The 57,671-nt window shown below is 39.0% G+C and carries 56 protein-coding genes (2 of these 56 only partly in view); 31 read left to right on the forward strand and 25 right to left on the reverse strand.

The window, feature by feature from the left end; translation table 11 throughout:
* Together AKG34_RS01350 and AKG34_RS01355 are read left to right on the forward strand one after the other, a co-directional pair.
* Positions 1-152: the 3' portion of a phage holin gene (locus AKG34_RS01350; protein WP_053344448.1), read on the forward strand. 121 nt of this gene lie to the left of the window's left edge; the window shows 152 of its 273 coding nt (coding positions 122-273); its start codon lies beyond the left edge, outside the window; the stop codon is at positions 150-152.
* A 213-nt stretch (positions 153-365) separates the two neighbouring features.
* Positions 366-845, forward strand: coding sequence for a C40 family peptidase (locus AKG34_RS01355; RefSeq protein ID WP_053344449.1), 480 nt, complete (start codon positions 366-368; stop codon positions 843-845).
* A gap of 101 nt (positions 846-946) precedes the next feature.
* On the opposite strand, the gene AKG34_RS01360 is transcribed toward AKG34_RS01355, so the two are convergent.
* Positions 947-1,486 (reverse strand): GDYXXLXY domain-containing protein, encoded by a 540-nt coding sequence (locus AKG34_RS01360; RefSeq protein ID WP_053344450.1) that lies wholly within the window; start codon positions 1,484-1,486, stop codon positions 947-949.
* The gene (locus tag AKG34_RS01365) at positions 1,476-2,537 is read right to left on the reverse strand and encodes a DUF2157 domain-containing protein (protein WP_053344451.1); all 1,062 of its coding nucleotides are present in this window, start codon (positions 2,535-2,537) and stop codon (positions 1,476-1,478) included. The genes AKG34_RS01360 and AKG34_RS01365 overlap by 11 nt, the downstream gene beginning before the upstream one ends.
* Positions 2,538-2,860: 323 nt before the next feature.
* Here AKG34_RS01365 and AKG34_RS01370 point away from each other — a divergent pair, with 323 nt between their 5' ends.
* Genes AKG34_RS01370 through AKG34_RS01380 form a run of 3 tightly spaced genes read left to right on the forward strand, consistent with a single transcriptional unit; the run spans position 2,861 to position 4,519 of the window.
* Complete coding sequence (locus AKG34_RS01370) at positions 2,861-3,181, forward strand: PadR family transcriptional regulator (RefSeq protein ID WP_053344452.1); 321 nt, start codon at positions 2,861-2,863, stop codon at positions 3,179-3,181.
* Entirely contained in the window at positions 3,178-3,732 is a 555-nt protein-coding gene (locus AKG34_RS01375) for a DUF1700 domain-containing protein (protein WP_053344453.1), read from the forward strand. The genes AKG34_RS01370 and AKG34_RS01375 overlap by 4 nt, the downstream gene beginning before the upstream one ends.
* The gene (locus tag AKG34_RS01380; RefSeq protein WP_053344454.1) at positions 3,725-4,519 is read left to right on the forward strand and encodes a DUF4097 family beta strand repeat-containing protein; all 795 of its coding nucleotides are present in this window, start codon (positions 3,725-3,727) and stop codon (positions 4,517-4,519) included. Before AKG34_RS01375 ends, AKG34_RS01380 begins: the two co-directional genes overlap by 8 nt.
* Positions 4,520-4,566: 47 nt before the next feature.
* Here the strand turns inward: AKG34_RS01380 and AKG34_RS01385 are convergent, their stop codons facing one another.
* Entirely contained in the window at positions 4,567-5,538 is a 972-nt protein-coding gene (locus AKG34_RS01385; RefSeq protein ID WP_053344455.1) for a bile acid:sodium symporter family protein, read from the reverse strand.
* Positions 5,539-6,452: 914 nt separating this feature from the next.
* Complete coding sequence (locus AKG34_RS01395; RefSeq protein WP_053344457.1) at positions 6,453-7,823, reverse strand: hypothetical protein; 1,371 nt, start codon at positions 7,821-7,823, stop codon at positions 6,453-6,455.
* 467 nt (positions 7,824-8,290) lie between these two features.
* Between AKG34_RS01395 and AKG34_RS01400 the strand changes: the two genes are divergently transcribed.
* Together AKG34_RS01400 and AKG34_RS01405 are read left to right on the forward strand one after the other, a co-directional pair.
* Positions 8,291-9,487: an MFS transporter gene (locus AKG34_RS01400; protein ID WP_053344458.1), complete on the forward strand. Its 1,197-nt coding sequence runs from the start codon at positions 8,291-8,293 to the stop codon at positions 9,485-9,487.
* Between the two features lie 203 nt (positions 9,488-9,690).
* Positions 9,691-14,376, forward strand: coding sequence for a hypothetical protein (locus AKG34_RS01405; RefSeq protein ID WP_053344459.1), 4,686 nt, complete (start codon positions 9,691-9,693; stop codon positions 14,374-14,376).
* A 322-nt stretch (positions 14,377-14,698) separates the two neighbouring features.
* On the opposite strand, the gene AKG34_RS01415 is transcribed toward AKG34_RS01405, so the two are convergent.
* Positions 14,699-15,646 (reverse strand): UCP032817 domain-containing protein, encoded by a 948-nt coding sequence (locus AKG34_RS01415; RefSeq protein WP_053344461.1) that lies wholly within the window; start codon positions 15,644-15,646, stop codon positions 14,699-14,701.
* 661 nt (positions 15,647-16,307) lie between these two features.
* On the opposite strand from AKG34_RS01415, the gene AKG34_RS01420 reads away from it, so the two are divergent.
* The 5 genes from AKG34_RS01420 (at position 16,308) to AKG34_RS01440 (ending at position 20,423) form a co-directional block, all read left to right on the forward strand.
* Entirely contained in the window at positions 16,308-16,538 is a 231-nt protein-coding gene (locus AKG34_RS01420) for an excisionase family DNA-binding protein (RefSeq protein WP_053344462.1), read from the forward strand.
* 241 nt (positions 16,539-16,779) lie between these two features.
* On the forward strand, positions 16,780-17,799 hold the full coding sequence (locus AKG34_RS01425; RefSeq protein WP_053344463.1) for an AI-2E family transporter: 1,020 nt from the start codon (positions 16,780-16,782) through the stop codon (positions 17,797-17,799).
* A gap of 348 nt (positions 17,800-18,147) precedes the next feature.
* The gene (locus AKG34_RS01430) at positions 18,148-18,969 is read left to right on the forward strand and encodes a basic amino acid ABC transporter substrate-binding protein (protein ID WP_053344464.1); all 822 of its coding nucleotides are present in this window, start codon (positions 18,148-18,150) and stop codon (positions 18,967-18,969) included.
* 78 nt (positions 18,970-19,047) lie between these two features.
* Entirely contained in the window at positions 19,048-19,704 is a 657-nt protein-coding gene (locus AKG34_RS01435; RefSeq protein ID WP_053344465.1) for an amino acid ABC transporter permease, read from the forward strand.
* Positions 19,701-20,423, forward strand: a complete 723-nt coding sequence (locus AKG34_RS01440; protein ID WP_053344466.1) for an amino acid ABC transporter ATP-binding protein — start codon at positions 19,701-19,703, stop codon at positions 20,421-20,423. The genes AKG34_RS01435 and AKG34_RS01440 overlap by 4 nt, the downstream gene beginning before the upstream one ends.
* A gap of 64 nt (positions 20,424-20,487) precedes the next feature.
* Here AKG34_RS01440 and AKG34_RS01445 read toward each other — a convergent pair whose 3' ends face one another.
* The 3 genes from AKG34_RS01445 to AKG34_RS01455 form a co-directional block, all read right to left on the reverse strand.
* Positions 20,488-20,859 carry a hypothetical protein gene (locus AKG34_RS01445; RefSeq protein ID WP_053344467.1) on the reverse strand — a complete coding sequence of 124 codons (372 nt, stop codon included), beginning with the start codon at positions 20,857-20,859 and terminating at the stop codon, positions 20,488-20,490.
* 167 nt (positions 20,860-21,026) lie between these two features.
* Entirely contained in the window at positions 21,027-21,911 is an 885-nt protein-coding gene (gene cidR, locus AKG34_RS01450; protein WP_053344468.1) for a cidABC operon transcriptional activator CidR, read from the reverse strand.
* A gap of 184 nt (positions 21,912-22,095) precedes the next feature.
* Positions 22,096-22,521: a universal stress protein gene (locus AKG34_RS01455; RefSeq protein WP_053344469.1), complete on the reverse strand. Its 426-nt coding sequence runs from the start codon at positions 22,519-22,521 to the stop codon at positions 22,096-22,098.
* A 164-nt stretch (positions 22,522-22,685) separates the two neighbouring features.
* On the opposite strand from AKG34_RS01455, the gene AKG34_RS01460 reads away from it, so the two are divergent.
* From AKG34_RS01460 to AKG34_RS01480, 5 genes are all read left to right on the forward strand, one after another.
* Complete coding sequence (locus tag AKG34_RS01460; RefSeq protein ID WP_053344470.1) at positions 22,686-23,066, forward strand: MerR family transcriptional regulator; 381 nt, start codon at positions 22,686-22,688, stop codon at positions 23,064-23,066.
* A 123-nt stretch (positions 23,067-23,189) separates the two neighbouring features.
* A complete protein-coding gene (locus AKG34_RS01465; RefSeq protein ID WP_053344471.1) occupies positions 23,190-23,957 on the forward strand; it encodes a 3-hydroxyacyl-CoA dehydrogenase in 768 nt (255 codons plus the stop codon).
* A gap of 116 nt (positions 23,958-24,073) precedes the next feature.
* On the forward strand, positions 24,074-25,219 hold the full coding sequence (locus AKG34_RS01470) for an acyl-CoA dehydrogenase family protein (protein ID WP_053344472.1): 1,146 nt from the start codon (positions 24,074-24,076) through the stop codon (positions 25,217-25,219).
* A 28-nt stretch (positions 25,220-25,247) separates the two neighbouring features.
* Positions 25,248-26,399 carry a thiolase family protein gene (locus AKG34_RS01475; RefSeq protein WP_053344473.1) on the forward strand — a complete coding sequence of 384 codons (1,152 nt, stop codon included), beginning with the start codon at positions 25,248-25,250 and terminating at the stop codon, positions 26,397-26,399.
* A 132-nt stretch (positions 26,400-26,531) separates the two neighbouring features.
* Positions 26,532-28,091, forward strand: a complete 1,560-nt coding sequence (locus tag AKG34_RS01480) for a fatty acid--CoA ligase (protein WP_053344474.1) — start codon at positions 26,532-26,534, stop codon at positions 28,089-28,091.
* Positions 28,092-28,446: 355 nt separating this feature from the next.
* Here AKG34_RS01480 and AKG34_RS26415 read toward each other — a convergent pair whose 3' ends face one another.
* The 3 genes from AKG34_RS26415 to AKG34_RS01485 all read right to left on the reverse strand — a co-directional run bounded on the left by AKG34_RS26415 (position 28,447) and on the right by AKG34_RS01485 (position 29,835).
* Positions 28,447-28,623 (reverse strand): YfhD family protein, encoded by a 177-nt coding sequence (locus AKG34_RS26415; RefSeq protein WP_082612836.1) that lies wholly within the window; start codon positions 28,621-28,623, stop codon positions 28,447-28,449.
* Positions 28,624-28,738: 115 nt separating this feature from the next.
* Positions 28,739-28,861, reverse strand: a complete 123-nt coding sequence (locus tag AKG34_RS26420) for a YfhE family protein (protein ID WP_083450635.1) — start codon at positions 28,859-28,861, stop codon at positions 28,739-28,741.
* Between the two features lie 53 nt (positions 28,862-28,914).
* Positions 28,915-29,835 carry a TIGR01777 family oxidoreductase gene (locus AKG34_RS01485; protein ID WP_053344475.1) on the reverse strand — a complete coding sequence of 307 codons (921 nt, stop codon included), beginning with the start codon at positions 29,833-29,835 and terminating at the stop codon, positions 28,915-28,917.
* A 127-nt stretch (positions 29,836-29,962) separates the two neighbouring features.
* Between AKG34_RS01485 and recX the strand changes: the two genes are divergently transcribed.
* Positions 29,963-30,760: a recombination regulator RecX gene (recX, locus tag AKG34_RS01490; RefSeq protein ID WP_053347942.1), complete on the forward strand. Its 798-nt coding sequence runs from the start codon at positions 29,963-29,965 to the stop codon at positions 30,758-30,760.
* A 75-nt stretch (positions 30,761-30,835) separates the two neighbouring features.
* Positions 30,836-31,147, forward strand: coding sequence for a YfhH family protein (locus AKG34_RS01495; RefSeq protein ID WP_053344476.1), 312 nt, complete (start codon positions 30,836-30,838; stop codon positions 31,145-31,147).
* A gap of 48 nt (positions 31,148-31,195) precedes the next feature.
* Here the strand turns inward: AKG34_RS01495 and sspK are convergent, their stop codons facing one another.
* The gene (gene sspK / locus AKG34_RS01500) at positions 31,196-31,336 is read right to left on the reverse strand and encodes a small, acid-soluble spore protein K (protein ID WP_053344477.1); all 141 of its coding nucleotides are present in this window, start codon (positions 31,334-31,336) and stop codon (positions 31,196-31,198) included.
* 112 nt (positions 31,337-31,448) lie between these two features.
* Between sspK and AKG34_RS01505 the strand changes: the two genes are divergently transcribed.
* A complete protein-coding gene (locus AKG34_RS01505; protein WP_053344478.1) occupies positions 31,449-31,715 on the forward strand; it encodes a YfhJ family protein in 267 nt (88 codons plus the stop codon).
* A 57-nt stretch (positions 31,716-31,772) separates the two neighbouring features.
* Here the strand turns inward: AKG34_RS01505 and AKG34_RS01510 are convergent, their stop codons facing one another.
* Positions 31,773-32,750 (reverse strand): metal-dependent hydrolase, encoded by a 978-nt coding sequence (locus tag AKG34_RS01510; RefSeq protein ID WP_053344479.1) that lies wholly within the window; start codon positions 32,748-32,750, stop codon positions 31,773-31,775.
* 204 nt (positions 32,751-32,954) lie between these two features.
* Between AKG34_RS01510 and mutY the strand changes: the two genes are divergently transcribed.
* Both mutY and AKG34_RS01520 read left to right on the forward strand, forming a co-directional pair.
* Entirely contained in the window at positions 32,955-34,073 is a 1,119-nt protein-coding gene (gene mutY, locus AKG34_RS01515; protein WP_053344480.1) for an A/G-specific adenine glycosylase, read from the forward strand.
* Between the two features lie 116 nt (positions 34,074-34,189).
* Positions 34,190-34,453, forward strand: a complete 264-nt coding sequence (locus tag AKG34_RS01520) for a hypothetical protein (protein WP_053344481.1) — start codon at positions 34,190-34,192, stop codon at positions 34,451-34,453.
* Between the two features lie 116 nt (positions 34,454-34,569).
* Here AKG34_RS01520 and AKG34_RS01525 read toward each other — a convergent pair whose 3' ends face one another.
* Positions 34,570-34,794, reverse strand: coding sequence for a mother cell protein YfhS (locus AKG34_RS01525; protein ID WP_053344482.1), 225 nt, complete (start codon positions 34,792-34,794; stop codon positions 34,570-34,572).
* A 60-nt stretch (positions 34,795-34,854) separates the two neighbouring features.
* Between AKG34_RS01525 and fabL the strand changes: the two genes are divergently transcribed.
* From fabL to AKG34_RS01550, 5 genes are all read left to right on the forward strand, one after another.
* Positions 34,855-35,604, forward strand: coding sequence for an enoyl-[acyl-carrier-protein] reductase FabL (fabL, locus tag AKG34_RS01530; RefSeq protein ID WP_053344483.1), 750 nt, complete (start codon positions 34,855-34,857; stop codon positions 35,602-35,604).
* 82 nt (positions 35,605-35,686) lie between these two features.
* Positions 35,687-35,959 carry a gamma-type small acid-soluble spore protein gene (locus AKG34_RS01535; protein WP_053344484.1) on the forward strand — a complete coding sequence of 91 codons (273 nt, stop codon included), beginning with the start codon at positions 35,687-35,689 and terminating at the stop codon, positions 35,957-35,959.
* 169 nt (positions 35,960-36,128) lie between these two features.
* Positions 36,129-36,383: a YgaB family protein gene (locus AKG34_RS01540; RefSeq protein WP_053344485.1), complete on the forward strand. Its 255-nt coding sequence runs from the start codon at positions 36,129-36,131 to the stop codon at positions 36,381-36,383.
* Between the two features lie 232 nt (positions 36,384-36,615).
* Positions 36,616-37,146 carry a nucleoside tri-diphosphate phosphatase gene (ntdP, locus tag AKG34_RS01545; protein WP_053344486.1) on the forward strand — a complete coding sequence of 177 codons (531 nt, stop codon included), beginning with the start codon at positions 36,616-36,618 and terminating at the stop codon, positions 37,144-37,146.
* A 422-nt stretch (positions 37,147-37,568) separates the two neighbouring features.
* Positions 37,569-39,314, forward strand: coding sequence for an ABC transporter ATP-binding protein (locus AKG34_RS01550; protein ID WP_053344487.1), 1,746 nt, complete (start codon positions 37,569-37,571; stop codon positions 39,312-39,314).
* A 300-nt stretch (positions 39,315-39,614) separates the two neighbouring features.
* Here AKG34_RS01550 and AKG34_RS01555 read toward each other — a convergent pair whose 3' ends face one another.
* The 5 genes from AKG34_RS01555 to AKG34_RS01575 all read right to left on the reverse strand — a co-directional run bounded on the left by AKG34_RS01555 (position 39,615) and on the right by AKG34_RS01575 (position 44,032).
* Positions 39,615-40,535, reverse strand: a complete 921-nt coding sequence (locus AKG34_RS01555; protein ID WP_053344488.1) for an EamA family transporter — start codon at positions 40,533-40,535, stop codon at positions 39,615-39,617.
* 292 nt (positions 40,536-40,827) lie between these two features.
* Positions 40,828-41,175: a hypothetical protein gene (locus tag AKG34_RS01560; protein ID WP_053344489.1), complete on the reverse strand. Its 348-nt coding sequence runs from the start codon at positions 41,173-41,175 to the stop codon at positions 40,828-40,830.
* Between the two features lie 13 nt (positions 41,176-41,188).
* Positions 41,189-41,719, reverse strand: a complete 531-nt coding sequence (locus AKG34_RS01565) for an NAD(P)H-dependent oxidoreductase (protein WP_053344490.1) — start codon at positions 41,717-41,719, stop codon at positions 41,189-41,191.
* Positions 41,720-41,737: 18 nt separating this feature from the next.
* Positions 41,738-43,342 carry a DHA2 family efflux MFS transporter permease subunit gene (locus tag AKG34_RS01570; RefSeq protein ID WP_407946270.1) on the reverse strand — a complete coding sequence of 535 codons (1,605 nt, stop codon included), beginning with the start codon at positions 43,340-43,342 and terminating at the stop codon, positions 41,738-41,740.
* A gap of 51 nt (positions 43,343-43,393) precedes the next feature.
* A complete protein-coding gene (locus AKG34_RS01575; RefSeq protein WP_053344492.1) occupies positions 43,394-44,032 on the reverse strand; it encodes an HlyD family secretion protein in 639 nt (212 codons plus the stop codon).
* Between the two features lie 368 nt (positions 44,033-44,400).
* Between AKG34_RS01575 and AKG34_RS01580 the strand changes: the two genes are divergently transcribed.
* The gene (locus tag AKG34_RS01580; protein WP_053344493.1) at positions 44,401-44,859 is read left to right on the forward strand and encodes a MarR family winged helix-turn-helix transcriptional regulator; all 459 of its coding nucleotides are present in this window, start codon (positions 44,401-44,403) and stop codon (positions 44,857-44,859) included.
* A gap of 59 nt (positions 44,860-44,918) precedes the next feature.
* Here the strand turns inward: AKG34_RS01580 and AKG34_RS01585 are convergent, their stop codons facing one another.
* The 4 genes from AKG34_RS01585 to AKG34_RS01600 all read right to left on the reverse strand — a co-directional run bounded on the left by AKG34_RS01585 (position 44,919) and on the right by AKG34_RS01600 (position 52,938).
* Positions 44,919-46,010, reverse strand: a complete 1,092-nt coding sequence (locus AKG34_RS01585; RefSeq protein ID WP_053344494.1) for an FUSC family protein — start codon at positions 46,008-46,010, stop codon at positions 44,919-44,921.
* A gap of 367 nt (positions 46,011-46,377) precedes the next feature.
* Positions 46,378-50,850: a glutamate synthase-related protein gene (locus AKG34_RS01590; protein WP_053344495.1), complete on the reverse strand. Its 4,473-nt coding sequence runs from the start codon at positions 50,848-50,850 to the stop codon at positions 46,378-46,380.
* Between the two features lie 333 nt (positions 50,851-51,183).
* Positions 51,184-52,473: a glutamate-1-semialdehyde 2,1-aminomutase gene (locus tag AKG34_RS01595; protein WP_053344496.1), complete on the reverse strand. Its 1,290-nt coding sequence runs from the start codon at positions 52,471-52,473 to the stop codon at positions 51,184-51,186.
* 144 nt (positions 52,474-52,617) lie between these two features.
* Positions 52,618-52,938, reverse strand: coding sequence for a hypothetical protein (locus tag AKG34_RS01600; RefSeq protein ID WP_053344497.1), 321 nt, complete (start codon positions 52,936-52,938; stop codon positions 52,618-52,620).
* 151 nt (positions 52,939-53,089) lie between these two features.
* Here AKG34_RS01600 and AKG34_RS01605 point away from each other — a divergent pair, with 151 nt between their 5' ends.
* Genes AKG34_RS01605 through AKG34_RS01615 form a run of 3 tightly spaced genes read left to right on the forward strand, consistent with a single transcriptional unit; the run spans position 53,090 to position 55,727 of the window.
* Complete coding sequence (locus AKG34_RS01605; RefSeq protein ID WP_053344498.1) at positions 53,090-54,097, forward strand: ABC transporter ATP-binding protein; 1,008 nt, start codon at positions 53,090-53,092, stop codon at positions 54,095-54,097.
* 48 nt (positions 54,098-54,145) lie between these two features.
* A complete protein-coding gene (locus tag AKG34_RS01610; RefSeq protein ID WP_053344499.1) occupies positions 54,146-54,937 on the forward strand; it encodes an ABC transporter permease in 792 nt (263 codons plus the stop codon).
* Between the two features lie 4 nt (positions 54,938-54,941).
* Positions 54,942-55,727 (forward strand): ABC transporter permease, encoded by a 786-nt coding sequence (locus AKG34_RS01615; protein WP_053344500.1) that lies wholly within the window; start codon positions 54,942-54,944, stop codon positions 55,725-55,727.
* Positions 55,728-55,766: 39 nt separating this feature from the next.
* Here AKG34_RS01615 and AKG34_RS01620 read toward each other — a convergent pair whose 3' ends face one another.
* Together AKG34_RS01620 and metE are read right to left on the reverse strand one after the other, a co-directional pair.
* Entirely contained in the window at positions 55,767-56,255 is a 489-nt protein-coding gene (locus tag AKG34_RS01620; protein WP_053344501.1) for an acyl-CoA thioesterase, read from the reverse strand.
* On the reverse strand, positions 56,248-57,671 hold the 3' portion of the coding sequence (gene metE / locus AKG34_RS01625; RefSeq protein WP_152952227.1) for a 5-methyltetrahydropteroyltriglutamate--homocysteine S-methyltransferase. Its footprint extends 886 nt past the window's final position; only the last 1,424 of its 2,310 coding nucleotides appear in the window; its start codon lies beyond the right edge, outside the window; its stop codon occupies positions 56,248-56,250. Before metE ends, AKG34_RS01620 begins: the two co-directional genes overlap by 8 nt.

Consider the following 57,671-nt stretch of genomic DNA (forward strand, 5'->3'; position numbering starts at 1 on the left):
GTTTTACCATTACCGATGATGCGCTGAATGGGGCGATGGGGATTATTAACTTTATTGCGCTTACATTCTTTGGGGTCGGCGGTGTGGTTGATCATACTACTAAAGGTTTAAGCGACAGTGATGAGGCTCGAAAATATGAGGAACCTAAGTAATTGGACGAACCTTTTTCTACTAAAAATATAGAAGAAACCAGATGTCACCGTTTATTTTATGTAACGGAACATGTGGTTTTTTTGTTTTTTATATAGAGAATTTATGGTGAATAAACGAAGATGGTAGAAATAAAAAAGGATTTTAGGAATCAAATCAAAACTTCATCATATATTTAAAATTGTGTTTCATTTACAGATTGGGGAGGAAAAAGAATGAGTCTTAGTTTACCAGTTTCAAAATGGCTTGTAGCAATTGTTTCACTTGTAGCATTGGTTGCAGCATTTATTTTCGGTCCAGCTAATGCATCAGCATCAATCAACTATGGCGATGAAGTTGCCGCCTTAGCGGAGAAGCAGGTCGGGAGCCCATATAAATATGGAGGAACGACACCAAAAGGATTCGATGCAAGCGGGCTTACTCAGTATGTCTATAAAAATGCAGCGACAGAAATGAAAATTCCGAGAACAAGTGCAGAACAGTATAAAACCGGTAAAGCCGTGAAGCAAACAGACTTAAAAACAGGCGACTTAGTGTTCTATGCAACTGGCACGAAAGGAAAAGTCTCATTTGTGGGCATCTATAATGGAAAAGGTACTTTTGTGGGAACCACAACAAAAGGTGTAAAGGTAGTTAAAATGAGCGACAAGTATTGGAAAGATCGATATATTGGGGCTAAACGGGTCATTAAGTAAAAGCTCTGATATTCATAACGGATACTTTATAATATGACTAGCAAAAAAGAGCATCGAAAATCTGATGCTCTTTTTGCTAGTCTCGGATAGTTGAAAAACACTTACTCAATGATAATATCTGTTAATACAACATTACCATTTCTAACCTTTACTATAGCAACTGAAGGTTTAGCCAAAGCGTCTGTTTCCATTTCCTTAGCCTTTTCTTCGGATGCATAATAATTGTCTAGGCCGTATCTAATCTGAACAGTTGTAGCTCTTTTTAAGTCATAAGGAATTTCTAATTCTCCTTTTAGATAAACACCTTTGCTGGGTTTTTCTTTCGTTACTAAATCGACTTTATATAGACCATCATTGCTTTGTTTTAGTATTACATATACCTTTTTATAATCACCCATATTTCTTGTTTTAAACTCAGAAATAACAGAGTCATCAAGTTGTGAAGGCTTAACGGTCTCTATTTCGTAATTCAGAGCCACATAGCTACCCCGGAACAGGTCCGTCGGGTCGACTGGAGCGGTTTTGATTTTGATTTCCTCTCCGGTCATGGTAGTCCAGACGGGAGGAATCGCCAAGACTAAAAGAATCAAGATTGGAATGGAAAATACGATGAGCGGTCGGAAGAATAGATTATTCTTCATTGAAATCGCCTCCTTTTTTCCGTTGGTTTTCAAAGAAGAAGCCAAAACCAATAAGCATGATGCCGCCGATTATGAATGTAAGCGATTTTGGCAGGAAGTCAAAGGAATCAATATAGTATCTGAAAATCAGTGCACATATTATCACAATGCTGGTTAAACTGCCCTTTAGAATGAGGTAAAGAAGGAAAATAAAATAAGCTATAGGGAACCATATCGAAAATTCAAAGGTAAGGAAGAGTGCGGTGATTCCATGTAAGATATGCCCTTGTATGTGGGTGGTGCTTTGTAATTTAGATGGAAATGGAAGATACGCCAATATGATTCCCAATACAAACAGAATGGAAAGGACGATCGTATTCGACTGTTTAACATCTAACTTCGGTACAAATTCCATTAGAAATAAGGCGATTGTATTGATGGCTAATGCGTTAATAAAAAAGCCCAAGGCCTTAGGATAATCGAATTTTTTTAATAGAATATATAAAAAAGGTATAAATACAAGAATGGCAAGTGGGTAAGACGTTTCATCAAGGAATATACTTCCGTTAATATAAATGAAAAGCAGAAAGGAAGTAAAAAGAAGGATGAAGACGTCTTTTAAATAGTAACCAATGAATACTGTTCCAATGGCCCATAATAAAAAGGAACTGTTGAAATTGATGCTGATGTTAAACATCTGCTCAACTAGAAATATGCCTGCTCCGAATATCAAAATTCCAACATAATGTAAACTCCGGGCTGTTTTGGGAAAGCGTTTCTGCCACTTAACACCAGCGAAGTTTACTCCAATTAGACACGCAATTATTATTAGGAATTTAACTCCCTTATTTAAATATATCCAGTTACTGGCGACGAAGGTTAATACCCCAAGACCTAAAAGAAGCGCCCCGATGGATAATAAAATAGTAATGAAACTTAAATTATCCTTCACATCATAGGAACCTAGCATCTTTTCTTTTTCTTGCTCAGAGATAACTCCTCCTGTTTCAAGATACTTAAGTTCGTGTTCAAGAAAATCAAACTGCTTTTTCGTTATTTCTTTTTTTGCCAAAGTAGTTCCTCCTTCCATATATTTCTATTATATAACTTATTCTCCGTTAGCTATTAATATATGTTTAATTTTCTCTTACCCTCTTTTGATAACACTTAACAGAATAACAATAAATTGCATTCCTGATTGGTTAAGCAGCAGTCTGCTCAAAGCATAATTAAAATAAGATAAGAACAAGGAAGAGGGTGAGCGTTAAAATATTTTTACAGTACCTTGCAATAAACAGTAGCATGTGGTAAATTATTTACATAAGATGTATTATTCGTTGTTTGGTACTGGTTAATGAATAGTACCGAAACATTCAAGAAAGGAGTGATGGTGCATTGAATGTACAATTTAAAAAAGGTGTCTTGGAACTGTGTGTCCTTGTGTTGTTGGATAAGCAAGACCGTTACGGCTATGAACTTGTTCAGAAGATTTCAGATCAAATCGAGATATCGGAAGGTTCGGTTTATCCACTGTTACGAAGATTAACCAAGGAAGAGTATTTTACGACATATTTGCAAGAATCAACAGAAGGGCCGCCGCGTAAGTATTATAAGTTAACCGAGAAAGGCCGAGAATACCTTCACGAATTGCTGACAGAATGGAACGAGTTTTCTAATGGAGTCAATCAATTAATCAAGGAAGGTGCGGGCAAATGAATAAAGAACAATTTTTGAAACAATTGAATGCCTCATTAGTAAGGCTTTCGCAAGAGGAACGGCAGGATATTTTACAAGATTACGAAGAGTATTTCGCGGTTGGGATGGAAAAAGGAAAAACGGAGCAGGAAATTTCAGCATCCCTTGGAAATCCGAATCAAATTTCCAAGGAACTAACGGCATCTTACCGTCTTGATCAAGTCGAGCAAACGACTTCTGCTGGAAATGTCATGCGAGCTGTTTGGGCAGTTATTGGTTTAGGTTTTTTTAATTTAGTAATTGTATTAGGACCTTTTATTGCGCTGGTAGGGGTTGTTATTGCAGGATGGGCATCAGCGGTAGGCTTTATTCTTGCCCCGTTTGGCGTACTTATTAATCTAATTATAGGCAACTTTCAATTATTTGATTTGTTCTTCGCATTGGGTCTTTGCGGAATTGGAATTTTCATTGCCATGGGGATGTTTGTCGCTACAAGTGCTTTAACTAAAGGGTTTATTCGTTATTTGAAATTTAATGTTTCCCTTGTGAAAGGTGGTTTGAAACATGATTAATATCAAAAAATTATCGATTATTGCACTTGTTCTGTTATTGGTTGGTGTAGTAGGCAGTTTGTTTACATTTTCGCAAGTGACGGATAAGGAATCCACTACAGAGAAAAAATCGATTACAGATGAGGTAACGGACATTCAGGTTATTTCTGACAATGCAGCTGTTGAAATTATCCCAACGACAGGTACGGAGACTAGTGTAGAGTTAGTATCAAAAGGTGTGGATGTTTCTAAGCTGAATTTTTCTGCAGATGTGGAAGGAAAGAAGCTTGCGATCACATTAAAAGATAAACGTTCCTTTAGCTTTGGGTTTCAAATTCAATCATTACATTTAAAAGTGTATGTGCCTGAGAAATCTTATAAGTCGTTTGTCGTTAAAAGTGATAATGGAAAAGTACAAATGGCTGAATTGGACATAAAGAGTCTGAACGTGGAATCACAAAATGGCCGAGTTGAATTAAAAGATATAATATCTGAAAAAGTTGAAGTGAAATCTGCTAACGGAAGAGTAGATCTTAATAATGTAGAGGGAAATCTGATAGGTTCCTCGAATAACGGCAAAATCTCCCTTGTCACAAAAGACTTGGATCGGAATATTCAATTGGAAAGTGACAATGGCAAAATTATGATTAAAACAGATAAGGAGCCGACCAATACAACCTTTGATGTTCATGTTGATAATGGGAAAATCGATATTCTCAATAAATATGAGGGGAATGTTGTCATTGGTAAAGGTGAAAACATGGTTAAATTAGAAACAAATAATGGGAAAATTGAGATAACAAAATAGCAACAAAGCGAGAAAAAAGCCGGTTCCGTTGGAATCGGCTTTTTCAGTTAAGCAGCCATTTTATTTTCTTGAACTGGCTTAGGCTTATGATAATACCTGTTTAAGAATGAACCATACACGGAAGCGAGTATTTGTTGGAAAAGAGTACCGAGAATGACAGGAACAGCAACGGCGGCAGGGAAATAAGCAACGGCAAGAGCAGCTCCTGCAGCGATATTTCTCATACCTCCTGTATAGGTGACGGTAATAATCTCTTCTTTTTCCCACTTCAGGAATTTTCCGACCATCCAGGATAATAGATAACCAGAAAAGGCAATAAAGAAGACCATAATAGCCATTTTGATTAATTTTGCATCGATATGACTTAAATATGGAGCAACTTTCGCGCTGTTTAAGGTCACACATATACCAAGTGCTATTTTAGAAAAGGGAGCTAAACGCGGTCCAAGCATCGGTTTTATTTTTCCCTTGGTAATCTGATTCAGCACCATCCCAATCAGTGAAGGAATGACAACCATGCCGATTAACCCTTTCATGATTGCCATGGTATCCATTTCAACCGATGTTCCGCTGAAGAAAGCAACGCTATACGGCACAATAATCGGTGACAAGAGCGTATCGATTAAGACAATCGTCAAAGTGAGCAGGGTGTTCCCTTTGTAAATGGATACCCAAAGCAAACTGGTAACACCAGTTGGAATCACAACACCTAGAACTAAACCAGTTATGGTCAGATTGTCTCCAGGAAACACCAGGTGTCCAAGTAGCCAGGCCCAAATTGGCATGGCAATATGCAGGATAAGAAGAACCACAATTACCGGTAAGGGATTGGAAGCGATACGCTTCAATGAACTGAAATTCGATCCTAAACTTCCGGAAAATGTAATAAGTGCAAAAATCCAAGGAACGAGGAATATATAGGAATCTAAATAACTGGCAAGCAATACGCCGACCACTACACCAGTTGGCGTGATAAAAGGCATAGCCTTTTCAAGAAAATGATTTAACTTCTGTAACAACGAATTTCACTCCTAGCCAAATACGTATGATGATAAAGGCAAGCTGCTTCGTACTATCATGTTTGTAAAATCCCTGTGAAAGTCCCAGTAAAAGAAGTTTCACATTATCATCTGTAGCTCAGGTGGAGAAGAACAAACGAAATTTTTAATAATAATAGAAGGTGCTGATAGTCTTTTCGTTTTTCATTTTATCATAGCGGGGGTAATTTGCTATGGTGCGGTTTTGATATTGTGGAATCAAATTGCCACAGTTTTTTGTTTATTATGGGTAATAAATCCATTAGAGTCGAAAACTCTTGTATACTTGGAATGGATATACATTTTAAGCAGGAGCTTTATTTTTTCGTTTCTTCTATACGGTCAGGCATTCCATATGCTTTTGTAATTCGTGAAACCATGGAATAGCTTCTTGTTTCTTAAGTATCTTCATTATTCTCCTTTTTTTATGAAAGTAGAAATCATAAACTTTATTTTGAAAAGATGATCTTCTTTATGGGGAAAAGGGGGTCCTACATTCATCCCCTTAATCATAACCATTCTTAGTTCCTTTGTTAGTAAAGTGATTTAGACCCTTTCTTTAGACCCTTTAATAACTTTTTTGCCGAAAGCCTTGGTATGACTGATTCGAATAGAATCTATCAGGGGAAAGAAGAGCATCATTTAGTTATCCACAGCATGTTAGGCACTATTCACAGTATAAAGAGTTCAATGCACACCCGGATGAAGGGTGTCTACAGTCAGGGAAAAGCTAATTCACAGAACAACTTCAAAATTATCAGTCCTCAAAATCAGAAAAAGGGAGGGAGGCAGCTACATAAGGGAATAGGTATTGGAGTGGAATGGAGAAAGGAATATTTATGCATGACAAAAAACACTCGCCCAAAAGCCAGTGTTTCTGTTAGCCATATTTTATCCTAATTTTTCATATGATCTTTTTGGATAGCAAAATAGGATCGTATAGCTTCTTTTTTCTGTTTCAATACATCTAGGACGGATTCGTTATTATTTACATTTTGGTACATCGTAATATGTTTCTCAAGTTGTTCGTATGTATGCTTTTTAAGTGAGTTGAGGTAATCGGAAATAGACTGATCCTTTTTTAGAATTCGCTTTTTTCCACGTATAGACTTTCGATCAGTATCTTCTGTACCTACTATGACAGAATTCGCGCGTGAGATCACCCAATCTTCGCACCATATGCTTAGTGTTCTATGAATCTTAGACGCCTTGTCATGCTTCACACGGATCACTTCAATATGCTCATTCACTTCTATATAATCCACATTTCTCGCTAAAGATCCCTCCGAAATTCCGCGGTGCAAGTGTTCTCGCTCCATTAAGTTTTTAATACAGGCAGCCTGGTGTGCATACGTGGCCAATTGTTCCAGTGCTTCATTATAAACGATTGTACTAAAATAAGCGGAAGCCTGTTTTGGATCGGCTAATAAATGCTTTTTGCTAGACAGGACTTTACCGAATTTTTTAAGTGAAGTGCTATACACAAATCGAGCCAGTTTTAACAAATCATCTTTTATAGGTCCATGTGCAGCTTTAAGAAACGAACGGTAGATATATTTTCCGACCCGTTCTAGCTCCATACAGACTTTATCTTCTATATATTCAAGGCATCCCGCTTCATAAATTGTTTTCCGTACCAACATCCTCTCCGTACGATTTTCAAGATAATCCTTCAACATTCCTTCTTTGAAAGAAGCTAAAATGATTTCTTTCCGTGTGAAAACGGAGCTGGCAATAGTGAAGGTTACCATGTCGCCTAATGTTTGGTTAACCGTTTCCATGGCATCAAGTACATCCTGTCTTTTGAAAAGGGAACATTCTGAATGGACAATTTCATCGTAGTGCAGCGAGACTTCTTCAGATTTATTGACAGACATATTGAATGCTGCCATGAGCACGAGTCTCTTGGAGGGCAGGGATAGGCTTCGGAAGGCATTACTATAGAAGAAACGGTATTTTTTACAGTATCGGTCCTTTTTACTGTTGAAGCTGAGACTGCCTGTCGGCCCGAGATTGAATTTATATTTTGTTATCTCCTGTTGAATGGGAAGGAAGATTTTTCGGCCGCAGCCAACTTGTGGGGATGAAAATTTCTTGATGATCTTTTTCAGATATTTTTCAGTCGTTCCAATTCCTTTAGCCATTTTGTGGAGGGGACTCTGAATCACACCATCCCAATCCATATGAAGGAGGGAATATAAACATGTGTCGAACTCCTTGGAGGATACATGGCGAACTAAATATCGGTAGGTTTCTTCATAAATCATTGTTTTCGGCTCCTTTTTTTCACAAGTCAAAGGCTATTTTGCTTTCACAGTCTATATAAACTTTTAAAAGGAAAAAGTAGCATGTCTTTAAAAATAAAATGGAGGCAAAGAAAACGATACCTAAAATGAATTTAGTGAATGTAGATATTATGGAAGCTTAACAATTGGAAAGGCAGCTGCAGCCAGTAAAGAAATAGTAAGTGCGCATACAGATGGGCAACATACCATATGCTTCTTAGGGGATAGAATAAATGCTAATGTAAAAACATTCATTACCCATAAATTATGAGGTTTTTGTGTATGTACATATCATTCTTTTATGTTCATGAAGATTAGAAAACTTGGTCCAGTTCCAAGCTGGGCTTATCATTTTGAATTATATTTAGGTACACGAAATAAATTATTCGCTTATTGTATCTTTTTTTAGTAAACTGGCAATAACTATTAGGATTAGAAGGTGAAGGAAAATGAGGGAAACCTTAGTGGGTGAGCAGGTAAGAGGTTCTGATAAAATATGGACACGTGACTTTATCATGATTTGTTTGGCAAATCTGTGTATTTTCATGGGTTTCCAAATGACGATGCCGACCATCCCGCTGTTTGTTGAGCAGCTTGGAGGGGACGATCGCCTAGTAGGGGCTGTCCTAGGGATTTTTACATTTTCCGCTCTGCTTGTTCGGCCAATTGCCGGAAAATTATTGGAAACGAAAGGAAGACGTATTGTTTTTCTTATCGGGTTAGCCATTTTCGCTATATCCGTGGGTTCCTTCGGTTTTATGGGGAGCATCGGATTGTTATTTTTAATGCGGATTGTACAGGGAGTCGGCTGGGGTTTTTCTTCAACAGCTTCAGGCACCATCGCCTCTGACATAATTCCGGCCAAACGCCGTGGCGAAGGGATGGGGTATTACGGATTATCGGGCAATCTAGCACTCGCATTCGGTCCATCACTGGGGCTTTTGCTAGTTACAGTCCTTCCATTTCAAGAGCTGTTTCTGATTTGTTCTTTGTTAGGATTGTTTGCTGTAATGATGGGATCGATGATTCGATATCAAAAAGTGGAAATAAATCCGTTAACTGCTGTGGCTGCAAAGAGGTTTGATATTTATGAGAAAAGTGCCCTGCAGCCATCTCTGCTTATTTTCTTTATTTCCGTTACATTTGGTGGAATCGCAACTTTCCTGCCACTTTATACAGCTGAAAAAGGTGTGAGTGGAATTCAGTGGTACTTCTTGCTTTATGCAATGGCTCTCATGGTCACGAGATTATTCTCTGGCCGATTATATGACAGAAGAGGCCACCGGGCAATCTTTGTGCCATCAACAGTGCTCATCATGACAGGTATGCTCCTGTTAGCTTGGATGCCAAGTGAAGCGGTACTATATATAGCTGCGGTGCTTTATGGATTTGGATTCGGTTCAGTTCAGCCGGCCTTGCAGGCATGGTCGATTGAAAAAACAGCACCCAATCGTAAAGCGATGGCAAATGCCACTTATTTCTCATTTTTCGACCTTGGAGTTGGTATAGGAGCTATTGTTTTCGGACAGATTGGTTACCTTTTCGGCTATCGGAGTATCTATATCACAGCAGCTGTCTCGATTTTCATTTCGATTATAGTTTATATTTGGATTGTTAGAAGTGAGGGTAAGTTAAAAATAGTATAGAAATTTTGGATGACTCCATTGAGGGGTTATCTTTTTTTTTGTAGTAAAGTTTGCCCGATTGAATGGAAATGGTTTTTGGTAGATTTAAGGGGTTATCCGACGTGGATACTAAATATATAAAAAATGGAAAAACTTTGTTATTATCTAAAAGAGATTATACATACGATAATATAAGGTCTAAGTGAAGGAAGGGGAATCTTTGGATGGATGATTCTTCAAATGAAGAAATGACGTTAGAAAGAAGGAAGCAGATTTTCCAAGAAGAGCTTGAAGTTTTATGGGAAAGGCGGCTCATCCCAAAAACAGAATATATACGGATTAGCAGGGCGTATGATCGGCATTTTCAAAGAGCCCTTTATAAACAAAAACAATTAGATAATGAAAAAAAGCAAGCTAGTCCCAAAGCAGAGACAATATTGAAAAGTGAGGCAGCTGAGAAGAAGGTTCAAGATAACCTCGTTAAAGATGAAGAATCACATCAAGAAGGAGTACAAGGGATACCTATATTTGACGAATCAATAATGAATGATAAGAAGGTTTCGGATGTCCCTAACGAACCAGTTATAGTAGAAAGACCTGAACTGGTCATCGCGAGCATCCCTGAAAGGAAACCTGCTAATCAACAGCGGGTAATCAAGCAGGAGAAGCCTGTTCAGCCAATAAAGCCAAAGAGAACACCCGAGCAAATCCGGGAACGGAATATCTCTGTCGTCCTGCTCACGGGGGTAATTTTACTTCTATTTGGAGGTTTAATTTTGGCAACCTCATCATGGGGTAATTTGAATGCGGTTCTGAAGGTGTTTTTCATAGGAATGGTATCCGTCGTTTTCGCGGGAATGGCCTTTATCGCCTGGAAGCTGAAAATTAAGCAGACGGCTTTTGCTTTCCTGACGCTTGCAGGATTATTTATTCCAATTACGATTTTATCAGCTTCATATTATCAGATATTTGGAGAGTACTTATCGCTTAATGGTGAAGGGCGGGCTCTACTTGGTTTTCTTGGAGGATTACTTTGCTTTGGCATATATTTCAAGATTGCTGATTACTTTAAGTCGAAAATATTCATTATCATATCCATATTAACGTTTGCTGTTACCTGTTACTTCGGTTTTGCTTTTGCGACTTCAACGATTGAGTGGATGTTTTTGACGGTTAGTGTCCTTAATCTATTGCTTTTATGGAATGTTGAACAGTTGAAAAATAGGAAAAAATTAGTGTTATTCAAACCGTTCATTTTTCAATTCATCCTGTTTAAAATCATTGTGGAAACCTTTGTTATTTTGACATTATTTTCAAGTAACCTGGTTTATTCGATATCATTGATTGTCATTTCTGTTTTGTTTTTAATTTTTGCAGTCAAATTTCAAAAGAAATATTATGAAATTGCTTTTAGTGCTATCTTCACTTACGGATATATCCATTTTGTTTATAATTCATTTTTCAATGAATTCATGGTCAGTGCTTTTGCACTTGTGCCAATCATTTTTATGGCGCTATCGACTTATATGGCTAAAGCAAAGGAGCCTAAGTTATCCAAGAACTTTATGTTTACCAGTTTGATTGAGAGTGGAATCGTTTTTTTATATATAAACGCGATGGTTTATCAGGAAAACTATGCGCAAATTTTTGTTGCGCTTATGATACTATCTGCTCAGTTTGTCTATGTTTCACTTCAATCGAAAAATACGAGCTTCACTTATCCAGCTGTTGTTGTTTTTAATTTAGCATTTGTATATCTTTGCTTTGCTTTTCAATTCTCGTTTACTACTGTTTTAAATCTAATATTCGTGCTTCAGGTTTTCAAGTATATTGGGCTGTATTTATATAATCGCCACCCAAGCTACAGCCTATTTAAGCAAAGTGTCTTATTTATCTCTCCAATGATAATGGTGGGGGTATTAACTAGTAAATTGATTGATATGGATTGGCTTGCTGTTAGTGCAGCTCTCGTCCTGATTTCTGGACTTTTCTTTATTACCTATGTAAAAGATGATACAAAATCTATGATGGAGACAGCCGTATATGGATTTCCGATTTCTTTCGTATTAGCGTTGGTTGCCTTCTATCCATATTTGTTGGAAGGTAGCGTTTGGGTCAGTTCAAATATCACTGTCAGCCTTTATTCAATGGGGACAGCACTGATTTCAATCGGAGCGGCCTACGCTTTAAAGAGTAGATTTCCAATATTCTTTCCTGTCTTTATCTATAGTGGACAGATTCTTTCCTTCCTTGCTTTTATACTGATTCCATACAGTGAGTTGAATCCAATGGGTGTAACGGGTTTAATTACTATGGCGACTGCAATAAACGTATGGTCTGTTCATGTACACCGGAAACATATATTCTGGCTGCCCGTCATTATTACAAGTGCCAGCCTATATGGTTCACTTTACGATGTTTTTGATTTTAACCAGGTGATATTTAAGATTGGTTTCGCGTTGTTTGGTCCTTTTATCTTTTTCATTGTAGGAGAATGGCTTGGGAAATATTCAAAAAATGGGAGACTATACTTTCTTTACTCCAGCCATCTTGCAAATTTAGTGGCAATACCTGTTGGATGTTTACTCATTGTCCATACGAATAGCTCGCCGTTTCTATATGTTACGCAACTATTGATATATATCTTAAGTGCCTTGCGTACGAAAGTGAAATGGGGAAAATACGTCTTTACCTACCTTGGGTTTTCAGTACTTTTCTTACAAGTGCTTCTGTTTTTATCCAACGTGGAACAAATAAAATTGGTTACTTCGATTTGCTTGATGATTACAGCAGGAATCATTACCATTCTATGGGCAGTATCTAATAAGAACTGGAAAGATATCATGGAATATTACCTCATTCCATTCATTCATTTGGCGGTCAGTGTTTCGATATTTGAAACGGCAATCCGTGATGTCCCACTAAATCGGGAGATCATTTGGGTGGGGTTTGTGACTGTACAGATTGTGTTTTCCTGGTATCTGATTATGAGAAGGAATTGGCAGAACTTTGTTGTGGTTCCTCTTAGCCTCGCTTTCATTTTCTATGCGATGTTTGTAAATAGTTTACCTCTGGTTATGGGGATAGTTGTACTGTTTGCATGTGCAGCTGTGATGGTATTTGCTAGCCAGCGCTATTTTAAAGGGCTAATTAAACAAGAAGGTAAAATGAGGTTCATTGATTATTATAGGGTATACGGCTTGTTATTTTTGATTTATATGAATGTGAAAGTTTTAATGACTGAAACAGGTTATGAAATCCTAGGAATTTTCGTTTCACTATTGTTGCCGAGCTACTTTATCCTGATGAGAGGCTTCACAATTCATGCGAAGGAAAGAAACATCTATTCAGGTATAGCGACTGTCGTCAGCCTATATCCGTTTATGAACATCCAAGATTACGCGCATAGACTCCCGATTTTTACGAGTATGGCTGTTCTTTTCGTCTGTATGATAGGGATGTTGTTGCTAAGTAGACGCTATTCCAAAGGACTAATCAAGAAGAACGGATCAGGCACCACAATTGATCCTTTTAGGATTTACGGTTTGTTATTTTTGATTGATATGAATGTGGAAGTGTTTACGAATGAAACAAAATATCAGGTGCTTCAAGTCTTAGTATCGCTCTTGATAACGGGCTACTTCATATTACTGAGAAGCTTTACTGGCGAACTAAATGAACGGAAAATCTATTCCAATATTGCAGCAATCGTCAGTCTGTATCCTTTCTTAAGCATTATGAACTATGTTCACACCCTATCGATTGTATTAGGATTGATTGTTCTTTTCATCTGTATGTTAGGAATGGTAATGCTAAGCCGTCGCTATTTCAAAGTATTAATTAAGAAAGAAGAAACAGGCGCAACGATTGATGCTTTCCGGATTTATGGTCTTTTATTTTTGCTGGCCATGAATAGAGAAGTACTAGTGAATGAAACGACATATCAGTTACTGCAAGTCTTTGTATCACTCTTGATAACGGGCTACTTCATCCTGATGAAAAGCTTTACAAGTAATGTGAAGGAAAGAGATATCTATGTATGGCTTGCTGGAATTCTAAGTTTGTATCCGTATTGGATCATCATTAAGTATGCAGACACGTTAGCTCTTCCGATTGGCATCACGGTCCTTTTCGGATGTACGACCATAATGGTGATACTAAGCAAGAGATATTTTAAAGGGATACTAACGAAAAGCGAAATTGGCCTTAGTATGGATTTTTACCGGGTATATGGGCTGCTGTTTCTTTTTGCAATGAATATAGAGGTTCTGATGAGTGGATCAGTACATTTCATTCTAGAAGTTTTCGTAGCACTTCTGATTCCGGCCTATTTCATCTTGATGAGAAGCACGACGACTGATCGAATGGAAAGAAAAATCTATTTGGCTGCCGCTATATTGCTTAGTTTGTATCCGTATTGGGTCATCGTCAATCAATTTTCGATTCCTGCTGTCCTCGAGGTAGAGACCGAGATTCTGCCACTGTTTATTGTCAGTACTATATTATTGAGAAAAATCTTTGTTAAATGGAAAACTACGCAATATATCGAGATTGGAATTGTCTTTCTCTTGTTTTTAGTCTTGATAGGTGATGCAATGGCAAGCAATACCTTAAATGATGCACTTATTATCGGAACGATTTCATTATCAGCATTGCTCTTTGGATTCATGATGAAATACAAATCGTATTTCATAGTAGGGACAGGGACAATTTTATTCAATATTTATATGAATACGAATTCGATGTGGAGTGAGATGCCATGGTGGCTGTATTTGATCATCGGCGGAGGGGTGCTTATCGGAATTGCTTCCTTTTTTGAATGGAAAAAACAAAAAGACAATAGGACATCGAAGGAAGTTCTTGAGAAAAATAAACAAAGAATTAAAAATTGGTTCAATCGATGGAATTAATAGAGCTTAACTAAACTAAGGCAGTAGCCAAAGGCTTTTGCTTGAAGGAGTAAGAAATGAAATTTTCAGTATGATTCAGTTAAAGTGCCTCCTTTAGTAAAGGGGGCACTTTAACATTGGTGCATCTATTATTGATGAAATTCATATTTCGGGTGATAGCCAACTATAAACTTCTTTTCATTTCACAAAAGGGTTCATGTAAAATAAAAAGGGCCTTCAATTGGAAGGCCTTATATACTGCTAATTCAACTTGTAAAAACGCTTGGATATCTGTCCAAGCGCTTAATTTTTCTCTGCATATCGGAACTATATAACAAAAATTTCATGACGAGCACGAGCTGCACGAAGAACAGCTAGAAGAAGAATCAGAACCAGAACTAGAACTCGAACCACTGTCATAGGTGCTACTATGATCTCCACCATGATTAACATTGATTGAGTCAGAGGAGGTAGTGGCTGCTTCTACCCCGAAAATATCATTAAAGTCTGTATCATGATTATCGGAACTGGCATAGATGAAGTAGGCAGGAGCAGCATAGTCTGTTTGATCGTATCTTTCCCGCCAATCCAATACTATTTTCGGTCGATTCTCTTTAAAAAGGGAGGTGAAACATTCAAAGGTCTGTTCCGCTTCTATACTTGTAGGAGTGCGCATATATTTCTCCTTTAACTGTTCCAACTCCAGCGCTTCGAATTCATGGAGCAATTCTTTTCCTTTATCATGCTTGAAAAATTTCCCCCATTTTTGAATCGAACTTGAATCAACCGTAAACAGTTGTACATAGTAAAAATCAAACAGCGTGCGTTCTTCAGGTTTAAAAACAGGCTGTGAGTGGGGATTATGCTGAATGGGTTGGCCAATGAATGTCTGGCAAAAATCATCATATTCCTGTTTGTAATTCAGCATGATATGCCATAGCTCATCGATGACCTCATTAAACATTTCAACTTTGCCAAACACAGCAGCCATAATCAAGTAGCGTTTAAATTCGCGCCACAGCTCATTAACCCTTTCCTGTGAGTTTCGGGGATACTTCAGCCGGAATTCTGTATTGACCTTTTCCATATAATCGTAATCCAGTGCTTTGTTAAGCTGTACGATTAATGCTTCTGGTACAATTTCGGTTACTTCCAAGTCTAAAGTGTCCGTATATAATTTACCAAATTCATTTTGATACCGCTCTATTCTAGCTGGCTCACTTCGCCGTTTCACAACAATGACTAGAAGGACAGCGAAAATTGCCGCAAGTATTACATAAAATAAGGTCATTTGGTCAACTCCTCTTAATCTATAGATCTATCACATTAGTATTATCTTACATGTTATTGGAAGGGTTTGTAAGTTATTACGGTGATTTGTTTTTGAGATAGCCATTTATTTATAGGTTAGATTTTTCTGAGACTGAGGTTTAGACATCATCCTTTCACCCCCTTTACACACTTGCGTGAAGCAGGGAAACTGACCCAAATTCAAGTAAAGGTTAATAAATCGTTAAACAAAAGACTGGAACAAAAGTATCGGATTGGACCACATGGTTGGATGGAGATAAAAAATATCAAATTACTCCAATAACAGCAACCGTAAAAGATCTAACCGCCCTAGAAACCCGAACCTTCGCAAAAACGAGTTCTTGCCAATTCGTTTTAGGTAAAATCGAGGGAAAAGTAAAAATGAGGGTTAAAGCAGGGTACAAAGTATTAAAAAGCGACTGAAGATAAAAAAGAAACGGATAAAGTGACTTTAAAAACAAAAGAAAACACTAAGCTATCTGTCGGTGCAATCGATAAAACTGGAAATGAAAAAACGGTAAAAGTCACTTTGTAATAAGTTAATGGCCTCTCAAATTGAGAAGGCCCATGTATTTGTATGGATTAGGCACTTCAAATGAAGACTCTTATCTAGTATAGTTAAGAGGAAAAGGGGTGAAGGCATGTACTTGACAGTAAAAGAGACTGCGGAATATTTATCAATGCCGGAATCTTATATAGAAAGCATGATTGTTCAAAATAAAATTCGCACTGTCCATGATGGTGAGCAGTATTTAATTTTTAAAGAGCAGTTCAATACGCATCTGGAACAGATGGAAAAATATAAGAAGCAATTAGCGGATTATTATAGTGAACCCATCCCAGAAGATATCGATGTGAAAGATGAAGATTAGCATCTGCCTTTTTGGCAGATGTTTTTTAAAAATAAAGACCTAAATCGTCGTTGAAGTCAGTGGATGTTCTATATAAAAGTGAGTCTAGAATAATAATCTAACCTCCTCTCAATAAGACTTACTGATCATTCAAATAATTTTGTCTTCAATGGAAGGTAATTGTAGTAGAATCCCTCAATTCCGTGTAAAATAATATGTAGAAGGAATTATCACGGCAGAATGTTAGTTAGGAGATAGGTAAGTGGTAAAAGAGTATTTACAAAGTGAAGGTTTTTCAAGGTTAATTACATTAATAGTGTTAGTCCTGTTTCTTATAAGCATTGGAAGTATGGTTAATATTGTATTATTCACATTTGTTTTCACTTTCCTAATGGGAAGGCTGGAACAATTTATCATGATTCGACTAAATAAAGTGATGCGTATTAACTCTAAAGTTGTCATAAGCTTTTTATATATAGTCGTCATTTCTTGTTTAGCCATCGTTATTTATAAATATTTGCCGGTCATTACGTTGCAATTTACAGAATTAGTTACACAGATTGTTTTTTTCTTTCAACATCCACCCGATAGTCGGGTCATTCAATACGCCATTAGTTTAATGAACGAGACTGAATCGCCGCTCGATCTTCAAAAACAGATGAATACGCTCTATCTTTATGTATCTGATTTCGGTAAACTGGCATTACAGATTTTCCTTTCCATACTGCTTAGTCTGTTTTTCTTATTGGAAAGAGATAAAATTATTCGCTTTACTTCTAAATTTAAGCGGGGTAAATTCAAATCCTTCTTTATAAACCTTGGTCACTTTGGAGTAAAATTTATCAATTCATTCGGAAAGGTAATTGAGGTCCAGTTCTTAATTGCCATTACGAATGCAGTCCTTTCAGTAACTTTCTTATGGATTCTTGGGTTTCCACAGTTGCTCGGTCTTGGAATTATGATTTTCTTCCTAGGGTTAATTCCAGTTGCAGGAGTTATTATCTCCCTAATTCCACTTAGCATGATTGCCTACAGTATCGGCGGTATGCCAAAGGTTATTGCTGTGTTTGTTATGATTGGGATTATACATGCACTTGAAAGCTATATTTTAAATCCAAAATTCATGTCGGCAAAAACAAATTTGCCAACGTTCTTCACCTTCATCATTCTTCTGTTTTCCGAGCATTTTCTTGGGATATGGGGTTTGATCATTGGGATTCCGATCTTTATCTTCTTATTAGATATGTTAGATATTGAAGAGGGGATTAAAGAAGTGCCCTAAATAAAATTTAAGTAAGCAGCGACCAAGCTAATGAGGTTGCTGCTTATTTTTGTTTCCTATTTAAAATCTGGCTAATAGTTCTAATATCTGTTTTCGATATAATTTCAATAATTACTTTATAAATGAGGAAATGTCCGCCGTCTGTATAATTAAAGCCTATTTAATTTCTTGGTTTTTCGAGTTAATTGGATAAAATTTTATTTTACTAAAGTTATTTACGGACTTTTTATTGCATAAAAAAACAAATAAACGTATAATATTTTTAAATGAAAATACTGAATATTCTTTCAAATTTGATTTGTTTGCGTTCTTTAAAAGAGAGTTTACTAGAGAAAAGAGGGGATTATTTTGAAAAAAGTTTCGTTTTTAATGTTTGCCATGGTAGTTTCTTTGTTACTGATTATGACTGGATGCGGGAAAGAAAAGGAAGTAACGACAACTAGCGAAAAAGAAGAAGCAAATGGGAAAACACTTAGGATCGTGACGGATGCAGCATATGCTCCATTTGAATATCTGGAAGGCGATAAAGTTGTTGGATTCGATGTTGATTTTATCAATGCTGTTGCAAAAGAAGCCGGTTATAAAGTGAAAGTTGAGCATGTTGGCTGGGATCCGATTTTTGTAGAAATCGAGTCTAAAAGAGCGGATGTAGGGATATCTGCAATTACAGTAAATGATGAGAGAAAACAATCGTATGATTTTTCGGTGCCTTATTTCTTATCCACAAACAAAATCTTAGTTCCTGAGAAAAGTGATATAAAATCAGGAAAAGAATTGAAAGGAAAGGTTATTGCTGTTCAAACAGCTACAACTGGACAGGAAGCAGTCGAGTCACTTCTTGGGAAAAATCATAAAGACATCAAAAAATTCGAAAATAATAACCTGGCCATTCAGGAATTATTACAAGGCGGAGCTGAAGCGGTAGTAGCGGACAATACCGTTGTTGAAGAATATGTGAAAAATAACCCTGACCAAAAGCTGAAAGTTGTTGAAGATAGCAGCAGTTTTGATCAGGAATTTTATGGTCTTATGTTCCCAAAAGGTAGCGAGTTGAAAGCTGATTTTGATAAAGCCGTCAATGCTATTTATGAGAATGGAAAGTACGCAGAAATCTATAAAGAATGGTTCGGCACAGAACCAGATGTTGAAACATTAAAAGCACAGCAATAAAACAAATTTATAATAAAAAATTGCGTAACTTTACGTGTGAAGTTACGCAGTTTTTTTGGTCTTTAGGAGGGGAACAGAATGAATTTTCGCTGGGATATTATTTTTGAATATGCTCCTTACTTATTAAAGGGAACGATACTCACAATTGGGCTATCGGTTTCCTCTATTCTCATCGGAACTTTTTTAGGTTTACTGATTGGTTTAGGGAAAATAATGAGAAACAAGGTGCTCGCATTTCCATTTTACTGTTATGTCACGGTTTTTCGTGGAACGCCGCTATTGGTTCAGATCTTTTTAATCCATTTTGGTATTGTGCCCTTTTTTACTGGGGAGACGAACGCAATCACGGCGGGAGTCATTGCTTTGTCTTTAAATGCAGCGGCTTATATTGCGGAAATATTCCGTGCAGGAATACAATCCATTGATAAAGGACAAATGGAAGGGGCTCGTTCGTTGGGAATGACCCATACTCAAACAATGATCCATGTTGTCTTACCTCAAGCATTCAAACGTATGATCCCTCCGTTAGGAAATGAATTCATCGTATTATTAAAAGATTCCTCCCTCCTTTGTGTCATTGCAGCCCCCGAATTAATGTATTGGGGAAAAGCGATGGGGGGGCAGTACTTTAAAGTTTGGGAGCCGTATTTGGCTTGTGCCTTTATCTATCTTTGCCTGACCCTTATTTTAAGTTTCGTATTAAATAGACTCGAAAGCAGGTTGAAAACAGAATGATTAAGGTCGAGAATTTAAAAAAGTCATTTGGAGATAACGAGGTATTAAAGAATATCAATGCAATCGTTGCCCCACAGGAGGTAGTTGTGGTGATTGGGCCTTCAGGGTCTGGTAAATCTACTTTTCTCAGGTGTATTAATCAACTTGAAACGATAACGGGAGGACATATTTTCATAGAGGGACTTGATACGACAGATAAGAAGGTCAATATCAATAAAGTACGCACTGAAGTTGGTATGGTATTTCAGCATTTCAACTTATTTCCGCATAAAACAGTTATTGATAACATTATGCTTGCGCCGCTAAAGGTTCGTAAAGTTACCAAAGAACAGGCATCACAAAGAGGCATGGAACTACTTAAGAAAGTAGGACTTGCTGAGAAAGCGAACGCCTATCCGGATTCATTATCGGGTGGACAAAAGCAACGTGTGGCAATCGCAAGGGCATTGGCAATGGAACCCAAAATCATGTTGTTTGATGAACCGACTTCTGCTCTAGACCCGGAAATGGTCGGTGAAGTGCTTGAGGTTATGAAGCAATTGGCTAAAGAAGGTATGACAATGGTCGTAGTGACCCATGAGATGGGGTTTGCTAAAGAAGTTGGTGATCGTGTGATTTTCATGGACGAGGGCTTTATTATCGAAGAAAATATTCCAAGTGAGATCTTTGATAATCCGCAGCAGGAAAGAACTAAAGCCTTTTTGAGCAAAGTGCTCTAATATTAGAATAATAAAAAAACCTTCCGTAAATCGGAGGTTTTTTTTGGGAACATATCAGGGGGTGTTATTTAATGTATGATGAGCCTAAAAGGGATTCAGGGCTTTTACCGAGCACTAGCATACTGATTTTAGCATATCCAATATTTTCATTTTGGGAGAAGGTTTGTTGTAAAACCTGGATATTAGGATCATCCTTTAACTTTTGAACTTCCTCTATATATAAGTGGATAACGGAGGGCATAACGAATTCAGGGGTGTATTCGTTAGGGTTTTCATCCATGATTAATGTGCCCATAAATTGATATTTAAATTGAAATGCTCGTGTTAAGGCAACGACATGGAGTAGTTTATTAAATAATTCGGGGTATGAATATTTAATTTTCTCCAAAGCTTCTTCGGTTGCTTGTAACTCATCGACACTAGATAAAGTGATCATAAATATCTCCTTTCTGAAAATATAGATTCCATCAGTAATTACAGTGCTTTTTACTCATACCAAGTCTAACTCCGCGGTTAAGTATTGTAAAATGGTTAGATGTTATCATGAGCATAACTTAAATCTATGATAGTGCTTACATGTCTAATGCTTTACTATCGAGGTAGTTAATCTTTATGAGTTAACGCTTCTCTTGTATATTTTAGCCATTCTTTTGCCGCATATGAAAGGTATTGATCCTTACTCCAAATGAATCCTAAGTTCCAACTAATGGAAGGATTTTTGACCTTAATGGACTTGATGCGGTTATCATGGCGGCATAAACTTTCCGGTAAAAGAGCGATTCCAAGATTACAGTAAACCATTTCCTCTATAAAATCCCAACGTGAGCTTTCTGTGACAATGTGTGGAGAATAACCAGTTTCTTTACAGGACGAAATTATGAGATCACGCAAGACATAATCTTTATTAAATAAGATAAAAGACTCGTCTTCAAGGTCGGCCAAATCAATCTCTTCCCGACAAGCAAGTGGGTGGGAGGGGGGCACAATCAAGTTAATGTCTTCTTCTAAAAAGGCAAAATGATGAAAAAGTACGGTGTTAGTTGGCAGGACTATTACGCCAATGTCGAGTAAGTCATTTTGGACTGATTCTTCAATTTTCTTTGAGCCATCCTCTATTAATTGAAAGGTAATATTAGGATAATCCTCATGAAAACGGCTAAGAATTCGGGGGAAGAAGGAGGCGTCAATAATCGGCGGTAATCCGATTCGTATATGTCCCTTTTTCAAGCCTAATAAATTGTCCATTTCTGTTTCTAAATTATGAAAAGCTTTATCAATCAATTTTGCCTGCTCTAATACAACCCTTCCGGCATCAGTCAGAATCAGTTGTTTACGGGAACGATCAAAAAGTTCAACACCAAGCTCAGTTTCCAAGTTTTTGATCATCTTACTGATGGTCGGCTGAGTAATGAATAAATGATCCGCTGCCCGAGTAAAGCTATTGAAATTGGTAACCTCTATAAAGTATTGTAAATGCTTAATATCCATCACTTCACCTGCTTATCCTCTTTTAAATTTCTTTCATTTTACCTGTTAACAGAAGGGTTTGTAAAACATGAGAAGCTTTGTTGGTAAGATTTCCTCTTTGTTTCGTGAGCGTATAAAAAAGCTGGGCTCCAAATAAGAGCCCAGCTTCTTCTAATTGGTGAGTCATAGGGTTGTCGCAAATTGTTTATTTAACTAATAAGACAGGTACCGGAGAATTCTGGACGATATAGTGGCTGACGCTTCCTAGGAATTCCTTGAATCCACTTAAGCCTCTGCTGCCCATTATGATAAGGTCGCAATTTTGAGATTTCGCATGTTCCAACAAAGTAGTGATAGCTGAACCTTCTACGACAAAAGACTGAGATGCATTAGGAATTTCGGATAACAGTGCATCCGCTTTTTCGATAACTTCGTTGCCATACTTAAGCATGGCTTCTTCAATTTCTTGAAAAGCATTGCCATATATATTTGGATGGATTGGAAGTGTAACAGCGTGAAGTACCTGAATTTCAATAGCAGGATCCAGCTTCGCTAATTCAATCGCTTTTTCTAAAGATTTACGTGCTAATTCAGATTCATCATAAGCAACTAATATTCTTGAGCAGAGCATAATTAATCCGTCCCTTCATTTAAAAAGAATATACCCATAGTATATCAGTTTATAACTTTCATTCAGTTTTATATATTTAAAATTTTGTGAATATTTATTGAAGTTTACGTTAACGTCAATGTTAAGATAAGGTAAATAATCCCTTTGCAAAGTGTGGTTTTAACATGTACACCATTTCAGAGTTAGCAAAAGAATTTGATTTGACAACAAGAACACTACGATATTATGAGGAACTAGGTATGCTAAGGCCAAAGCGGACCGAAACCGGAAAAAGAGTATATGGAAAGAAAGAACATGCTCAACTTAAAATCATTATGCGTGGCAAGAAGTATGGCTTTTCTTTAGTTGAAATAAAGGATATTGTTCTGCTATTTGATAAGGACAGGACGGGTATTAAGCAATTGGAGAAAACAATTGATACAGCTGGACAGAAATTAAATGAAATAAATGAACGTATTAAAGAGCTTGATGAATTGAAGCAGGATTTTGAACAGGTGATTAAAGGTTTTACCGAAACACTTCATAGCTTAAAAAGTAAACAGTGAACCAGGCATTTCAAGCAGCAAAACCATCAGAATAAAAATACTTCAAAGTATAATATTGAAATGAGTTTTGACGATAGGTAACGATGAATATATATTCTAGACGAAAACAAATGAGGTGAAGATTTGGATATTCAAGAAACTATTGCAGTAGTGACAGGTGGGGCTTCAGGTCTGGGAGCGGCCACTGTAAGAAACATCATTAAAAAAGGTGGAAAAGCCGTTATCTGTGACCTCTCAGAAGAAAATGGCGTCAAAATGGTCGAGGAATTAGGAGATTCAGTCATATTTATTAAAACGGATGTGACAAGTGAAGAAAGTGTACTAGAAGCGTTGGAACAGGGAATTGAAAAATTTGGATCAATTAACACAATTGTCAATTGTGCTGGCATTGCGATTGCTGAAAAGGTCATCGGAAGAAAAGGTACGCATGAATTGAAAGCGTTCTCAAAAGTAGTGACGGTTAACTTGATCGGTACATTTAATGTAATTCGTCTTGCGGCAGAGAAAATGGTCAATAACCAAGCAAACGAAGAGGGGGAGCGTGGTGTCATTATCAACACAGCGTCGGTAGCTGCATTTGAAGGACAAATCGGACAAGCGGCATATAGTGCCTCAAAGAGTGGGATTGTCGGTATGACTCTTCCGATTGCAAGGGAGCTTGCTTCCAAAGGGATACGTGTCGTATCGATTGCACCGGGGTTATTTCATACACCGATGTTTGATTCATTACCTGAAGAAGCGAGGGCGTCATTAGGGAAAACCGTGCCATTTCCATCAAGGCTCGGATATCCGGAAGAGTACGCTAAACTTACGGAAAGCATTATTACGAATCCTATGCTGAATGGAGAAACGATTCGGTTGGACGGGGCCATTCGAATGTCACCTAGATAAGATAGGTTCAAATCCTACCGGGAAATTTTAAATAATGGATTAGAAAACTAAAGTATATTTTCTATAAAAAGGAAAAGGTTGATACGAAAAAGCTAATGGCAGAGGAGATAGTGCAGATGAAACATCCATACTTAAGTGAAGATCACGAGATTTTCCGTAAATCATTACGCAAGTTTTTAGAGAAAGAAGCGGTTCCCTATTATGAACAATGGGAAGAAGACCGTATTATTCCTCGTTCGTTTTGGAGGAAAATGGGGGAGCAAGGCTTTTTATGTCCGGATCTTGGAGAAGAGTATGGGGGTTCTGAAGTAGATTGGGGCTTTGCGGTCATAATTAATGAAGAACTAGAAAGAGTGGGTTCAGGTTTCATAGGCTTCGGGCTCCATAGTGATATTACGGTTCCGTATATTTCCGCATACGGAAATGATGAGCAGAAACAGCGCTGGCTCCCTAAATGCACGACAGGGGAAATCATTACAGCCATCGCCATGACAGAGCCGGGAACAGGTTCGGATTTGGCCAATATTAAAACGACTGCGATTTTGGATGGAGATCATTACATACTAAACGGCCAAAAAACATTCATCACAAATGGGATTCATTCGGATCTGGTCATCGTGGCTTGTAAAACGGATCCAAATGCTGTTCCGAAGCATAAAGGCGTCAGTTTAGTCGTGGTTGAAAGAGATACTCCGGGATTCACCAGGGGACGAAAACTGAAGAAGCTTGGTTTGCATTGTCAGGATACAGCAGAACTTATCTTTGAAGATTGTCGTGTACCAAAGGAAAACTTGCTAGGTGAAGAAGGCACAGGGTTTAAGTATTTAATGGAGAAATTGCAGCAGGAACGTCTTGTCGTAGCAATTTGTGCCCAAACCGCATCCGAGGATATGCTAGCGGATACGATTGAGTACGTCAAAAGCAGGGAAGCGTTCGGGAAATCAGTGAGTCAGTTCCAGAACACTCAATTTAAAATCGCAGAAATGGCCACTGAAATTAAAATGGGCCGAGTTTTCCTGGATCAATTGATTGCTAATCATATGGCGGGTGAACAGGTGGTCACAGAAGTATCGATGGCTAAATGGCGTTTGACAGAGACTGCCCGGAAAATATCCATTGAATGCATGCAGCTTCATGGTGGCTATGGTTATATGGAAGAATACAAGATTGCTAGAAGGTACCGTGATGTGCCGGTAGCAAGCATCTATGCGGGTACAAATGAAATCATGAAGAAAATCATAGCAAAGAACATTGGACTTTAAAAAACAAAATGAGAAGGGGAGAGATTACATGCGGGAAGTGGTAATTGTTGAGGGAATTCGTACTCCGGTTGGCAGAAGAAACGGTGTCTTAAAGGATGTTCGCCCAGATGATTTAGCAGGTGAAGTATTAAAGAGGCTGGTTGAAATAGCAGGCATTGATCATGCTATCATCGATGATGTCATTTTAGGCTGTGTTTCGCAGGCTGGGGAGCAAGCCGGAGATATTGCTCGGATTGCTGCTCTGATTGCCGGCTATCCGATTGAAGTGCCAGGTACGACAATTGACCGACAATGCGGATCGAGTCAGCAGGCTGTCCATTTCGCTTCCCAAGCCATTTTGTCAGGAGATATGGATGTGGTCGTAGCCGGAGGAGTAGAAAACATGTCTCGTGTCCCAATGGGTTCAAATTATCAAGGAGCTGAAACAAGTCAAAAGTATTTAAACAGCTACGAGGTAATCAACCAAGGTTTATCGGCTGAAAGAATCGCAGAAAAGTGGGGAATCACCCGTGAGGAATGTGATCAGTTTTCTGTTGAAAGCCATGAGAGGGCAATACGTGCTCAAAAGGAAGGCTATTTCGACCGTGAAATAATCACAGTTACAGGTACAGATAAATTAGGAAATCATATTGAAGTTACCGAAGACGAAGGGCCAAGGGGGGGAACTACGGTAGAAGTCCTTTCAGGATTGAAGGCAGTTTTTAAAGAAGAAGGATTAATCCATGCCGGGAACTCAAGCCAAATAAGTGACGGTGCTGCAGCTTTACTATTAATGGAGCGTAGTAAAGCAGAAGAGCTTGGATTGAAACCACGCTTTAAAGTGCATACACGGGTTGTTGTCGGATCAGATCCTACCTTAATGTTGACAGGTCCAATTCCTGCCACTCAAAAAGCATTGGAAAAAGCAGGTCTTTCCATTGATGATATCGATGTCTTTGAAGTTAATGAAGCCTTTGCTCCTGTACCGCTTGCCTGGTTAAAAGAAACAGGGGCCGACCCTAAGAAGCTAAATCCAAATGGAGGAGCGATTGCCTTAGGACACCCTCTTGGCGGCAGTGGTGCCCGTTTAATGGTTTCGATGATCCATGAATTAGAAAGAAGAGGCGGCCGATATGGATTACAAACAATGTGTGAAGGTCATGGAATGGCGAATGCTACCATTATTGAAAGAATAGATTGAGACGGTATTTTCTCGTGAATAACATTAGAAATTCACACGAAAGTAAAGGCTGAAAAAGTGATAAAGCCAACCATCAGGAGCATGACGTGAAATCATCCTGCTGATAGTGGGTTTACTTGAGGAGGAAATGATATGTCAGTAACGATTAAAAATATCTTTGATCAGACGGTTCAAAAATTCCCCATTAAAGAAGCTATCTACGACGTGAGAAGAAATATCCGCTATACCTACATTCAATGGAATGAGCAGGTGAATAGGTTGGCGGCGGCTCTCCAAGCAGAAGGTGTCCAAAAAGGGGACCGGGTCTCTACCTATCTTTATAATAATGAAGAACTTGCCACCGCATTTTTTGCCTGTGCAAAAATCGGTGCGGTCTTTAATCCAATCAACTTTCGCTTAATGGCAGAAGAGCTTGCATTCATCTTAAGTGATGCGGCGCCAAAGGTCGTTTTATTTGAAGGTGAATTGGAATCGACTGTGGCAGCTGTTGAAAAACGCTTCCCTGAAATAGCATTCTGGTATATTGATGAGAATGTGCCTCGCTATGCCGAAGGATATCGCCAAAAAATGGTCAGTACATCTTCTAAGCCTATTGATGTGGACATTCACGAGAATGATGTCTATGCCATTATGTATACAAGCGGGACGACCGGACGACCAAAAGGAGTTATTCACCTTCATAAAGATATGGTCAAGCAGGCTGAGATTTTAGCAGAGGCGATGAAGTATGAAAGCAGTGATATTGGTTTGATTACCGCTCCAATGTTTCATTGTGCGGAATTGCACTGTTCATTTTTACCGCGCGTGCAGGTTGGTGCAACGAATGTAGTTCTTCATCAGTTCAATCCTAAAAAGGTACTAGAACTGTTTGAATCCGAAGGGATTACCAAACTATTTGCGGCACCAACGATGTGGAATATGCTTATTCAGGAAAATCTAAATGATTATAAATTTCAAAGTTTGAAGCTGGGATTATATGGAGCCGCTCCAATGGCGCCTACGCTTGTCCTTGCTTGTCAGGAAAAATTGGGCATTCAATTTATCCAGGCATATGGAATGACGGAAATGGGTCCGGCCATCACTCTTCTATTAGAGGATGATCAAATAAGTAAAGCTGGTTCTGCCGGCCAAGCGTGCCGCGATCATGAAATCGTCATTGCCCGTCCAAATGACGAAGGCCCATCGGATCCTGATGATGTACTTGAACCCGGGGAAGTCGGGGAAATTCTTGTGAAAGGCCCTTGCATCATGAAAGGGTATTTTCAAAGAGATGGAGAGACAGAGAGAGCGCTTTACAGAGGCTGGTACCATTCCGGGGATATAGGTTTCCTTGATGAAGATGGATATTTGTGGGTCAAAGATCGTGTGGATGACATGATTATCTCTGGTGGCGAAAATGTGTATCCACGTGAAGTGGAAGACACACTTTATGAGCATCAAGGAGTTCTCGACTGTGCAGTACTTGGTCAGCCTGATGATAAATGGGGAGAAACGGTAACGGCCTTTGTAGTAGCTAAAGATCCGTTATTGACGGAAAGTGATTTAGAAGACTGGTGTAAGAACAGCGATACACTTGCTAACTATAAACGTCCAAGAAGATATATCTTCTGTAAAGAGTTACCTCGAAACGCAAGTGGGAAAATTCAAAAATTCATGCTCCGTAAACAGTTGGAAGAAACTGTGGCTGAATAACAAAAGGTGGGGAAACCTCCTTTGTTTTAAGCAGAATGGATTTTTTAGTTGAGTTAGTAAAATGAAAATAAATAATCCAATCAAATCATCATTTTAGGGTAGTGTTTTTTTATGTAAGAAAAAGAAAAGTTATCCACAAATGAAATGCAGTTGAATCAATGAGCTCATAGTGTTATCCACACTATCCACATAGTTATCCAGAAATTACATTATTTAGATGTTCATACCGCAAGACAAAATACTATTATATGTCAGTATTTTCAGAAAATATCCACAATATACACAGGGGTGTGGATAAGACGGTGTCAGTAAGTTAATTTAAGGGGCTGACTAACAGCCCCCTAAGTTGTAAAAGTTATAATTTGCGGTTATGGGCACGGCGATTAGCCGCATTGGATCGCGCTTGTGCTTCAATATCTTGTTGGTCAGCCAGTTCTGAAGAATATTCGACATCAAGTCCGTCACTTTTTAGGTTTTTAGGAACTTGTGGAAGTTTTTGAGCGTTATTGTCTCGATTATTATTGCGTCCCATATCAGCGCCCCCTTAGAGTAAAGAAATAAATAAGCTAGCGATGATTTTCTTAATCAATCGCTAGCTTATTTTGTGCTGAATGGTAGATCAAAATGTACGGAAAAATACTCCAAACTTAACGGCGAGATTTCTTCACGTTAAATCCGCCTGCTCGGTCTGCATTTTTAAATTCTCGAGAATAATGAATTGCTTGCGTGCTCGTTAAGGTACTTTTTTCTTTTTCCTGTTTTTTGGGCAATTAGATCATCTCCATTTCACTTGATATCCCTATTTTTTCCTAAAAAGTTTCATTCATACATGAGAATTTTCTTTTAAGATATTGTGTAAAGCCGTATTAAGGGTTGGAAAAGTGAACGTGAATTCTTCCTCTGCAAGTTTATTAGGAAGGACTTTTTGGCCTTCTAGCACAAGTATGCTCATTTCACCGAGCATGGTTTTTAGCATGAAGGGAGGAACAGGTAACCAATGAGGCCGGTGCATGATAGTACCAATTTCTTTTCCGAATTTATCCATTTGAACCGGATTAGGTGCTGTGAAATTGACAGGACCTTGAATGTGTTGATTGTTCATACAAAAAACAATTGCACGGGCGACGTCGTAAATATGAATCCAGGAAAGCCACTGACTTCCTTTGCCCATTTTTCCTCCGCCGAAAAGTTTATAAGGAAGAACCATCATTGGCAGTGCACCATCTTTTTCCCCTAGAATCACACCAAACCTTGTAAGGACAACTCGCTTACTGTATGAGCGGGATTTGGTTGCTTCTTTTTCCCATAGCTTAACTGTACGAGCCAAGAAATCATCACCGATGGAATCAGAGGCTTCAGTAAAGGTCTCATGATCAGAGATACCATAAAAACCCACTGCACTTGCATTGATAATGACAGAAACTTTATCGGGAAGCTTAGAAAGGATCCGGTTCATTTCTTTGGAAGCTTCAACTCTGCTTTCGACAATCCGGCGTTTTCGTTCCGGGGTCCAACGCCCACTGTTTAAAGACTCACCGGCAAGGTTAACGAACACATCAAGGCCTTCTAAATTTTGTTCAGGGCTTGAGTCTGGGGTCAGCCAGCCGATATATTGGAGATTTTCCCGTCTTTTATATTTGTCAGGATGACGTGTCAATATATATAAATCATGATTTTCTTTTAATAATTCATCGATAAGGGCTGTGCCGACAAAACCACTTCCACCAGCAATAGCTATTTTCATGAAAATCACTTCCTTTTTCCTGTCTTTTATTCACTTTAACATGCCCTTGTTCTTTTTTCATTTTTAGACATGCTATATATAGAAAAGGTACTCGTAAAGGGGTAAAGTAGGGATGGGGGTGGATTTTATGCCAAACATAACAAAAATAACAACCCAAAAAAAACGTAAAGATCGTTATAACATATTTGTTGATGAAAAATATGCGTTTAGTGTGGACGAAGAAGTTTTATTGAAATTTCACTTGAAAAAGGGTACTGCACTTGATGATCTGCTTCTGGCTGAAATACAATTCCATGATGAAATTCAAAAGGCATTTACGGATGCTCTTAATTATTTATCATACCGCATGCGTTCAGAATCGGAAATTCGTCTTTATTTAAAAAAGAAGGAAATAGAAGAACCGATTATAAAGGAAGCGATACATAAGCTATACAGCTTTAACTATTTAGATGATCTTGAATTTTCCAAGGCTTACGTGCGGACCCATGTAAACGGAGGCAATAAAGGGCCTACTACCCTTAAGATGGAGCTGAAGGAAAAAGGAATACAAGAAAAGCTAGTTGTGGAGGCTTTGAAGGAATACCCCTATGATATTCAAATTGAGCATGCGAAAAAGCTTGCGGGAAAATCAGTGAAAAAAGAGAAAAACATCTCGGAACGAGCTTTAAGGCAGAAGCTTGAACAGACATTGACACGAAAGGGTTTTCCAAGAGATGTCATTCTCGAGGCACTTGAGGATGTGACGGTAGAAAAGGATGCAGATGAACAATGGGATTCGCTATGTCATCATGCAGAAAAGATGCAGCGCCGCTATAAAAACTATGAAGGCTTCGAATATGAACAAAAGATGAAGCAGGCATTATACCGAAAAGGTTTTCCAATAGAATTAATTGACCGATATCTATCCAATTCAGACATGGAATAAGTACATCGATAGCCAAATCGCAAAATTTTGTTTAATATAGAAGTAAATTAATATTTAATTTAAGGAGCCATATATATGAGCGACGTAAGATACAGCAAGTTGTCGGCCTATGAACTACAACAGGAAATTGCAGCGTTAACCGAAAAAGCGAGAAAAGCTGAGCAATTAGGGATGGTTAACGAATTCTCGGTGTTGGAACGCAAAGTAACTATGGCCAAAGCCTATCTGTTAAATCCGGATGATTTTAAAAAAGGTGAAATTTATCAAATTGAAGGCGATCCGGGAGTCTATTTCAAAATTGATTATATGAATGGTGTATTCGCCTGGGGATACCGTTTGGGTGGAAGCGGGAAGGAAGAAGCACTGCCGATTTCTATGTTGAGATAATTGAAGGAACCGGGAGGACCCGATTCCTTCTGAAGTGTTCTATTGTTTCTAATTCGATCGCTCGTTTGATGCTTTCATCCGTTCTTGAGGGTGTGTGTTAATGCTGCCATCGGCTCGCTTTGAAGCATATCTCGCCTTTGCACGAGGCTTACCTTGAATGTTGGGGAATCCTTTTTGTTTATTTCGCAAGTTTTTCTCCTCCAAACATCAGAATTAAAAATAAGCGTTTCCGCTTACTACTAGTATGGGTAAAGTACAGTAAAGTTCAGTCTGTAAAAATATTGGCAATGAGGTGGTTCTAATGAATGATTACCATGAAAGGTTAACCAAGATCCTGCTTGAGAAAAATGATCACATCACGTATGAGCAAGCTTTAACTTGGGTGGAATTATTATGGGAAGATTTCGAAGCGACCTATGCAAAAGCTGGGCATGAGTATGCTGGCGAAGAAATGACATCACGGGTTGTCCAGACCTGGATTGATAATTACGGTGAACAATTCCACGAATTCATTGCGAAAAATCCTAAATATAAGCATTTATTAAATCAACAGAATCGACTGCATTAAAAAAGCTGATTCCAGCGGGTTTCCCCTGGAATCAGCCTTTTTTCAATCTGCTTAGACCTACAAAATAATATTCAATTTCTTCTGCAGTTTCGCTTCACTAAAGATCCAACCGGTATACGAATTCAAGATATTTAGGTCGCTGTCTAAATGGACGACAGCTACAAAGGGGTAATACCCATTGCTTCGGTATCTTAAATCAATAAAACGGACTTCGTAATAGTCCTTAATTTGTTCGATTTCAAAGCGGTAAACAGGGGAAAAAGACAGAAAGGCAGCCAAATTGATATCAAGCTTGGCGGCTTCGAGAATTTTACTTTCAGGCAATGGAATTCGATCAAATGTATCAAGAATCGTCACATAACCATTATCAGCTCTCGCTACATAATAATGCTTTTCGGTAATCACGGCTATTTTCCAGCGATGAAAACGCATGGTCGGTGATAAAATAATTTTTCTTGCTCCCGGAATTTGCTGCTTAACAGCTCTTTTAATGAAAGCCTGTTCCCTGAACCTAGAGATATAATAGATCACGAGTATCCCGTAAATGGAGAGAAATAAATAGCCGGGAGGAAATCCATACCCCCACAATATCAAGCCGGCAACATGGATTCCAAAAATGAACGGGTCAAATGTATTGATGACCCCTAGAGCTACCCAATTGGAAGAAATAGGCCTTAGCGCCTGTGTTCCATAGGCATTAAAGATATCGACAAAAACATGAAGAAATACGGCTAAAAAGGTCCAAAGCCAAAGATGAAGGTAATTTGCTTCAGGTATGAAGGCGAAAAGTGCGCCGCTGATAATCAAGGGCCAAAGTAATACAGCGGGAATCGAATGTGTAATTCCACGGTGATTTCGTATATATACAGCGTTATTTCGTAATTTTAAAACGGTGTCAATGTCAGGAGCTTGTGATCCTAATATCGTACCTGCAATGACTGCACTTGCAGTAACTGGACTTTGCGCAATAACAGGATCTAATGTGGCAAGTCCTCCAAGAGCAATTCCCATGACAAAGTGAGTACCTGTATCCAAAAGTCTAACCTCCCTGCCACAATTTGAAAAAAAGATCTTCCTTAATCATACCGTATTTATATATTATCCATCAAATGAATATATTTTTGACTTATTTTTGTGAACTATTACAATAAAATAAATATGAACGATATAAAAAAAAAGAATGCCTACTATATGTATTCCCATTTTTAATAAAAGTGTAACATCTTTGGAGGAACTGAAGTGAAAGAAATAAATATCCCAACAATAGAAAAAATAAATATCGAGGCGTTTCAAAAAGATTTAGTTTCCTGGTTTCTCGAAGAACAAAGAGAATTGCCATGGAGGGAAAATAAGGATCCATACCGTGTTTGGGTTTCAGAAATTATGCTTCAGCAAACGCGAGTGGATACAGTCATTCCTTATTTTAACCGGTTTATAGACTGGTTTCCGACACTTGAGGATTTTGCCAATGCCGATGAAGAAAAAATATTAAAAGCATGGGAAGGGCTCGGTTACTATTCGCGGGTCAGGAACCTGCATAGTGCTGTTCAAGAGGTAAAGGCGTCATATAATGGTGTTGTACCAGATAGTCCCGAGGAAATTTCTAAGTTAAAAGGTGTTGGTCCTTATACAGCTGGAGCGATTCTGAGCATAGCTTATGGCAAGCCTGAACCTGCAGTGGATGGAAACGTCATGCGTGTGCTATCAAGGATATTAATGATTTATGAAGACATTGCTAAGCCAAAGACGCGAAAAACATTTGAAGCCGCGGTTCGTAAGCTGATTGATCACAACCATACATCTGCTTTCAATCAGGCCTTAATGGAACTGGGGGCTTTAATCTGCACACCTGGTAAGCCTGCCTGTCTGCTGTGCCCGGTTCAAAGTCACTGTCTTGCCTTTGAGGCAGGGGTTCAGTCAGAACTGCCGGTGAAAATCCAAAAGAAAAAAACGCGTGATGTACCAATTGTGGCTGTGCTATTAACGAATGAAAAAGGTGAATTTTTAATTCACAAGCGAGCATCTGAAGGATTGCTAGCAAACCTTTGGGAATATCCAAACTTCGAAAACCGTACATCCCTTCAGCATAAACGGGAATTCTTTGAAAGTCGATTTCAAGAAATGTACGGTGTAAAACCGGAGATTACAGATCCGCTTGTGAAAATTGAACATGTTTTTTCACACCTTGTCTGGAAAGTCGATACGTATACCGGGACAGTCAAAGAAAAAATTAGTGAAGCGACGTTAATAGAGAATCAGCTGAAGTGGGTGAGTAAAACGGAGATGGAGGAGTTCGCGTTTCCGGTTTCACACCAAAAAATGATGAAGGCCTATAACGATAAAGAGGGTATCAATTAAGTTATCGTTTTTTTAATACCCTCCATACAACCAATTTAAATAGAAAAAGCAGTGTGTTCCGGATAAGATAGTACATTGTTTTTATGGTAATATAAGGATATGGAGGGGGCATATAAATGAAGGTAGTTTTTCAAGCATTTATTGGTTCAATAATTCTTCATGTGTTTTATTTTGTTAGTACGATGATAGTCGGATCTATAAAAACAAGCCAATATAAACCAGGAATTGAAAACGCATGGGGTCAAGTGGAGACACTTCAAAATGAAGTAGTCTTTGGTAAAGTTATTTCCCCTTCTGTTTACTTGTTATCCCTTGTAGGCGTAGCTCTGATATGCGGAATTATTATATTTTCCTATAAAAAAATCTTTACGGAGAGATAGCTCAATAAATATGAAAAGCCAGCAATGGTTCCTCTCAATAGTTTATACTCAAAAAGAGGCTATCCGCTAAGATACCCTCTTCTTTTTCGCTCAATTTTCAATTGTATCAAGTTAAATTAATCGTAGCTTGTTTCTGTTCCATGGGTGTAATTGGCTTCTTGTCTGTTAATTCCGCCTCTATTTTCAATTTCTTTGACGATTTCGGTATGGATACTCTGTCCTTCTTGGTTTAAATAAGGTACCATTTGTTGAAGGGAGTGATGAAAATAGGCAAGTTCACTATTTTCCCAATCCGATTTTTTCATCATCGACAACTCTGTCATATCACGTCCAACATACATAAAAAGTAACACTCCTTTTTTAAAGTGATGGGTGTTTACTCAGAAAGGATGAATAAACAAATGGAACAAAAAGTAGCGCTCGTTACAGGAAGCAGTAAAGGTCTAGGAAGAAGCACAGCATTAAGACTTGCAGAGGAAGGATACGACCTCGTTATTAATTATGCCCGGAGCAAGTCAAAAGCATTAGAGGTAGCGGCTGAAATTGAAGCATTGGGTCGTAAAGCCCTTGTAGTAAAAGCGAATGTCGGTGACGTTGCGAAAGTGAAAAGCATGTTTGAGGAAATCGATGCGTATTATGGACGTTTGGATATCTTCATCAATAATGCTGCATCAGGTGTGCAGCGCCCGTTAATGGAGCTTGAAGAAACCCATTGGAACTGGACAATGGATATCAATACAAAAGCCCTCCTTTTCTGTGCCCAGGAAGCGGCGAAATTGATGGAAAGGAATGGCGGAGGTAAAATTGTAAGTATCAGTTCACTTGGGTCCATCCGCTATTTGAAAAATTACACAGCTGTCGGAGTATCAAAAGCGGCGCTTGAAGCACTGACAAGATATTTAGCTGTTGAATTGGCTTCAATGAATATTTGTGTCAATGCCGTTTCAGGCGGTGTGATTGATACGGATGCGCTAAAATCTTTCCCGAATCGGGATGAAATGCTTGCTGAAGCAGCTGAACAGACTCCGGCTGGTCGGATGGTTGAGGTAGAAGATATGGTGAACACTATCCTATTCTTAATTTCCGATGGAGCAAGTATGATTCGCGGACAAACCTTAATTGTTGATGGAGGCATCTCTTTGCTTGTTTAATATAACTGGTAAAATTTAAATGTTTTTAGCCGGATAACACTCCATGATATTGGTTATCTTATTATTTGTGGAGGTGATATTAATGGCTAACAACAATAAATCACAAGCAGGTACAAACGCACAACAAGTGAGACAACAAAATGCGCAATCTCAGCAAGGTCAAGGTCAAGGCCAATACGGTACTGAGTTTGCAAGTGAAACAAACGTTCAACAAGTGAAACAACAAAATGCGCAATCTCAGCAAAATAAAGGCCAAGCTCAAGGTCAATTCGGTACTGAGTTTGCAAGTGAAACAAATGTTCAAGAAGTGAAAAAACAAAACCAAAAATCTCAAAGCAATAAAAGCCAAGGCTAATTGCTGATACGAAAAGGCATCCTTCTTTTGAAGGGTGTCTTTTTATTTTTTTCCCTTCTTTTGTATTCGACAAATGTTTCTTTACGTTTACATTTTATGTCAAAGGAGATATCAGATAAAAATAGAATATACATACTATAGAAAAAATACAGATTAGGATGGTGCAATCATGGAGCAATTTAATCAGCTTATAAACAATCAGTTGAAAACGATGGAAAAGCTTTTACTTTTACAATCTGAAATCGAAAGATGCCAAGATATAGAGAAGCAACTCCTTGATCTGCAAGAGGAGAGTGAAGCAGTTACCATTCAGGAAGAGATTCAACTTAAGAAGCAAGAATTGAAATGTATCCATGATATGTTCGAGAGGCAAACAGAAGAGGTCATTCGTTATTTTCAGCAAGGACAGGCTGCAGTACAATAAATAATTGGCTAATTTCTTAGTAGAAATGAGTGGAAGGTCAGATTTTTTTGGCTTTTTTTCACATTTTTACTGGGGGATTAGCCACTTTTGTTTTAAATTTATGAATAAATCGCTATAATATAGGAATATAGGGTAAATGGAAAAAAGTATATATATTAAAACACACAACAACTGCAAACGGAATAGGGCACAGTACGCTGAAAGGGTGTCTATAGAAAGTAGGGAGAGATAAATGGGGATTGTTCCTGCCGAAGGAGGAAAAATCCAAATTCATAGCTATAAACATAATGGACATATCCATCGTATCTGGGAAGAGACAACCGTTTTAAAAGGAACCCAAAATCTGGTGATAGCAGCAAATGACCGTACTATGGTGACGGAATCAGATGGAAGGACATGGATTACAAGAGAGCCGGCGATTTGCTATTTTCATTCAAAGTATTGGTTTAATGTTATTGGTATGTTGAGAGAGGACGGGGTTTATTATTATTGCAACATCAGTTCTCCGTTCACATACGACCCAGGAGCATTGAAATACATTGATTATGACCTGGACATCAAAGTATTCCCAGATATGACGTTTAATTTGCTGGATGAGGATGAATATGAAAGGCATAGGAAAGAGATGAATTATCCTGATGCTATCGATCAAATATTAAAACAGAACGTAGATTATTTAATTTATATGATACGCCAGCGAAAAGGACCATTCTCCGCAGAATTTATTGATAGTTGGTATGAACGCTTTTTAACTTATCGATAATAGTAAAAAGGCCTGCTGCTTATCTAGCAGGCTTTTTTTCTATTGTGTATCCCCCAGTACTCTAACAAATCATTGCGACAGATTATACATGTTATTCATCTTATTTTTCTAGAAGTAAGCCCTATTCCTTTAACTGTTGCGGTTTTAAAGTTAAACTTACGAGATGCTGAAATGATTCCCGTTTATAGAAAGCCCCTGAATAATATGTTGTTGAAAAGAATATTTTGGAACTATTCATAAAATATTTGGAAGAGAACGTGAATATGTGAAAGACTAATGATAGCTTAATTTTCTAAAAGGAAAATAAAACTGAAAGTGTATCTTCTGGAATCTTTAACTCGATATTATACAGTATAAACTAATACTAGAGCATTACTATCTTAAATCTTCTTCAAAATTTTTTGGAGAAATGGAGGAATCCCGTGGAGAGCATTAAGAGATATTTACAATTTGTTAAGCCGTATAAATGGCAGATTATCGGGACGGTATTGATTGGCCTGTTAAAATTCGCGATTCCACTGTTGATTCCCTTGCTTAGTAAATATATTGTGGATGACATCATCAATAGTGATCTGTCTACTGATATGAAATCCGAACGCCTTTTATGGGCTATGGGAATCATGCTTTTTATCTTTGTAGCGGTAAGGCCACCCATCGAGTATTACCGGCAGTATTTTGCTCAATGGACAGGAACAAAAATCTTATATGATATCCGTAATGATTTATTTACCCATGTACAAAAACTAAGCTTTAAATATTATTCCAACACAAGAGTGGGCGAGGTCATCTCAAGGATGATCACGGATGTGGAACAAACTAAGAACTTTGTTATCACCGGTTTGATGAATCTCTGGCTAGATATCGCTACAATTATTATTGTGATAGTGGTTATGTTCACGATGGACGTAAAGCTAACTATTGTATCCATCATTATGCTGCCATTTTATGCTTTTTCAATCAAACACTTTTTTGGAAAGCTCAGAACCTATACAAGGGTTAGGTCTCAAGCGTTGGCGGATGTGCAGAGTCATCTTCATGAACGTGTTTCAGGCATGTCGGTTATTAAAAGCTTTGCGATTGAAGATCGTGAGCAGGAACTGTTTGCGAAGCAGAATAAAAATTTCCTGGATAAGGCACTGAAACATACGAGTTGGAATGCTAAGTCATTTGCTGTCGTCAATACAATTACAGATATTGCCCCCTTACTAGTAATTGGCTTTGCGGGATATCAAGTCATTAATGATCAGTTGACGCTTGGTACTATGGTAGCTTTCGTCGGTTTCATAGACAGGCTTTATAATCCACTTAGACGATTAGTTAACTCTTCGACGACAATGACACAAACATTGGCGTCTATGGACCGGGTTTTTGAATTTGTGGATGAGAAATATGATATAGATGATGAACCTGGTTCAAAAGAGCTGAAGCAGGTAGACGGCCGAATTACGTTTCAGGATGTGTCATTTGCTTATGATGAGAAAGAGGCACCTGTTTTAAAACATATCAACCTGGATGTGAAACCGGGTGAAACCATTGCACTTGTTGGAATGAGTGGCGGAGGGAAATCCTCAATCGTTAGTTTAATTTCACGTTTCTATGATGTAACAGAGGGAAGCGTATTACTAGATGGAACGGATATCCGGAAATATCAAGTCCGCAGCCTAAGAGATAAAATCGGAATGGTGCTACAGGATAATATCTTATTTAGTGAATCGGTTAAGGCAAATATCCTAATGGGACGGCCTGAGGCAAGTGATGAAGAAGTATTTGCAGCAGCAAAAGCAGCAAATGCTCATGACTTCATTACGTCTTTAAAAGACGGTTACGAAACTAAAGTGGGTGAGCGGGGCGTGAAATTATCCGGGGGCCAAAAGCAACGGGTTGCCATTGCGAGGGTATTTTTGAAAAACCCGCCAATCCTTGTTCTGGATGAAGCAACATCCGCCTTGGATTTAGAGAGTGAACATTATATCCAAGAAGCGCTTGATATATTGGCGAAAAAACGGACCACGATCATTGTAGCACACCGCTTATCAACCATTACCCATGCCGATCGGATTGTTCATATTGATAATGGGGAAATTACCGAAATCGGAACACATGAGGAACTCATGAAAAAACAAGCGCATTACTATAACCTATTTCAAGTTCAACAATTGGATGCTTAAGTAAAATAGCATATAGGAAATCCTTGTATATATTACGGATTTACTACAGAAGGAATTTCAAATAAAAGAGCAGATCATTTCGCAGTAGTGCAATGGTCTCTTTTTTATTTAAAAACTATCACAATAAGTGTAATGCTCCCAAATTGTTAAAGTTGTTCATGATGTAATTTGCATACTAAAAGAGCATCGAAAAACGATGCTCTTTATTGTTGAATTTTCAGCTGTTTTAAATGTGAAAAGTAAAACAAAAAAAGTAATTTAGCCTGCAATACTTCCAGTTAAAAGAACCTGCTATATTCATTAGGATACTCTTTTTTCGTGCGAAGTCCTTTTACTATTAGGAAGAAATCTAGTGAGGTGCTTCATCCCCTCAGGTAAGGCAATTCCGATAATAATCAAGAACATTCCGAACCACTGCAGGGATGTAACTTGTTCATCTAGGAAGATAACCGAAACGACCATCGCGGATGGCAATTCTGCCGCACAAAGAATCGCGCCAAGCCCGACACCAACTTTCGGCATACTGACAGCAAAGAAAAAGAAAGGAACAAGGACACCCAACGTGCCAAGTAGTAGACCATAATACCATAGGTTTGTTTGAACCAGATTTGTTACAAGTGTGATAGGGTTAGTAGTGAATACAGCAGTCAGCATCGCCCCTGTTGCAATGAAAAACAACCGCTTCATGGAAGACTCTCCAACGGCGAACTGAGAGTTACAATACATATAAAGAGCAAAAAGTAACGCCGATAAAAGGCCGAACAATACTCCTTTAAAACTAAGTGCAGAGAGAGGCTGGCCAAAAATTGCTCCTGCTAATAACGTACCGATAAATAGAACGAAAATGGCAATGAGTTTATTTTTATCCGGACGTCTTTTATTTAGAAAGCTTTCGATTAGGACGCCGATCCAGGTAAACTGAAATAAAAATACCACGGCTATCGAAGCTGGAAGCTCTGATACTGAGACGGCATATGCCTTCCCGACAAAAGTGGACATCATCCCTGTGAATAAAAGTAATCCGGCACTTTTCCATGAAACTTTATATTTAAACGAAAAAAGAAATAAAACAGAGACAATCAGCCAGCCGACCAGGTATTGACTTCCGACTAATTCTCCGGAAGAATGGCCATCCATGAATCCAAACTTAATCATAGTGGATAATGTACCGTATGAGATGGAGCCGATTAAAACCATTATGGAATACTTCAATAGTTGCATAATTTTTCACCCCTATAAAAATAAAAATCGCCACCTGCCTAAAGGGCAAGTGACGAACGAAAAAAGGAAATCCTTTTAAAATTCCGTCTCTCAACAAAAGCTGAGTTTAAAAATGATGGTGTTGCATTACCTTAGCTTAAAGTCTCTGTGAATAATTGTCAACCAGAAAAAAAAGTAAAGTAAACTCGTCGATGGATAAGCTAAAGGCGACAACAGACCTTTAGATTCCCTTATACTCTGAATTATAAAATAAGATCCCCACATGGTCTAACCCCAATGCGAGGATCTTATTTTATTTGCCATATTGCTGAAAATCCTCTAAAGTGCCGCGATATTCTTCATCCTTCATTTTGCGAACGGTTGGATTGTTTTCTTCAGATGAATCATCGTTTGAGTGCAGTTGACTGTGAAGATTAGAAAGCACCAAACGATAATCATCATCCTTCATTTTCAGTTCATCCCTGTCCTTTTGGACAATGATTTCGGTACTAAGGTCAATTTCTGGGGAAAAAGCGGACTCTTCTAAAGAGTGCTCTTCCTCAACGACCGGCTTCTCATCAGGGGATAACGCTTTGATATTAAAAGTAATTAAACCCGTAACCGCTAAAATGGCAACGATAATAATTAGAATTATGCCCATTGAACCAAGCCTCCTAGAGCTCGTTTATGAATGATCGGGTGACATGGGCTACCCGTTTTCCTAATGCTTCCCCAAGCTGGAAGTCCTTTGTGGTGATGCTGTCATCCACGCCGGGTGGGCAGCTGATTCCCACACCATAATAAGACCCGTATAATGCGTTTTCAGGAACAGTACCAGGTAAACCGACAATGATCATCCCCTGATGAAGCATCGGAGTAATCAAGTTCAGCATCGTAGCCTCCAGCCCGCCATGTAAGGTAGCCGTTGTACAGAATACAGCCCCGACTTTATTGATTAGTTTACCTTCCGCCCATAGATAGCCTAGTTTATCAATCCAGGTTTTCAGACTCGAACTGATGGTTCCGAAATGTCCGGGACAGCCCCAAATGATGGCGTCCATTTCTGGAAGCTTATATACATCCGCCTCGTTTACATGATCAATTAGAACTTCAGCTCCAGGAACCATAGCGGCTCCATGAGCGATTGCTTCGGCAAGTGCCTTCGTGTGGTTGCCTTCACTGTCGTATATAACATAGATCTTCATTCTTATCCCCCTATTTGGTTAAACTGATTTTTTTACTGGTGAAGGCAATAAAGGTACATCGATTTTCTCTTGTTTAGTTTGTTTAAGTGTTTTGTCTTTCCGAACGTCACGCAAAAACAGTGAGAGAACAATGCCGACAACTGCAAAGCCTGTTGCCCAAAAGAAAGCATCATTGATTCCCATTACGTTTGCTTGACCCTGGATTTGGGTGGAAATCAGTGACATTGCGGTTTCCTGTGCCTGTTCGCTAGTTTGATTCATGGAACTCATGATGGATTGAACCATTGATTGGAAATTTTGCACAAAACCAGGATCACTAACACTCATATCCGTTCCTAAAGTGATGCCATGAAAAGTAGCACGAGTTGTATAAATGGTCGTAACAAAGCTTGTTCCGATGGCCCCGGTTACTTGTTTCACCGTATTGCTCATCGCAGTACCATGTGTATTCAGATGCTTTGGAAGCTGATTCATCCCAGCTGTCATAATTGTCATCATCAGTAAAGACATTCCAAGAGAACGAATGGCATAGAAGATAACCAAAGTCGAATAGGTCGTTTCTGTAGTCAGCTTTGCGAATTCAAAGGTTGTGATTGCTGTAATAATCAAACCAACAAGTGCTAATGGACGAGGTCCGACTTTGTCAAATAAAGCTCCCGAAATAGGAGACATCACCATCATCACAAGTGCTCCCGGTAACATCAATAAACCAGATTGAACAGGTGTGAATCCCCTTAGCGTTTGTAAATAAATCGGCAACAAGAAAATACCGGTAAACATCGCCACCGTCACGATAGCTGAAATAATATTTGATAAAACGAACATATCGTACTTAAACACACGGAAATCGAGCATCGGTGTATCCGATTGTAGCTGCTGAACTACAAATAGGGTAATAAGGATAAGCCCAACGATGATGGTTCCTAGAACGATAGCGTCTAACCAGCCTTTTGAACCTGCTTCACTGACACCGTATAGTAGGGATGCTACACCTATCAGAGATAAGGATGCACCTAATATATCCAATTTGATTTTCTTAGGTTCTGCCACATTGCGCATATTTAAAAAGGCTAGTGTCATGATGATTATGCCAAACGGCACCATTGCATAGAACATGACTCTCCAGCTATATTCCTGTATGACCCAACCAGATAAAGTTGGACCGATGGCAGGGGCAAACATGATAGCGAGCCCGAAGATTCCCATTCCTTTCCCACGCATTTCTGGTGGGAAGATAAAAAGGATGATCGTCATGACTAATGGCTGTAATATCCCGCCACCAGCTGCTTGAATTAACCGGCCTGTAAGAATAACGGGAAAGTTTGGTGCAATGCCACAGATCAGAGTTCCGACTGTGAATAAAAACATGGCAGCGAGGAATAAGACGCGCGTGCCAAAACGCTCAATTAAAAAAGCGGACAAAGGAATCAATGCCCCATTGACGAGCATAAAACCAGTGGATAACCATTGAATCGTAGTTGCTGCGACATTAAATTCAGCCATCATTCTTGGCATCGCGACACTTAGCAAGGTTTGATTCAAGATGACCATGAACAAGCCAAGCATTAAGATGATTAACATGGGAGCATATTGTTTCATTCCTTTGTTTTCATTTACTGAGATTGTTTGAGGAGCCATTTAAGCCAACCTCCTTTCTGTAAACCTGAGTTGGCATTATTTTGTTGATATCTTCACTTCGGCGTTCATGCCTGGTAATACTTTATCGGAAGGAGCCTTAATGGAAATTGTAACTGGAACCTTTTGAGTGACTTTTGTATAGTTTCCACTACTATTTTGGTTACCCATCACTGAAAAGACTGATGTGGTTGCGTAACCGATTTGTTCTAATGTACCCTCGAAAACCGTATCGGGATCTCCATCGATGATTATATCGACGCTATCACCCTTTTCAATGTTTTTCAGTTTATTTTCTTCTATATTAGCTGTTATCGATAGTTCTTCCATATTAATGGTCTGTGCAAGAGTTTGACCTGCTTGGACAAGTTGATCCTCTAATACCTGTGTTTTAACAACTGTACCTGGAGCTGAAGTTTTTACAGTTTGGTCACCTTCTACCGTTGCTACTTTAGCCACTTTATTGTCTTTACTGACAATGTCGCCTTCTTTTAGGTCCCAATCTGTTAGTTTTCCAGAAGCAGGAGCTACGATCGTATATAAATCTCCTGTAACTTTTGCTTCATCTGTTTTGATGAAATTCGTGCTTTCATAATAGTAAAAAGCCCCTCCGCCTACAACTGCCAAAATAACCACTAATCCAATGACATTGATTAAAATTAAACGTCCTTTATTCACGTGTTCTTCGCCTCCAAGAATTTTTGATAGTGATTCAATTGAATTGCTCTAAAAAATTGCCACACGATTTGTTGCAGATCCTTCTATAAAAAACTGACGTGACCTAATTAACACCTGCCTTCTATGTTTATAGCATATTGGTTAAGTTTAATAAATATTAATTTTTATAAGTATTAATATTATTAAATAAAAAGTTTACCAGTTTACTTATTTTTTGTCATGTAATATATTCGGAGTTACTGATGGTAAATAAACCCTAATGGGAAAATTGAGGGGAAGAGCTACGACTGTAAAAGATAAAAGACGAGTAGATTTGACAATACATTATCATTTATTTAAATTTAAGGTAGGATTGTCCTATATAAGGAGTGAGAAGGCTGGATTTTAAATGGGAAGTAACCAATAGTGTAGAACTGCAGATTTTTCGGATCAGGAAGAAACTTCGGAACATCGTTGTCAAAAATCTTCAGCCTTATGGATTGACGTCGCCTCAATTTTTCATATTGTTGATATTAAAGAGAGAAGGGTCAATTAAATCAACTCAACTGGCTGACTTTTTGACGGTGAAGCCGAGTGCGATTACTGTTTTTGTAGATAAATTGGTCGAAATGGATTATGTGAAACGGCAGCCTTCAGAAAAGGACCGCAGAGTCATTAACCTTGAATTAAAAAAGGACGGGGAAGAAATTTTGGGTAAAGTCCTTGCGGAGCATAACCAATTAATGGGTAAGAACTTTAACACATTCTCAGAGGATGAGATGCAGGATTTATTAATGAAATTAGATAGGCTTGAAAAGGCAGCAGATCAACACCTTTTGGAAGATTGAATAGAAGTACAATAAATAGAAAAATGAAAAAAGACGGTTCCGAGGAACCGTCTTTTTTATTAATCTTCTTCATATTGGACAGAGATTTCATTGTCATCCTTATGGAAGGACTGGAAGCTGACAATTAGCTTTTCAAGATGCTCCAATTGTTCGTCATACTCTATGACGGCTGAAATCAACGGTACAAGGCGGGCAGAAAGATGGCCCAAGTTATCATGCATTTCGTCCACTTGATTTTGCTGTTCAAAAAAGTGGGCAAGAAGCTCTTTACGACTTAAGCAATCCTGATCCCAATCTTCAATTTCCTCAATCGCTTTAATTTTTTCGATATGCAGTAATATCAGCTGTTCATGCTTACGAATTAGGGAATCAAGCTGCTGTAAGATACTCCGTTGGAAATCTTCAGGCATTTGATAAAGTTCATTCTCGAATTTATGAATTCTCTTCAAAGTTTCAAACGCCTTTTTTGTGGTGATAATCATTTGCCGATATACAACTAGCTTCCTGGCTTTAGCAACACTGTTCTTTTTGAAATATTCACGTTCCTCTTTGTACATGGAATAGATATGTTCTAGATCAAGTAACTCTTCTTTTAACCTGCTGATGTCTTTTTTCAATAATGTGTGTTCAGTAGCATGTCTTGTGCTAATTCGAATCCATTTTAAAATATCTTCCGTCACATCTGTTATGCGTGTATAAAGCTTTGCTTCATACTTAGGTGGGAGAAAAACAAGATTGACGATAAAAGAAGAGACAATCCCCAGTAAAACAGATGAGAGACGAATAAAGGCAAAGTTTAAAAATTCACCTTGCTGACTTTCCATAATGGCAATAACCGTCACGATAGAAAGTACAATTGTTTTATCCATTTTTAATTTTAAATTGATGGTTATGACGACCATCACGGCTAGGCCGATTATAAAAATGTCATTTCCGAATATCAATACGAAGGAAACAGCTACCAACGCCCCGATTATATTTCCTTGTACTTGTTCCAATACCGTTTGATAAGAACGATAAATGGTCGGCTGTATTGCAAAAATTGCAGCAATCCCAGAAAGAACAGGAGCAGGAAGATTAAGTAGTTCCGAAAGATAAAGAGCTAAAACAATCGCAATTCCTGTTTTGAGAATGCGGGCACCAAACTTCATATATAGGTTAATCCTTTCTTTGTGATGTAATAGGTTTTTATAACAAAGACTCTACTTATATATAGACAATTGCTTAAAGTTGTATTCTAACTTATTTGTTAGTACTTTACACTAAAATAAGAGGAAGTAAACAAAAAGTAATATACAGGAATTCCCTAAAAGTTACAATAGGTAATTTTAAGTCTAATGTATAAAGAAAATAGAGGCATTTTATCATACGTGCAATTACCTCAAATGTCTTTCTCTTCAGGCAGTGTAAATAGAAGTATACGATTGGAAAAAGCTGATGCTCAAAATAAAGAGCATCAGCTTTTTCGATAATATTAAGACTTAAGCTGCCAAGTATCTTTCAAGTGAGAACTCTTTATTACTCAGTGGATACAGCTGGATCTGCTTGTTCTTTAACGGGAACAACTTGAAGGAAATGTTTACTAGGGTGTTGAAGCAAAGTCTCTAAAGAAGTTGCTTCTTCTGTTTGGCCTTGATTTTTTAACAGAGACACGTATTTTCCAAGAAGTTCAGTCACGTCTTGAAGACCTTTTTTAGAAAGCGCCTCAATTGAAATTTTCGCTCCTTTTGCAACCCGCTTTTGAATAACTTCTTTCGTTAATCCAGCTTCAGGTTGTTGACGTAAATAAACGACACCGCCGGTCATCCCTGCACAGATCCATGGACCTGGATCACCTAGAACCAATCCTCTTCCATTTGTCATATATTCAAAAGCAAATCCCTTAATATTGGAAGTTACCGCAATATTTCCAGTTTCCTTTGCTGGAATGGGTTGCTTCAGTAGTCCGCCAATAATCATATCTGCTCCGGAAAGCCGGATTCCTGCCCTGGCATCGGCATCGCCTTGGGCAATAAGGAGACCGTGCTGTGCGCCATATCCGAAGCCTTTACCGACTGATCCATTATAAAACTTTCCATCTTTCCCAGGAGATTTAAAAATGGCGATATTTCCACCAATCGATGTTTTACCAATTCCATCCTGGGCGCCGCCATTTACGCTAATCGAGATGCCTTCGGTATTGTATGCCCCAAGTCCATTACCTGGAATCGAGCCATCCTGATAGGATAGGTGAACAGGAGGAAGTTTTTTGTATGATCCATCCAGTCTGCCTCGGACCCGGTGGCAGGATACCCGGCTACCGAGTACACGCTGCTCAGATGTGATCGAGCTATAGCTGCGGGATTGCTGCAGTTCTTCCACATGTGAATCCAGGTATTCTGCACCTACAGCAACCTGCATGGAACCCTCGTTCAAATAAGTCGCTTTTTCTTTATTAGAGAATGGCGTTATATCCAGGTTTTTTAATAAATATGTTAAATCCAGTGTTTGTTGACCTCTAACTTGCTGAAGCAAATCAGAGCGACCAACAATATCTTGAAGATTTTTCACACCAAGAGATCCGGTCAGTGCTTTAAGTTCTTTGGCAAACGCAGTGAACATATTCGTTAATCCTTGAACCGCTAAATCAAATTTTCGAGGAACAAAGCGGCGTAGCCCATGTTCTTTTGCTTGGGCTTCCGATTCGATTTGAGTGGCGATTCCAACATGGCATGTATCAAGGTGACAGCCACGGCACGTTGTACAGCCAACTGCAATCATCGAAAGGGTTCCAAAGCCGACACGGTTTGCCCCAAGCAACATCAATTTTAATATATCCATCGAGCTTTTTAACCCGCCATCAGCCCAAATTTCAATGTTTTGACGAATCCCGGATTCAAGGAGCGCGTTATGGGCCGCCTTCACACCTATCTCAACTGGAAGACCAACATGTTCGAGTGCATGAATCCGAGCTGCACCTGTTCCGCCATCAAAACCAGAAAGCGTGATGATATCGGCTCCAGCTTTGGCGACACCGACTGCAATCGTACCAATGTTTGGAACAACTGGTACCTTAACGGCGACTTTGGCTTTGTCGTTTGCCGTTTTTAACTCATGAATCATTTGCGCCAAATCTTCAATAGAGTAAATATCATGGTTATTGGAAGGGGAGATTAAGTCAGAACCAATGGTTGCATTCCGGGCTTCCGCAATTTTTGCGGTAACCTTCGAGCCGGGAAGATGTCCGCCCTCACCAGGTTTTGCCCCCTGCCCAATTTTAATTTCTAATAGATTAGAAGAGTTTAAGAGCTCTGCGTTGACACCGAAACGGCCGGAAGCAATCTGCTGTCCGCGGGATTTCGGGTACTTGCCCAGCATATCCTTAATTTCTCCACCTTCACCATTCATACTAATCATTCCTAACCGTTCGGCAGCCTCTGCGTATGCCCGGAAAGCTATCTCATTTTGTGATCCAAAGGACATAGAGGCAATGACAAATGGTAGCTCCTGTTCGCCGATAGAAAGACTTACTTCTTCGGAAGGGACAGATGAATCGGAAGCTTTTAAGGATGTTAAATGACGAATCGTTGTCGGATTGGACTCTTCTTGTTCAGTAATTTTTTCGCGATAAGCGTCATAGTCCCCGGTTGAAGCAACTTCTCCAATCGATTTCCAAATCCTTGGGAATAAATGAAAGGTTTTACCCATCCGTTCTTTTTCATTATCGTAATCTACCGCACGCTGTATGGCGTCGGCTTTTATTTTGTCAAAGTTATAGTCTAAATCATTTGATCCAAAGAAGTTAGCGATATTTAAATAATTGGCAATTTCTTCATGCAAGCCGATGCTTGAGAACAGTCGTCCATAGCCGCGTAGTTCATGAATGCCGATGGTGGAGATAACTTTCTCGAGTCCTTTTGTCAATGAGTTATATAGATTGGTAACACCCTTAAGATCATCAGAAGATAAGGATAGGAACATGAAATACGGACTGATTAAGTTGGCTCCAAGTCCATAAGAAACAATGATATCATGCAGGGATCTTAGTGATGCAGAACGTAAAAGAATGGAACAATCCCTACGTTTACCTGTATTGACTAATGCTTGATCGACTGCTGAAGTGACAAGGTGTGGATCAAGCCAAAGATTTCCGTTTTGATGGGCGAGTGCATCATCCAAAACGAGCAAAGTTTTTCCTTCATCGATTGCGTTAACCGCTTCATCGGTAATTCTGGTTAATGCACCCGGAATACTTTCATCCTCTGTAAAAGTGCTTGAAATAAAATGTACTAGTTTTTGATCTTGATTATATTTAACGAATTGATCGTAGCTAGGCTGCGAAACAATAGAAGAGCATTCATAACCTGTTAATCCTTCAATTAGTAAAGGAGTTAGAAGCTCCGTAACTTTTCCCGCCTTTTTTGCTTCAAATAAAGAAGGTCGTTTCCCAATGATGGTTCTTGTTGAGAAGTGCTCGGTTTCCCGATCCCGGTCGATCGCTGGGTTGGTTACAACGGCGACACTTTCCTTAATGAAATCTGCAATATTTGTCCGCTGAGGATTGAGGGCGGCCAGTGGTGCATCGTGACCTAGTGAACGAATAGGTTCAGCTCCTTTTTCGGCCATCTGTTCGACTAATTGAACATGCTCTCTTTCCCAGCCAAAGGCTTTATATTGGCCGTTATGAATGGCTTGTGTGTTTGTCATGGAGACCACTTTTTCAAAAAACTGTGGCTGTAAGCGAACTAGATCATTGTAAAGAACAAAACGATTATTGAAACGTTCAAACACCTTATCCTGGAAATCTTTGTAGTTGTACAATTCAATAGAATCACCGTTCCATTTCAAGCCGACTTTTTCCCCTGGACCCAATGGTTTTGGATCTCCTGTATATTCATTAGAAGAAATGATACCTGGTTCAGAAGTGAACATATAGGATGTTTCCGTTTCAATATTCCAAAGTGGACGCAAGCCTAAAGAGTCGACAGAGAAAACTGCTTCGTCGCCAAAACGGGAGATAATTCCAGCAGGGCCTTGTGCAAAATGTCCCCATGCTTCTCGTAAATACGTATATAAGTTTTGTAAGTGTTCAGGATATTCCTTGATTTCATTAATAATTGGAGGGAAAACAAGATCGATTGCCTCAAACAGAGAGTAGCCATGACGACAGATAAATGTTTCAATTGTTTTATTTAAATCCTGGGAGTCACTCCCGTCTTTTGCGATCGGAACCCCAATCATTTTTGCTTCATCACGCAATTTGGCAATAGTATTGATTTCGCCGTTATGTCCAAGCACACTGAAGGGCTGGACCCTGAAAAAGCTTGATAGAGTATTAGTTGAAAAACGATTGTGTCCTAGGGTCATAGTGGAAGCGGCTAAAGGGTCAGCAAGATCATGGTAATAGGCAGGAAGCGTATCTCCGGCCCCCATTACTTTGTAGACCGCATGATACTGGCTTAGAGAAGCAACATGGATAAAATCACTTTTTTCGATGTCGGAAGTTAGTTCAAAAAGAGCATTGGAAAGCTCCTGGTGGTTTTCGATTGTGGATGAACAGGCAAATTGCCAGAACACTGGGTCTTCTTGAATGGCAATCGGCCCTAATGCTTCAGAACGGTATGCTTTATCTGTTTCGAAGATCAAGGAAAGCCCGTGTTGAAGGAGTTTCTCTTTGATTTCGATTTTCAAATCATTTGCTTCTGTTTTATTACTTAAAAATAAGTGGCCGACTATGAATGCATCTTGATCGACGATGCTGGAATCGATATTTTCCGCTTCAAGCTTCTTTTTCCAGAGAGCCCTAGGAATATCAATATGAATACCGGCGCCATCTCCTTCACCATTAATAAAGCCGCAGCGATGGTTCATTTTAACCAAAGCGTCGATACAGGCAAAGATATTTTCGTTGGTTGGGATTTTCTTTTTTTCAATGCAGGAAACAATTCCGCAGGCATCATGTTCTTCTCTGTAAAATTCTTTGAATGAAGCAGGTGTCCATTGTTGAGTCATATGTTTGGCGTGAATAAGGTTTTCCCTTATTTTCTGCCTTTCACCTCCTGTAGCATTTGATTTAACGAGGATAATATTAGTAAACTTAAACAAACGTTTAAGTTATTAATTGATTGAAAGAAATTGTATATAAATGTATTAATATCATATCATTTAAATATTCAGAAATCAATTTTTTATACAATAGATTGGATGAGAGGATGAGTGTCAATTTTATGAAAAAATGCTTTAAAGGCCAATTTCAATGATTTATTTAAAGGAAATAAGAAACCTCCAAGAATGATGTGCATCTTGGAGGTGTATAAAAATTGCATAATTATGCTTTTTTATTTCTTATATTAGGTTTTTGAATGCATGTTCAACCGCTTTTAGAGTATAAGCGATATCATCATCTGTGTGAGCTAATGTCAAGAACCAAGCTTCATATTTTGACGGTGCCAAATTGATGCCTTGGTGAAGCATAAGCTTGAAAAACTTACCGAACATTTCGCCATCCGTGTTTTCTGCCTGCTCATAATTTTCAATTTTTTCTGTTGTGAAGTAGATGGTTAAAGCCCCTTTAAGGCGGTTAGTAGTGATAGGGACATTATATTGGCGAGCTGCTTTTAGGATACCTTCTTCGAGGATTTTTCCTAAGCGATCAAGCTCATCGTATAGACCTTCTTCTTTTAGAACTTCTAAGCATGCAATCCCAGAAAGCATGGAAGCTGGATTACCTGCCATCGTTCCTGCTTGGTAGGCAGGTCCGAGCGGTGCTACAGTTTCCATGATTTCTTTTTTACCGCCATAAGCGCCGATTGGAAGGCCTCCACCGATTATTTTTCCAAGAGCAGTCAGGTCAGGCTGAATTCCCAAAAGGTCCTGTGCTCCACCGTACATAAAACGGAAAGCGGTGATGACTTCATCAAAAATAACAAGTGAACCGGCTTCATGAGATAGAGAGATGACTTCATCTAAGAAGCCTGGGTTTGGCTCGACGATTCCAAAGTTGCCGACAATCGGCTCGACTAGGACACCAGCAATCTCATTGCCCCATTTGTTAAGCGCTTCTTTAAATGGCTCGATATCATTGAAAGGCACCGTGATGACTTCTTGTGCAATACTTTTCGGCACACCAGCAGAGTCCGGTGTTCCAAGCGTAGACGGACCTGAACCTGCAGCTACGAGAACAAGATCGGAGTGACCATGGTAACAGCCGGCAAACTTGATGATTTTGTCGCGTCCAGTATAAGCGCGGGCCACACGGATGGTGGACATAACAGATTCAGTACCTGAATTGGTGAAGCGGACTTTATCTAGGGATGGAATCGCTTCTTTCAGCATTTTGGCGAACTTGACTTCGTGTTTAGTGGGCGTACCGTATAAAACACCTGTTTCAGCTGCTTTTGTAATCGCCTCTGTTATATGGGGGTGGGCGTGGCCAGTGATGATCGGCCCGTATGCCGCTAGATAATCGATATACTTGTTGCCATCGACGTCCCAGAAGTAAGCTCCCTTGGCATGATCCATGGCTACCGGTGAACCGCCGCCTACTGCTTTATAAGAACGAGAAGGGCTGTTGACCCCTCCGACAATATGCTCCAATGCTTCTTTATGTAAAAGCTCTGAATTACTAAAATCCAATCTAAAAACCTCCTAAAAATACAATCATAATCCCCTTAATCATAGCACTTTTCTGGCCAGAAATCTGGGGTGAAAGGCTGGGAAATAGGGTCTGGCCCCTAATAAAAACGCTGAAACCCTAGAAACAGCAGGCTTCTTCGCATTTTATTTTGTTTGGGAAATAGGGTCTGACCCCAAAACTTCAGTTATAAAGGATAGGATGTTCAGGATGGTGGTAGGGTTTTCGATGTCAAAGCTTTGGCGTTTGATTTCACCTAGGGCTTGGTAGAAGATAAGGTGGCCGGTTCCTTTTTCTTCATTAATATGCAAGTGGAAGCTTAAGGGGGTGTTTTCAATCGATCCGGAGGAATCCCTTTGGACAACTTGGCATAATATTTCATCGTATTCATCTTCGTAAAGGAAATCATATCGAAGATTGATAACGACCTTTTCGATTTGGGATAGTAATAATTGTTTAAGATTCATAGCATACTTGTCTCCTTTATATATGTATCTCATGCAACGCCAAAATTTTCCCTGAAAATAGTCCTTTGCATCTAGGCATTTTTATTGTCTAAAAAGCTGAGGTTGGATAAACTAATTCATTAGGACAAGAGATTACGGAGGAAAAAATAGAATGAGTGATGCAATTCAAGTGAAACAGCTGCGGAAGGAATTTAAGTCGGTATCAAGCCGATCTGGTTTAAAAGGGGCCTTTCGCGATTTACTTACAAGAAATTATAAAATTGTTCCTGCTGTTAACGATATTAATTTTACTGTAAAAAAGGGTGAGATGGTAGCTTATATCGGGGAAAATGGTGCAGGGAAATCGACAACGATTAAAATGCTGACAGGTATTTTAGAGCCAACAGCGGGTGAAATTACGGTAAATGGCATGAATCCACATAAAGAACGGGAAAAGTTCACACAGACAATCGGGGTTGTATTTGGTCAGCGCTCCCAGCTGTGGTGGGATATCGCAGTTCAAGAATCCTTCCGGTTGCTGAAAAAAGTCTACAAAGTATCAGATGAACAATATAACGACCATATGGAACATGTGATCAAGACGCTCGATATCGGCCCTTTGCTCGACAAACCGGTGCGTAAACTTTCACTTGGCCAGCGGATGCGCTGTGAGCTTGCTGCAGCACTGATTCACAATCCACCGCTGCTGTTCTTAGATGAGCCGACGATTGGCCTTGATGTGCTCGTGAAAATGAAAATTCGCGAGTTTTTGAAAGAAATCAATAAAAAATATAACACGACAATCCTTTTGACTACCCATGACTTAGGAGACATAGAGGCTTTGTGTGAGCGCGTAATCATGCTTGATGAAGGCCAGATTATTTATGATGGGGAACTGCAGAGTTTGAAAGATAATTGGGCGGAGGAAAAACAGGTTCACTTTCAATTTATTGAGCCGGTTGAGTTACACGAATTGCAATCCTTACCGCTGCCGTTTACCGCGAACTGGGTATACGATGAAAAACATCAAACTTACATGGCTATGATGAAAGAGGAAAGTGATCATATTTCACAGCTTGTTTCTGCGGTCGTATCACATTTTAAAATTAAGGACGTCAAAATTCATGAAACCTCTATCGAAGAGATTGTTCGTAATATTTATGAAGAAGGCACGGTCTGACTCTCGTACCATTAAGAAACAACGTGTCTGACAAGAAGGGAGAGGACCATGGGGAAATATCTTGCTATGATTCGCATGCGTTTTTTGATGATGCTTGCGTATCGAACGGATTATTATACCGGTATTTTAATTTATAGCATCAATATTGGTGCTTATTATTTCTTATGGAATGCCATATATGGGGATAAAAGCTCCATCGAAGGACTTTCAAGTATGCAGATGACAACCTATGTAGCGGTTGCCTGGATGGCGCGTGCTTTTTATTTTAATAATATTGACCGTGAAATTGCTAATGAAATAAAAGACGGCAAGGTTGCCATCGAAATGATTCGACCTTATAACTATTTAGGTATGAAAACGATGCAAGGACTGGGAGAGGGAATATTCCGTTTCTTCTTCTTTTCCATTCCAGGTATGCTGCTGGTAGCTTTTATTTTTCCTATCGAATTGCCACATGAACCGGCAACGTGGGGAATATTCGGCATTTCCTTGCTGTTCAGTTTCATCATCAATACACAAATTAACTTATTAACGGGAATCACTACATTTTTCTTATATAACAACGCAGGGTTAATCCGGGCAAAAAGGGTCATCATTGATTTATTTTCCGGGCTGTTGCTACCAATCAGTTTTTACCCAATATGGGCGCAAGAAGTAATGAAGTATTTGCCTTTTCAAGGAATCAGCTATGTACCAAGCATGATTTTCACTAACGGTTATAGCTCAGGCGACATCGGCATGGCCCTTTTACAGCAATTGATTTGGGTCATCATTCTCATAATACCAATTCAGCTTTTATGGATAGTCGCAAAAAAACAGCTGATTATTCAAGGGGGTTGATGAGATGTTCTATGTATCGATGTTTTTTCAATATGTAAGCCAATATATGAAAACGAGATTGCAGTACCGTGCCGATTTTTTCATGGAAATTCTATCTGACCTATTGAATCAGGTCGTGAATCTGGTATTTATCTTAGTTGTTTTCGGACATACGCAATTTTTAAGCGGTTGGAGTCGTGAAGAAATTATTTTTATATACGGATTCTTCCTTATACCATTCGCTCTTTTTTCTTCATTTTTTAATATCTGGGATTTCAATGATCGCTATATCGTTAAAGGTGAGATGGACCGAATATTAACTAGGCCGATCCACAGCCTTTTTCAAGTCATTTTGGAAAGAATTGAGCTTGAATCATTATTTGGTGTTGTGACCGGCTTGATCATTATTTTCTATTCAGGTGCTTCATTGAATCTCGAACTTGCCTGGTATGATCCTATTCTCTTTGTGATTTTTGCAGTCGGCGGGGCACTTGCTTATGCGGCCATCTTTGTAGCGATTGCAAGCATTGGGTTCTGGTCGGATGCGAAAACCTCAATTATGCCCATGATGTACAATATTGGGAACTACGGCCGCTATCCTGTTGATATTTATAACAAGGTTATTCGGTTTGTCCTTACATGGGTGCTTCCATTCGCGTTTGTCGGAGTGTATCCAGCCTCTTATTTTCTTAGAAAAGAAGAGTGGTATGCTTATGCATTTGCAACACCGGTTATCGGGCTTGTCTTTTTCACTGTATCTGTTTTCATTTGGAATCAGGGAGTGAAAAGGTACCGCGGGGCCGGAAACTAAAGAATCCCTTCAACATTAATACTGTTGAAGGGATTTTTCTTATTTACGCTTATTCTTTCTTTCAATATATCTAGCTTGTGCTTGTACAAATTGCAGCTTTTCCTCTTCCGTTTCCGGAAATACCTGAGGAACGGGGGTGGGTTTTCCATCTTCGTCTATTGCTATCATCGTTAAAAAAGCGCGGGCTGTAAGCTGTTTTTCACCGGTTAATAGGTTCTCTCGCTCCACTTTTACAAATACCTCCATCGACGTCCGATGGGCACAGGTGACAAAGGCCTCTAGGTTAATCGCATCCCCTGTCTTGATTGGTGCCAAAAAGTCAAAGGAATCGCTTGATGCTGTCACAACTGGTTTTCGGCAATGGCGCATTGCTGAAATGCAGGCGATTTTATCTACATAGGCCATAACTTTACCGCCAAAGATGGTGTTGTGATGATTTGTATCTGGTGGGAAAACAAGATCCGTTAAAAAAGTCCGTGACTGCCGGGTAGGATTAGCGTTTGTAAAATCAATACCTTTTTCAGTCATTTGCCTGTTGATTGACCAATAGGTTTTTGCGAACGATTGTTGCGGCTTCCACCATATTTTTCAAAGAAGCAACGGTTTCAGGAACGCCCCTTGTTTTCAGACCGCAGTCCGGGTTAATCCAAAATTGATCTTTATCTAATACTTTGATGCCTCGTTCAATCATATCGACCATTTCCTCGACTGCAGGAACGCGTGGGCTGTGAATATCATATACGCCTAAGCCAATGCCCTTTTCATATGTTTTTTCCTCAAATGCGGAAGCAAGTTCACCGTGGCTGCGAGATGTTTCGATGGAAATCACATCGGCATCCAAGGAAGAGATGACATCCATGAAGCTGTTGAAATCGCAATAACACATATGCGTGTGAATTTGCGTTGTATCTTCCACACTTGAAGTAGAAATCAAGAAGGAGTTCACAGCCCATTTTAGGTATTCTTCGCGGTCGCTTTTTTTCAGGGGCAGACCTTCTCTAAGGGCAGGCTCATCCACCTGGATCATTTTGATTCCGGCAGTTTCTAACGCTCCCACTTCTTTTTCCAAGGCAAGCGCTAACTGGTAGCAAACATTCTCCCGTGAAATATCATCACGGACAAATGACCAGTTTAGAATCGTTACAGGACCTGTCAGCATTCCTTTTACTGTTTTCTTAGTCAGAGATTGTGCGTACACACTTTCACGGACTGTCATCGGCTCGATGAAATGCACATCGCCATAGATAACAGGGGGTTTTACGCAGCGAGAACCGTAAGATTGCACCCATCCCTTTTCAAGGAAAACGAATCCACCTAGCTTATGACCGAAAAATTCAACCATATCTGTTCGTTCAAACTCTCCGTGAACAAGAACATCCAAGCCGATTTCTTCCTGGATATCGATCCATCTGCTGATTTCTTCGTTAACAAATGTTTCATATCGTGCAGCAGTCCATTCCCCTCGTTTGAATTTTCCGCGGGCTTGTTTTACTTCAGCCGTCTGCGGAAAGCTTCCGATTGTTGTTGATGGAAGGAAAGGCAGTTTGAAAAATTCCTGTTGTTTTTGATAACGCTCTTTAAATGGCAGCTGACGGCCGGCTGTTTGACTCTTCGCCTGTTCGACACCAGTTTGGACGTCTTTATGATTTCGCGCATTTGAACTTGCTAACGTTTGAAGTGCTAATTTGTTAGCGGCTACTTTTTCAGCAATTGCTTCGGCACCTTGATTACTACCTTTAACTAGTAGAGTGATTTCTTCAAGCTTCTCATCAGCAAAAGCAAGGGCCTGTTGCACATCTTTAGTAAGAGCCGTCTCATTACGAACCGTTACTGGTACATGAAGCAGGGAGCAAGAGGGTTGAAGCCAAATTTGGTCTTCGGCTACGGTTTTTGTGATGGTCTTGATCAACTGATTCTTTTTCGATAAATCGGAAAGCCATATGT

Source organism: Peribacillus butanolivorans, assembly GCF_001273755.1.
Taxonomy (GTDB): domain Bacteria; phylum Bacillota; class Bacilli; order Bacillales; family DSM-1321; genus Peribacillus; species Peribacillus butanolivorans.

Bases quoted from the DNA above. Each gene is read 5' to 3' on its own strand.
- AKG34_RS01355 (WP_053344449.1), top strand. From the start codon at position 366: ATGAGTCTTAGTTTACCAGTTTCAAAATGGCTTGTAGCAATTGTTTCA.
- AKG34_RS01360 (WP_053344450.1), bottom strand. From the start codon at position 1,486: ATGAAGAATAATCTATTCTTCCGACCGCTCATCGTATTTTCCATTCCA.
- AKG34_RS01375 (WP_053344453.1), top strand. From the start codon at position 3,178: ATGAATAAAGAACAATTTTTGAAACAATTGAATGCCTCATTAGTAAGG.
- AKG34_RS01380 (WP_053344454.1), top strand. From the start codon at position 3,725: ATGATTAATATCAAAAAATTATCGATTATTGCACTTGTTCTGTTATTG.
- AKG34_RS01395 (WP_053344457.1), bottom strand. From the start codon at position 7,823: ATGATTTATGAAGAAACCTACCGATATTTAGTTCGCCATGTATCCTCC.
- AKG34_RS01400 (WP_053344458.1), top strand. From the start codon at position 8,291: ATGAGGGAAACCTTAGTGGGTGAGCAGGTAAGAGGTTCTGATAAAATA.
- AKG34_RS01405 (WP_053344459.1), top strand. From the start codon at position 9,691: ATGGATGATTCTTCAAATGAAGAAATGACGTTAGAAAGAAGGAAGCAG.
- AKG34_RS01415 (WP_053344461.1), bottom strand. From the start codon at position 15,646: ATGACCTTATTTTATGTAATACTTGCGGCAATTTTCGCTGTCCTTCTA.
- AKG34_RS01420 (WP_053344462.1), top strand. From the start codon at position 16,308: ATGTACTTGACAGTAAAAGAGACTGCGGAATATTTATCAATGCCGGAA.
- AKG34_RS01435 (WP_053344465.1), top strand. From the start codon at position 19,048: ATGAATTTTCGCTGGGATATTATTTTTGAATATGCTCCTTACTTATTA.
- AKG34_RS01440 (WP_053344466.1), top strand. From the start codon at position 19,701: ATGATTAAGGTCGAGAATTTAAAAAAGTCATTTGGAGATAACGAGGTA.
- AKG34_RS01445 (WP_053344467.1), bottom strand. From the start codon at position 20,859: ATGATCACTTTATCTAGTGTCGATGAGTTACAAGCAACCGAAGAAGCT.
- cidR (WP_053344468.1), bottom strand. From the start codon at position 21,911: ATGGATATTAAGCATTTACAATACTTTATAGAGGTTACCAATTTCAAT.
- AKG34_RS01455 (WP_053344469.1), bottom strand. From the start codon at position 22,521: ATGCTCTGCTCAAGAATATTAGTTGCTTATGATGAATCTGAATTAGCA.
- AKG34_RS01460 (WP_053344470.1), top strand. From the start codon at position 22,686: ATGTACACCATTTCAGAGTTAGCAAAAGAATTTGATTTGACAACAAGA.
- AKG34_RS01470 (WP_053344472.1), top strand. From the start codon at position 24,074: ATGAAACATCCATACTTAAGTGAAGATCACGAGATTTTCCGTAAATCA.
- AKG34_RS01475 (WP_053344473.1), top strand. From the start codon at position 25,248: ATGCGGGAAGTGGTAATTGTTGAGGGAATTCGTACTCCGGTTGGCAGA.
- AKG34_RS01480 (WP_053344474.1), top strand. From the start codon at position 26,532: ATGTCAGTAACGATTAAAAATATCTTTGATCAGACGGTTCAAAAATTC.
- AKG34_RS26415 (WP_082612836.1), bottom strand. From the start codon at position 28,623: ATGGGACGCAATAATAATCGAGACAATAACGCTCAAAAACTTCCACAA.
- AKG34_RS01485 (WP_053344475.1), bottom strand. From the start codon at position 29,835: ATGAAAATAGCTATTGCTGGTGGAAGTGGTTTTGTCGGCACAGCCCTT.
- recX (WP_053347942.1), top strand. From the start codon at position 29,963: ATGCCAAACATAACAAAAATAACAACCCAAAAAAAACGTAAAGATCGT.
- AKG34_RS01495 (WP_053344476.1), top strand. From the start codon at position 30,836: ATGAGCGACGTAAGATACAGCAAGTTGTCGGCCTATGAACTACAACAG.
- AKG34_RS01505 (WP_053344478.1), top strand. From the start codon at position 31,449: ATGAATGATTACCATGAAAGGTTAACCAAGATCCTGCTTGAGAAAAAT.
- AKG34_RS01520 (WP_053344481.1), top strand. From the start codon at position 34,190: ATGAAGGTAGTTTTTCAAGCATTTATTGGTTCAATAATTCTTCATGTG.
- AKG34_RS01525 (WP_053344482.1), bottom strand. From the start codon at position 34,794: ATGTATGTTGGACGTGATATGACAGAGTTGTCGATGATGAAAAAATCG.
- fabL (WP_053344483.1), top strand. From the start codon at position 34,855: ATGGAACAAAAAGTAGCGCTCGTTACAGGAAGCAGTAAAGGTCTAGGA.
- AKG34_RS01535 (WP_053344484.1), top strand. From the start codon at position 35,687: ATGGCTAACAACAATAAATCACAAGCAGGTACAAACGCACAACAAGTG.
- AKG34_RS01540 (WP_053344485.1), top strand. From the start codon at position 36,129: ATGGAGCAATTTAATCAGCTTATAAACAATCAGTTGAAAACGATGGAA.
- ntdP (WP_053344486.1), top strand. From the start codon at position 36,616: ATGGGGATTGTTCCTGCCGAAGGAGGAAAAATCCAAATTCATAGCTAT.
- AKG34_RS01555 (WP_053344488.1), bottom strand. From the start codon at position 40,535: ATGCAACTATTGAAGTATTCCATAATGGTTTTAATCGGCTCCATCTCA.
- AKG34_RS01560 (WP_053344489.1), bottom strand. From the start codon at position 41,175: ATGGGCATAATTCTAATTATTATCGTTGCCATTTTAGCGGTTACGGGT.
- AKG34_RS01565 (WP_053344490.1), bottom strand. From the start codon at position 41,719: ATGAAGATCTATGTTATATACGACAGTGAAGGCAACCACACGAAGGCA.
- AKG34_RS01585 (WP_053344494.1), bottom strand. From the start codon at position 46,010: ATGAAGTTTGGTGCCCGCATTCTCAAAACAGGAATTGCGATTGTTTTA.
- AKG34_RS01590 (WP_053344495.1), bottom strand. From the start codon at position 50,850: ATGACTCAACAATGGACACCTGCTTCATTCAAAGAATTTTACAGAGAA.
- AKG34_RS01600 (WP_053344497.1), bottom strand. From the start codon at position 52,938: ATGAATCTTAAACAATTATTACTATCCCAAATCGAAAAGGTCGTTATC.
- AKG34_RS01605 (WP_053344498.1), top strand. From the start codon at position 53,090: ATGAGTGATGCAATTCAAGTGAAACAGCTGCGGAAGGAATTTAAGTCG.
- AKG34_RS01610 (WP_053344499.1), top strand. From the start codon at position 54,146: ATGGGGAAATATCTTGCTATGATTCGCATGCGTTTTTTGATGATGCTT.
- AKG34_RS01615 (WP_053344500.1), top strand. From the start codon at position 54,942: ATGTTCTATGTATCGATGTTTTTTCAATATGTAAGCCAATATATGAAA.
- AKG34_RS01620 (WP_053344501.1), bottom strand. From the start codon at position 56,255: ATGACTGAAAAAGGTATTGATTTTACAAACGCTAATCCTACCCGGCAG.